The 57,671-nt window shown below is 70.6% G+C and carries 46 protein-coding genes, 2 tRNA genes and 2 pseudogenes (1 of these 50 running past the window's edge); 14 read left to right on the forward strand and 36 right to left on the reverse strand.

Features of this window, described 5'->3' with window-relative positions; all coding sequences use genetic code 11:
* From HTV45_RS21535 to HTV45_RS21550, 4 genes are all read right to left on the reverse strand, one after another.
* Positions 1–276: hypothetical protein (locus HTV45_RS21535; RefSeq protein WP_215207563.1), on the reverse strand; the 276-nt coding region annotated here is incomplete at its 3' end.
* A gap of 261 nt (positions 277–537) precedes the next feature.
* The gene (locus tag HTV45_RS21540; RefSeq protein ID WP_215207475.1) at positions 538–1,359 is read right to left on the reverse strand and encodes a TIGR03936 family radical SAM-associated protein; all 822 of its coding nucleotides are present in this window, start codon (positions 1,357–1,359) and stop codon (positions 538–540) included.
* 236 nt (positions 1,360–1,595) lie between these two features.
* Entirely contained in the window at positions 1,596–2,567 is a 972-nt protein-coding gene (locus HTV45_RS21545; RefSeq protein WP_215207476.1) for an MHYT domain-containing protein, read from the reverse strand.
* A gap of 93 nt (positions 2,568–2,660) precedes the next feature.
* The gene (locus tag HTV45_RS21550) at positions 2,661–3,716 is read right to left on the reverse strand and encodes a hypothetical protein (RefSeq protein ID WP_251692525.1); all 1,056 of its coding nucleotides are present in this window, start codon (positions 3,714–3,716) and stop codon (positions 2,661–2,663) included.
* Between the two features lie 264 nt (positions 3,717–3,980).
* Here HTV45_RS21550 and HTV45_RS21555 point away from each other — a divergent pair, with 264 nt between their 5' ends.
* Together HTV45_RS21555 and HTV45_RS21560 are read left to right on the forward strand one after the other, a co-directional pair.
* A complete protein-coding gene (locus HTV45_RS21555) occupies positions 3,981–4,796 on the forward strand; it encodes a hypothetical protein (protein ID WP_215207477.1) in 816 nt (271 codons plus the stop codon).
* A gap of 344 nt (positions 4,797–5,140) precedes the next feature.
* Positions 5,141–6,703 carry a recombinase family protein gene (locus HTV45_RS21560; RefSeq protein ID WP_215207560.1) on the forward strand — a complete coding sequence of 521 codons (1,563 nt, stop codon included), beginning with the start codon at positions 5,141–5,143 and terminating at the stop codon, positions 6,701–6,703.
* A 383-nt stretch (positions 6,704–7,086) separates the two neighbouring features.
* On the opposite strand, the pseudogene HTV45_RS21565 reads toward HTV45_RS21560, so the two are convergent.
* Positions 7,087–7,401, reverse strand: a pseudogene (locus HTV45_RS21565) (transposase); the annotation flags it as partial.
* Between the two features lie 269 nt (positions 7,402–7,670).
* Here HTV45_RS21565 and HTV45_RS21570 point away from each other — a divergent pair.
* Positions 7,671–8,318, forward strand: coding sequence for a hypothetical protein (locus tag HTV45_RS21570; protein ID WP_215207478.1), 648 nt, complete (start codon positions 7,671–7,673; stop codon positions 8,316–8,318).
* Positions 8,319–8,505: 187 nt separating this feature from the next.
* Here HTV45_RS21570 and HTV45_RS21575 read toward each other — a convergent pair.
* From HTV45_RS21575 to HTV45_RS21640, 14 genes and pseudogenes are all read right to left on the reverse strand, one after another.
* Positions 8,506–9,102: pseudogene (locus tag HTV45_RS21575) on the reverse strand (transposase family protein); the annotation flags it as partial.
* Positions 9,103–9,193: 91 nt separating this feature from the next.
* Complete coding sequence (locus tag HTV45_RS21580) at positions 9,194–9,382, reverse strand: hypothetical protein (protein ID WP_215207479.1); 189 nt, start codon at positions 9,380–9,382, stop codon at positions 9,194–9,196.
* 13 nt (positions 9,383–9,395) lie between these two features.
* On the reverse strand, positions 9,396–11,345 hold the full coding sequence (locus tag HTV45_RS21585) for a TIGR03960 family B12-binding radical SAM protein (RefSeq protein ID WP_215207480.1): 1,950 nt from the start codon (positions 11,343–11,345) through the stop codon (positions 9,396–9,398).
* 64 nt (positions 11,346–11,409) lie between these two features.
* Positions 11,410–12,984, reverse strand: a complete 1,575-nt coding sequence (locus HTV45_RS21590) for a CYTH and CHAD domain-containing protein (RefSeq protein ID WP_215207481.1) — start codon at positions 12,982–12,984, stop codon at positions 11,410–11,412.
* 147 nt (positions 12,985–13,131) lie between these two features.
* Positions 13,132–14,334 (reverse strand): rod shape-determining protein RodA, encoded by a 1,203-nt coding sequence (gene rodA / locus HTV45_RS21595; protein WP_215207482.1) that lies wholly within the window; start codon positions 14,332–14,334, stop codon positions 13,132–13,134.
* Complete coding sequence (gene mrdA / locus HTV45_RS21600; protein ID WP_215207483.1) at positions 14,331–16,661, reverse strand: penicillin-binding protein 2; 2,331 nt, start codon at positions 16,659–16,661, stop codon at positions 14,331–14,333. The genes rodA and mrdA overlap by 4 nt, the downstream gene beginning before the upstream one ends.
* Before the next feature lie 114 nt (positions 16,662–16,775).
* Positions 16,776–17,444, reverse strand: a complete 669-nt coding sequence (mreD, locus tag HTV45_RS21605; protein WP_215207484.1) for a rod shape-determining protein MreD — start codon at positions 17,442–17,444, stop codon at positions 16,776–16,778.
* Positions 17,445–17,457: 13 nt separating this feature from the next.
* Positions 17,458–18,399 (reverse strand): rod shape-determining protein MreC, encoded by a 942-nt coding sequence (mreC, locus tag HTV45_RS21610; RefSeq protein ID WP_215207485.1) that lies wholly within the window; start codon positions 18,397–18,399, stop codon positions 17,458–17,460.
* A gap of 261 nt (positions 18,400–18,660) precedes the next feature.
* Positions 18,661–19,680 carry a rod shape-determining protein gene (locus HTV45_RS21615; protein ID WP_215207486.1) on the reverse strand — a complete coding sequence of 340 codons (1,020 nt, stop codon included), beginning with the start codon at positions 19,678–19,680 and terminating at the stop codon, positions 18,661–18,663.
* 489 nt (positions 19,681–20,169) lie between these two features.
* On the reverse strand, positions 20,170–20,583 hold the full coding sequence (gene ndk, locus HTV45_RS21620) for a nucleoside-diphosphate kinase (RefSeq protein ID WP_215207487.1): 414 nt from the start codon (positions 20,581–20,583) through the stop codon (positions 20,170–20,172).
* Positions 20,584–20,802: 219 nt separating this feature from the next.
* The gene (locus tag HTV45_RS21625; RefSeq protein ID WP_215207488.1) at positions 20,803–21,141 is read right to left on the reverse strand and encodes a DUF4233 domain-containing protein; all 339 of its coding nucleotides are present in this window, start codon (positions 21,139–21,141) and stop codon (positions 20,803–20,805) included.
* Positions 21,142–21,146: 5 nt separating this feature from the next.
* On the reverse strand, positions 21,147–22,667 hold the full coding sequence (locus HTV45_RS21630) for a folylpolyglutamate synthase/dihydrofolate synthase family protein (RefSeq protein WP_215207489.1): 1,521 nt from the start codon (positions 22,665–22,667) through the stop codon (positions 21,147–21,149).
* A gap of 52 nt (positions 22,668–22,719) precedes the next feature.
* Positions 22,720–23,775, reverse strand: coding sequence for an acyltransferase (locus tag HTV45_RS21635; RefSeq protein ID WP_215207490.1), 1,056 nt, complete (start codon positions 23,773–23,775; stop codon positions 22,720–22,722).
* A 480-nt stretch (positions 23,776–24,255) separates the two neighbouring features.
* Positions 24,256–26,880 (reverse strand): valine--tRNA ligase, encoded by a 2,625-nt coding sequence (locus HTV45_RS21640; RefSeq protein ID WP_215207491.1) that lies wholly within the window; start codon positions 26,878–26,880, stop codon positions 24,256–24,258.
* Positions 26,881–27,017: 137 nt separating this feature from the next.
* Between HTV45_RS21640 and HTV45_RS21645 the strand changes: the two genes are divergently transcribed.
* On the forward strand, positions 27,018–27,974 hold the full coding sequence (locus HTV45_RS21645; RefSeq protein WP_215207492.1) for a hypothetical protein: 957 nt from the start codon (positions 27,018–27,020) through the stop codon (positions 27,972–27,974).
* 84 nt (positions 27,975–28,058) lie between these two features.
* On the opposite strand, the gene clpX is transcribed toward HTV45_RS21645, so the two are convergent.
* The 5 genes from clpX to HTV45_RS21670 form a co-directional block, all read right to left on the reverse strand.
* Complete coding sequence (gene clpX / locus HTV45_RS21650; RefSeq protein WP_215207493.1) at positions 28,059–29,345, reverse strand: ATP-dependent Clp protease ATP-binding subunit ClpX; 1,287 nt, start codon at positions 29,343–29,345, stop codon at positions 28,059–28,061.
* Positions 29,346–29,528: 183 nt separating this feature from the next.
* Positions 29,529–30,221, reverse strand: coding sequence for an ATP-dependent Clp protease proteolytic subunit (locus HTV45_RS21655; RefSeq protein ID WP_103546106.1), 693 nt, complete (start codon positions 30,219–30,221; stop codon positions 29,529–29,531).
* 111 nt (positions 30,222–30,332) lie between these two features.
* Positions 30,333–30,938, reverse strand: coding sequence for an ATP-dependent Clp protease proteolytic subunit (locus HTV45_RS21660; RefSeq protein ID WP_030217676.1), 606 nt, complete (start codon positions 30,936–30,938; stop codon positions 30,333–30,335).
* A gap of 671 nt (positions 30,939–31,609) precedes the next feature.
* The gene (gene tig, locus HTV45_RS21665; RefSeq protein ID WP_215207494.1) at positions 31,610–33,001 is read right to left on the reverse strand and encodes a trigger factor; all 1,392 of its coding nucleotides are present in this window, start codon (positions 32,999–33,001) and stop codon (positions 31,610–31,612) included.
* Between the two features lie 165 nt (positions 33,002–33,166).
* Positions 33,167–33,243: transfer RNA gene (locus HTV45_RS21670), tRNA-Pro, on the reverse strand.
* A gap of 167 nt (positions 33,244–33,410) precedes the next feature.
* Here HTV45_RS21670 and HTV45_RS21675 point away from each other — a divergent pair.
* Positions 33,411–33,481: transfer RNA gene (locus tag HTV45_RS21675), tRNA-Gly, on the forward strand.
* 93 nt (positions 33,482–33,574) lie between these two features.
* Here HTV45_RS21675 and HTV45_RS21680 read toward each other — a convergent pair.
* Complete coding sequence (locus tag HTV45_RS21680; protein ID WP_215207495.1) at positions 33,575–33,769, reverse strand: hypothetical protein; 195 nt, start codon at positions 33,767–33,769, stop codon at positions 33,575–33,577.
* 636 nt (positions 33,770–34,405) lie between these two features.
* On the opposite strand from HTV45_RS21680, the gene HTV45_RS21685 reads away from it, so the two are divergent.
* On the forward strand, positions 34,406–35,593 hold the full coding sequence (locus HTV45_RS21685; RefSeq protein WP_215207496.1) for an acyltransferase family protein: 1,188 nt from the start codon (positions 34,406–34,408) through the stop codon (positions 35,591–35,593).
* A 36-nt stretch (positions 35,594–35,629) separates the two neighbouring features.
* Here the strand turns inward: HTV45_RS21685 and HTV45_RS21690 are convergent, their stop codons facing one another.
* The gene (locus HTV45_RS21690; RefSeq protein ID WP_308309723.1) at positions 35,630–36,100 is read right to left on the reverse strand and encodes an HD domain-containing protein; all 471 of its coding nucleotides are present in this window, start codon (positions 36,098–36,100) and stop codon (positions 35,630–35,632) included.
* 96 nt (positions 36,101–36,196) lie between these two features.
* The gene (locus tag HTV45_RS21695) at positions 36,197–37,375 is read right to left on the reverse strand and encodes a PP2C family protein-serine/threonine phosphatase (protein ID WP_215207497.1); all 1,179 of its coding nucleotides are present in this window, start codon (positions 37,373–37,375) and stop codon (positions 36,197–36,199) included.
* 164 nt (positions 37,376–37,539) lie between these two features.
* Here HTV45_RS21695 and HTV45_RS21700 point away from each other — a divergent pair, with 164 nt between their 5' ends.
* Positions 37,540–38,790 carry a GNAT family N-acetyltransferase gene (locus HTV45_RS21700; RefSeq protein WP_215207498.1) on the forward strand — a complete coding sequence of 417 codons (1,251 nt, stop codon included), beginning with the start codon at positions 37,540–37,542 and terminating at the stop codon, positions 38,788–38,790.
* Positions 38,791–38,794: 4 nt separating this feature from the next.
* On the opposite strand, the gene HTV45_RS21705 is transcribed toward HTV45_RS21700, so the two are convergent.
* From HTV45_RS21705 to HTV45_RS21715, 3 genes are all read right to left on the reverse strand, one after another.
* A complete protein-coding gene (locus tag HTV45_RS21705) occupies positions 38,795–39,622 on the reverse strand; it encodes a DNA-formamidopyrimidine glycosylase family protein (RefSeq protein WP_215207499.1) in 828 nt (275 codons plus the stop codon).
* Positions 39,623–39,668: 46 nt separating this feature from the next.
* A complete protein-coding gene (locus tag HTV45_RS21710) occupies positions 39,669–40,154 on the reverse strand; it encodes a ribose-5-phosphate isomerase (protein WP_215207500.1) in 486 nt (161 codons plus the stop codon).
* Between the two features lie 336 nt (positions 40,155–40,490).
* Positions 40,491–41,075, reverse strand: coding sequence for a biotin transporter BioY (locus HTV45_RS21715; RefSeq protein WP_215207501.1), 585 nt, complete (start codon positions 41,073–41,075; stop codon positions 40,491–40,493).
* A gap of 484 nt (positions 41,076–41,559) precedes the next feature.
* Here HTV45_RS21715 and HTV45_RS21720 point away from each other — a divergent pair, with 484 nt between their 5' ends.
* Positions 41,560–42,939 carry an amino acid permease gene (locus HTV45_RS21720; protein WP_215207502.1) on the forward strand — a complete coding sequence of 460 codons (1,380 nt, stop codon included), beginning with the start codon at positions 41,560–41,562 and terminating at the stop codon, positions 42,937–42,939.
* A gap of 241 nt (positions 42,940–43,180) precedes the next feature.
* Positions 43,181–43,423 (forward strand): hypothetical protein, encoded by a 243-nt coding sequence (locus HTV45_RS21725; RefSeq protein WP_215207503.1) that lies wholly within the window; start codon positions 43,181–43,183, stop codon positions 43,421–43,423.
* 3 nt (positions 43,424–43,426) lie between these two features.
* On the opposite strand, the gene HTV45_RS21730 is transcribed toward HTV45_RS21725, so the two are convergent.
* Entirely contained in the window at positions 43,427–44,074 is a 648-nt protein-coding gene (locus HTV45_RS21730; protein WP_215207504.1) for a DsbA family protein, read from the reverse strand.
* A 137-nt stretch (positions 44,075–44,211) separates the two neighbouring features.
* Between HTV45_RS21730 and pepN (HTV45_RS21735) the strand changes: the two genes are divergently transcribed.
* Positions 44,212–46,794, forward strand: coding sequence for an aminopeptidase N (pepN, locus tag HTV45_RS21735; protein WP_215207505.1), 2,583 nt, complete (start codon positions 44,212–44,214; stop codon positions 46,792–46,794).
* Positions 46,795–47,078: 284 nt separating this feature from the next.
* The gene (locus HTV45_RS21740) at positions 47,079–48,131 is read left to right on the forward strand and encodes a hypothetical protein (RefSeq protein ID WP_215207506.1); all 1,053 of its coding nucleotides are present in this window, start codon (positions 47,079–47,081) and stop codon (positions 48,129–48,131) included.
* 144 nt (positions 48,132–48,275) lie between these two features.
* Here HTV45_RS21740 and HTV45_RS21745 read toward each other — a convergent pair whose 3' ends face one another.
* Positions 48,276–48,734, reverse strand: coding sequence for an NUDIX hydrolase (locus HTV45_RS21745; RefSeq protein ID WP_215207507.1), 459 nt, complete (start codon positions 48,732–48,734; stop codon positions 48,276–48,278).
* A 321-nt stretch (positions 48,735–49,055) separates the two neighbouring features.
* Here HTV45_RS21745 and HTV45_RS21750 point away from each other — a divergent pair, with 321 nt between their 5' ends.
* Entirely contained in the window at positions 49,056–52,376 is a 3,321-nt protein-coding gene (locus HTV45_RS21750; protein WP_215207508.1) for a S8 family serine peptidase, read from the forward strand.
* A 352-nt stretch (positions 52,377–52,728) separates the two neighbouring features.
* Positions 52,729–53,745: an aspartate-semialdehyde dehydrogenase gene (locus HTV45_RS21755; RefSeq protein WP_215207509.1), complete on the forward strand. Its 1,017-nt coding sequence runs from the start codon at positions 52,729–52,731 to the stop codon at positions 53,743–53,745.
* A gap of 60 nt (positions 53,746–53,805) precedes the next feature.
* On the opposite strand, the gene HTV45_RS21760 is transcribed toward HTV45_RS21755, so the two are convergent.
* Both HTV45_RS21760 and HTV45_RS21765 read right to left on the reverse strand, forming a co-directional pair.
* Positions 53,806–54,153, reverse strand: coding sequence for a type II toxin-antitoxin system PemK/MazF family toxin (locus tag HTV45_RS21760; protein ID WP_215207510.1), 348 nt, complete (start codon positions 54,151–54,153; stop codon positions 53,806–53,808).
* Complete coding sequence (locus HTV45_RS21765; protein WP_215207511.1) at positions 54,140–54,370, reverse strand: ribbon-helix-helix domain-containing protein; 231 nt, start codon at positions 54,368–54,370, stop codon at positions 54,140–54,142. Before HTV45_RS21765 ends, HTV45_RS21760 begins: the two co-directional genes overlap by 14 nt.
* Before the next feature lie 178 nt (positions 54,371–54,548).
* On the opposite strand from HTV45_RS21765, the gene pepN (HTV45_RS21770) reads away from it, so the two are divergent.
* Positions 54,549–57,161 (forward strand): aminopeptidase N, encoded by a 2,613-nt coding sequence (pepN, locus tag HTV45_RS21770; RefSeq protein ID WP_215207512.1) that lies wholly within the window; start codon positions 54,549–54,551, stop codon positions 57,159–57,161.
* 77 nt (positions 57,162–57,238) lie between these two features.
* On the opposite strand, the gene HTV45_RS21775 is transcribed toward pepN (HTV45_RS21770), so the two are convergent.
* Together HTV45_RS21775 and HTV45_RS21780 are read right to left on the reverse strand one after the other, a co-directional pair.
* Positions 57,239–57,424 (reverse strand): DUF397 domain-containing protein, encoded by a 186-nt coding sequence (locus HTV45_RS21775; RefSeq protein WP_215207513.1) that lies wholly within the window; start codon positions 57,422–57,424, stop codon positions 57,239–57,241.
* Positions 57,425–57,432: 8 nt separating this feature from the next.
* Positions 57,433–57,671: the final stretch of a helix-turn-helix transcriptional regulator gene (locus HTV45_RS21780; RefSeq protein WP_215207514.1), read on the reverse strand. Its footprint extends 613 nt past the window's final position; the window shows 239 of its 852 coding nt (coding positions 614–852); its start codon lies off the right edge, out of view — the gene reads right to left on this strand; its stop codon occupies positions 57,433–57,435.

The raw sequence follows: 57,671 nt of genomic DNA on the forward strand, positions 1-57,671 counted from the left end.
GGGCGCGGCCGCACGGCGGACCGCGCGACGCCGCCGGGGCGCGACGGCCTCGGTGCTCGCCTCGGTGCCGGCCGGCTCGTCCACGGGCCCTGCGGGCTCGGAAGCGGCGGCGGATCCCGCGGCCGGTATGGCCGGCGCGACGGTCTCGGCCACCGCGTCGGCCTCGGCGGCGGGCGGACCCGCCGGGCGGGACGCGGCACGGCGCCGCCTCGGCGGCAGGGTGTCGCTGGGGGTGTTCGGTTCGGAGCCCTCTGTGGGCTCGATCGGTTCGAGCATGCGGGCGTTTCTCCCGTCAGGCTCCCGGGCGCCGCACCTGGTCCGGCGATGCCGGTGACGTCCGCGGCTCGCGCGGTGCGCGGTTGCCGCCGTCCGGGGCGCGGGCGCCGCTCGGAAGCTCTCTGTGTCCTGTCTCACCGGTTCCGTACGCCGAATGCGCACGGCCTGGCGAAAGTCTTCTGGTCGGTGCGCTGCCCGACCCAGGTGGCTCCCGAGTTCGAGGGCGGCGCTTACGACATCCGTCCCTACGCGGGACCTTCCTTACGCCGGCGCCGTCGCGGCGGCAGTGGCACCGGCCGCATGGGGCTCGGTCGCTGCTGCCTCGCGGTCGGGCGCGAGCGGGTCGGTCACCGTGCCGGTCTCTTCATCGAACAGCCCCTGCGCCAGCCTGGTCACCGCTGCGGGGACCGGCGGCGCCAGGTCGGCCACGGCGCTGAGACCGGACAGGACGTCGTCGGGTCGTACGGCAGGCGTCACGTGCCGAACAACCAGGCGCAGTATCGCACAGGGCCGGCCGGTCGGCCCAGCACGGAGCTCGTCGTGAGCCGCTCCGGCCGCTCCGGCGCCCGCGTCGGGCCGCGGCGCGGGTGTGTCCGGGGTCTCCAGACTCACGACCGCGGAGCGGGCGTCGAAGGTACGGATGCCGTTCTTGGTGCGGCGCTGGACCTCCACGGCCTGGGCCGCGTTGAAGACGTCCGCCGCGCGGCGGGCGTCCTCGGGGGTGACCCCGTCCAGCCGCAACTCCCACACGGAGGCCGTGAGCCGGTCGGCCAGGCCCGATGTGCGGGCCTCGACCGCCTCCACGATGTCGAGCCCTGTGGGCATCGACGTGTCGAGGAGGGCTCTCAGCCGCTCGGGGTCGCGCGGCTGGGTGAGCGCGATCTCCAGGTACTCCGCCTCACTGCCCGTGCCGGTGGGTGCGGCATTGGCGTACGACACCTTCGGATGCGGCGTGAACCCCGCCGAGTACGCCATCGGCACCTCGGCGCGGCGCAGCGCGCGCTCGAAGGCGCGCTGGAAATCACGGTGGCTGGTGAACCGGAGGCGGCCGCGCTTGGTGTAGCGCAGTCGGATGCGCTGCACCGCGGGTGCGGGCGGCGGGCCTTCGGGCTGTCGCTTGCCCAGTGGATTCTCTCCTCGTTGCAGGGAGGCGCGGGGCGCGCCTCCCTTCCAGCGTACGGCCGTACGACGACGATCCGGCCGGCCCGGGCCGGCCACGGGACCGTGGTCCCCTTCAGAGTACGTGCGGACCGGGCCGCCGGTTCCCGCCCGGACGGGCGTTCCTGCCGCCCCGGTGCCCATGGCGTCCGGGGCGGAGGTCACCAGCCGGAGGGACGGTCCCCGTCCCGGCCCGCGTCCCGGGGGGCGGCCCGTGGAACGTCGCCCGCTCCCTGGGCCCACGGGCCCGCCTGCGCGGCAGGGAAGTCCCCGGCGTACGCGGTCGGCGGCACCGGACCGTTCGGCGCGGGTGCCGGGGCGGCGGGGGGCCCGGCGACGGCCTCGGCCGCACCGGCCCGCCCGGTCGCCCGCACCCCGGAGGGCCGCAGCGGCCGGCCGTCGTCGCCCGATATGAGCAGCGGGTCGAACATGACCACCGCCGTGGCGAACAGCAGGAAGACGAGCGGGCCGAGCAGCATCGGCAGCACGACCGACATCATGTGCGCGCCGCTGCCGCCGCCCTCCCCGTGGAGGTGGACGGTCATGGCCGACATGCCGGTGTAGTGCATACCCGTGACCGCGATGCCCATGATCATGCTGGCCCCGAGGCTCGGCAGGAACCCGCGGACGGACACCGCCGCCCACAGCGCCGAGGTGGCGGCCACCACGGCGATGACCACCGACAGGGCGACCAGCGCCGGCTGGTACTCGAACGCGCCGCTCATCCGCATGCTCGCCATGCCGAGGTAGTGCATGCCCGCGACACCGAGGCCGGTGACGGTGCCCGCGGTGAGCAGCGCCACCCTGCCGACGCCGAGGTAGCCGACGATGAAGACGCCGATGCCCACGACGACGATCGCGACGGCAAGGCTGAGCAGCGTGAGCGGGATGTCGTACCGGATGGAGACCTCGTCGACGGAGAAGCCCAGCATCGCGATGAAGTGCATCGTCCAGATGCCGCAGCCGATGGACGCCGCCCCGAGGGCGAGCCAGCCCGGCTTCCACGAGTTGCCGTCCGTACGCAGCGACCTGGTGGTGCAGCGCAGGCCGAGGGCGCCGCCCAGGCAGGCGACCAGATAGGCCGCGAGAGGTGTGACCAGCCCGTAGCTGAACCCGTCCACTGTGCCTTGCATGTTCAGCGTGCCTCTTCCGTGCAGGTTGCGTGAAGCAGACATTTACCTGTGAAGGTCATGTGAGAACAAGCCACAGTGCCCCAAAGGCGACGTTCAGCCCTTGGTCAGGAAATCCTGACCCTCACTCAGGTTCCGCACCCCGCGCTCCGGCGCCACGCCTCGACTCCCGGAGGACACAGACCCCTTGGGCACACCGAAGAGAACCCGCCGGACATCCGCACGGGCCTGACGAACGGTCACACGGACCGGGCCGAGGGCCTGCCGTGTGACGCGTCCCACACGGCGGCCCGCCTCCGCGGCCGGCCGCAGCACGGCGTCGCGCACCAGATGTCCCACCGGAGTCAGCACACTCCGGTACACCCACCGCACGGGCTCCACGAAGGTCCACCGCCAGAACGCCGCGAGGAACCGCCCCACCGCGAGCGAGACGCGACCCGCGACCCGCCAGGCATGCCCGAGGGCGGCACCGACCTCCCGGGCGACCACCGCCAGCACCCGCCCGGCCCGGCGCCAGACCGCGAGCGCGGGCAGTACCAGCAGGATCCGGGCCGTCCAGTACAACGCCGCACCGATCCCGGTGACGATCACCGTCAGCGTCCACAGGAGCCCCCTCCCGCACCACGCGAGCCCCGCTCCGCACCACCCCGCCGCGTGCCCGAGCGGCGTCAGGATCCACCGGTACACCCACGCCGAGGGCACCACCACGCCATGCCGCCCGAGCCACACCAGCCCCGCCCACACCCCGGCCCCCACGGCGGCGAACGCCCGCCCGACCGGTGTCAGCACATGCGCGTACACCCGAACCGCCGCACGTCCGAGCGGAGTCAGCACATAACGGTGCACCGCCATGGACGGGAGGACCACCAGCACGTTCCCGAGCCACGCCGCCCCCCGCCCCGAGGGCACGAGCACATACCGCCACAGCCCCACGAACGGCCACACGAACACCGCCCGCCCCACCCACAGCAAGCCCCGCCCCAGAGGCCGCAACACCGTGTCCCCGACGAACCGCCCGCAGACGACCAGCGCGTCCCAGACCATCCGCACCGGCACGACCAGCACAAGCACCACGATCCGCACCGGGATGCGGATCGCCACGACGAGGCACCCCTCACCCCGCACGGGCACCGACGACTTCCCGAGATCCATACCGACACAGACGCCGGCGCGGCCCGCACGGCTCCCGGACACCGCCGACAGCACCCCTCATATGCTGAACACCAATAGAAAAAACGGAATTCCGACGCTTATATAAAGCAATTTCCCCCCTGGCCGTTCACTCATTCGCCGCGCATCCAAGTGATTCGGCCGACGTTATTCGCTGTATGAAGGCAAGCAGGTCAGGGCCGCTCCCAACACCCGACGCAGCACCGCTGCCGACTGCCCCCACCGGCCCGATGAATAAAACCTGACATGAATGATGAACGCTATGACCCCCTCTGGTACAGCGCCGACATCCCGGACCAATACAGCGAGGCGGGCACGGGGCGCCACCGCGCCGGAGCGGTCTACGCGGAGCCCGTAGAACCCGCCGCCGCCCCACTCTGGAACCCCGTCAGGGAACCGGTCACCCCCGCCTGGGACCCGACCATGGAACCGGCCGTCCCGCCCTGGGACCCGGCCGAGGAACTGGCCTACCTGCTCCAGGAGGCCCGCGGCGAGGAGTACGGCGCCACCGTGCCGCCACCGCGCGAGGAGGCCTCGGTCACCGCGCCCCCCGCCGGCACCCCCATGGGCAACCTGCAGGAGATCACGGCCGAGCTGCCGCCGCTGCGCGCCGCCCCGCGCGGCCACCGCAAGCCCCCGCGCAAACGCCCCGACGCACTGCGCGTCGCCAGCTATGTCATCGCCGCCATGGCCGCGGTCACGGTGTCCATGGTGAGCGTCTTCAGCGGCGTGGTCACCTACGAACCCCTGCTCCTGGTCACCACGGCCCACAGCAGCGGCAGCTCGTCGGCCTGGTGGCCCATCCTGGTCTACGGCCCCTGGCTGGCGGGTTCCTTCTCCATCCTCCGCGCGGCACTGCACCAGCGACGCGCCCTGCACTCCTGGTTCGTCGTCCTGCTCTTCTCCTCCGTCGCGGTCCTCCTCTGCGTGGCCCAGGCCCCCCGCACCATCACCGACACGGCGGCGGCGGCCCTTCCGGGCGTCGCGGCCCTGGCGTGCTTCCAGCAACTGGTCCGCCAGATCACCCTCACCCGCCCGCCCCGCCGTTCCTCGCGTGGGTGAACAGCGAGGAGCACGTCGAGACCGTCCGGCCGATGCACAGTTGCGTCCGCGNGGGACACGTCTGACCCGGGACCGTCCGGCCCCCCCCCCGCGGGGGGGGGGGCCCGCTTCTTCTCCTGCCTGCGCGCCACGCGAGCGCCGCACTCACCTCAGTGCGCGTGACCGCTCGGCGCCGGAGCCGTGTTCCTGACCGTCAGCGGCAGCAGCTTCTTGCCCGTGGGCCCGATCTGAATACTCGTGTCCAGCTGAGGACACATGGAAATACGACCAAAACCATGTCTACGCTGCTCAGCATGAGGAAACGAGGACAGCGGCGGCTCGCGGCAGACCGAGCGGCCTACAACGTGGAAGCCGAGGGGACCAAAGCCGATCTCGCGCTCCTGGAGGAGCTGAAGCAGGCTGAGGCGCTGCTTCCCAAAGACGCGCCCAGGGCGCTTCTGTCGATCCGCTTATCCGTACTGACGGACGACACGACGTCGCCGGTACGCCAGGAGCTCGATCTCCGCATCCTGGCCAGGGAGCGAGGCTGCCGAGTCATCGGTGTCGCTTCGGATCTGAACGTGTCGGCGACGAAGGTTCCGCCGTGGAAGCGGAAGGAACTCGGAGACTGGTTGAACAACCGCTCCCCCGAGTTCGACGAGATCCTGTTCTGGAAGCTCGATCGCTTCGTACGTCGTCTCTCCGACCTCTCGACGATGATCGAGTGGAGCCTGAAGCGCGGGAAGAACCTGGTCTCGAAGAACGACAGTCTTGATCTCACCACGACCGCCGGAAAGATCATGGTGACGATCATCGGTGGTATCGCCGAGATCGAGGCGGCCAACACCTCCACCCGTGTCACGAGCCTGTGGGACTACGCGAAGTCCCAGGAGGAATGGCTCATCGGGAAGCCGGCGTACGGCTACGTCACGGACGAGGACAGCACGGGGAGGGTCGTTCTCGTCATCGATCCCGAGGCATACAAGGCACTGCACTGGGCCCGCCGCATGGCAGTTCGCGGGCGATCCGCCCGTTTCATGGTGCGCTGCGTGAAGCGGGCCGGTCTCATGAGCCAAGGACTCACCGTGGTGACGCTCCTTCGCCGTCTCCGTAATCCGGCCGTCCTCGGTTACCGGGTGGAGGAGGACAAGAACGGCGGACAGCGGCGTTCGAAGCTGCTCCTCGGCAAGGACGGCAAGCCGATCAGGGTCGCTCCCCCCATCTTCACCGAGGAGGAGTTCGAGACCCTCGGCGCAGCTCTCGACCAGCGGATGAAGAAGCAGCCGCCACGGCGTCCCGGTGGAGCTACGCAGTTCCTCGGCGTGCTCCTGTGCGCTGGCTGCAAGACGAACATGACCGTGCAGGTCACGAGAAACGGTTTCGGGACCTACCCCTACCTGCGGTGCCGCAACTGCAAGAGCGGCGGGCACGGAGCGCCCAACCCCGAGCGGGTCTACGAGCGTCTGGTGGAGGACGTGCTGAAAGTCCTCGGAGACTTCCCCGTACAGGTTCGTCAGTACGCGGAGGGCGCCGAAGCGCGGCGGGAGATCAAGCGCCTTCAGGAGTCCATCGCGCTCTACATGAAGGAACTCGAACCCGGAGGCCGGTACACGAAGACGCGGTTCACGAAGGATCAGGCAGAGACGACACTGGACAAGCTCATCGGGGAGCTCGAAGCGATCGATCCCGAGACGGCGAAGGACCGATGGGTCAACGTCCACGGCGGCAAGACGTTCCGTGAGCACTGGCAGGAAGGCGGCATGGAAGCCATGTCCGCAGACCTGTACCGCGTCGGGATCCGCTGCGAGGTCACCCGCACGAAGGTGCCGGGGGTCCGGGCCCCGAAGGTGCACCTTCGCTTGCTGATCCCGAAGGACGTGCGCGAACGGCTTGTGATCCGCGAAGACGACTTCGCGCAAGCCTTCTGATTGCACACCGCACAGAACGGATCCGCCTTCCCGTGACGCAGGGAAGGCGGCTTCACGCCTCACTCGAACCATGCGGCGGCGTCGAACGGTTCCTCTGTGCCGTCCTCATCCACGATCACAATCTCGCTCTCGATCAGGCTCGCAGCTCTGTCATTCGAGGGTTCGGGCGCGGGTAGCGGAGTCACCGGGGCCCGCCTCCCTCTTGCCTGGCATCAGCACTGAGTCGCCGGCACTCCGCGAGGTCTTCGGCGACTCCGGCCGCGATCAGAGCGGCGCCAGGCGTGTGACCGGAGCCGACGTAGCGCCACTGCGCATCCGTGATCGCTTCCGGACTGTCGGCATGGGGGTCTGTGTAGCAAACGGTGGAACTCGGTCGGATTTCTTCAGCGGCGTCCGGCGGTGAGCCGGCCGTCGAAGGTGATGTCGAAGGCTTGGAGCGCGGCCTTCCAGCGCATGGTCCAGCGTTTGCGCCCGGTGCCGGTCGGGTCCAGGCTCATGACCGCCAAGTAGACGCACTTGAGCGCGGCCTGGTCGGTGGGGAAGTGTCCCCGGGCCCTCACGGCCTTGCGGATCCGTGCGTTGATGCTCTCGATCGCGTTGGTGGTGCAGACGATCTTGCGGATCTCCACGTCGAACTGGAGGAAGGGCACGAACTCCGCCCAGGCAGCCTCCCAGAGCCGGACGATCGCCGGATACTTCCCGCCCCAGGCGTCGGTGAACTCCACGAACCGCTCCAGAGAGGCCCGCCCGGGCGACCCTGCTCGCGGGCGGAATCGGCGCGCTCGGGACTCTCCTTGCGGCGGCACTCGCCCTCCCCCAGTTCTGGTACGCCTCCTACTACCAACCGTCCAACGCCCCGCCCGTCGTCGCGGTCGAGAACGCCATCGAGGACGTCGAGAGGACCGGCGACCACATCGAGTTCAGCCTCTCAGTATCGGTCGAGAACAAGGGGAAGACGTCCGTCAGAATGCTCACCTCCCTCTACGAGGTCAGTGGAACCCGTGTCACGGTCGGCCGGTCGCCCGTCGCTCCTGAGGAGCTGGACTACGGGAGGATCACCGGCGGGAACTACGGCGCTGCCGCCCGGGTCAACCCGTTCGCCGACTACGGCGCCCCGGAGACGATCCAGGTCGGCCCGGTCGGCGAGGACTACGCCTGGATCGGCCCCGACGAGAGGATTCACACGAGTCTCCGCGCCCAGGCACCTCTCGACCGCTTCGATCTGCTGCGCTTCACGGCGGACATCGCCGTCGCGCGGGCCGACCGCGTCGAGGTGGACGACTGGCCGCAGCCGAGCGGGCGGGCGCTGAGAACCTGCGACGGCACCCGGATCGCCGAGAGCCGCCGCCCTCTCGCCCGCCTCGGCGCCTTCGAGTGGCTGACCGAGAGCAGGCGGGAACTCGTCACGTTCTGGTCCGTGTCGGGCGAGATGGGTGACGAATCGCCCTGGTGGCCGGCATTTCCATGGACCGGTGTGTCGATCCAGCACGACGGGCACGACTGTGCCCACGCCCTGAAGCCCGATCACGACGGCCTTGAGGACCGCGCCATGGTGGGCTGGGCCAGCTCGGTGGCGGAGGCCGCCGTACCTCCGGAGCCCGACGCCCGGCCGTAGAGCCGCGGGCACGGCAGGGCCGGAGGCCGCCGGACCCCGACTCCCCGCGGGGCCCTCCAGGGGCATGACGTCGAGGGGCCCGCACAGTCTGTCCGTCCGGCAGTGTGAGCTCTATGGTGGCCCGAGTCGATCCAGCCACCCGCCGGCCGGTGTGCGGACCGTTCACCTACCGGATCCTCGACCTCTTTCAGAGTTGCCTCTCCCGCGTGAGGACGGCCTTGGCGATTGACGTCATGCGGTTGGGGCTGCACCGGGACCTGCGGAAGATCCGCCAGGACTTCAGGCTCGCGACACCGCGTTCCACGGGTGCTCGTGCTGCGGCCAGTGCCCGGTTGAGGGTCTTCTCGGTGGGGGTGAGTTCCTGGAGTGGCTTGCGTTTGATGCCGGTCGTCAGCCACGGCCCGGCGCCTTGGTAAGCGAGATCGGCCAGGATGGGAACACCCTCGCGCTCGCAGATCCGGATGATCCGGTGGGTACGGGCGGCGGTCAGGTCGTGTGTACGGCCTGGCAGGGCGGGCGAGATCCACAGCAGCCGGCCGCCTGAGTCGGTGACGACCTGCACGTTCACGCCGTGGCGCCGGTGCTTGTGGGAGTAGTCGGCCCGGCCGTCGCCGACCCGGTCACACTCGGCGAGGGTGCCGTCGAGCAGGACGAAGTCGGGATCGTGCTCGCGCAGCGACTTGAGCAGACCTGGTGCTCGTTCGGCGAGCAGGTCGACGACCGCGCGGGTGTAGGCGTGGGCGGTGGACTCGCTGATCCCGAACCCGGCGGCGATCTTCGCCAGTCTGACGTCTAGCTACCACCACGCAAGGCCTCTGGATGAAGCTCAGAGACCAGCGAGGGCTCAGAAGGCGCCTCAGCGCCCTCACGGGGGCTCACACCCACTCCACCTCGGAGTGAACGCTGGGGGAGCTCGCAGGCTCCGGCAGTGGCGTCGTCGAGAGCACTTGCGCCGGCCGCTCCCGCTCGCGCTGCATACCGAGCGCACTCAGCAGCGCCGCCGCCTCTTCTTCTGTGACCTCCGCCACAGCGCCGGCAAGACGCCGCAGCGGGTCGTCACTCACGTCAGCGTCCGTTTCAGCTGGTCGAAGGCGACTTCTTGACCGTCAGCGGCAGCAACTTCTTGCCGCTCTCGCTCAGTTGCGGCCATGTGTCGAACTGAGGACACACACCGCAGTCGAAGCACGGGGTCCAGCGGCAGTCCTCGACCTCCGTCTCGTCGAGGGCGTCCTGCCAGTCCTCCCAGAGCCACTCCTTGTCGAGACCGGAGTCGAGGTGGTCCCAGGGAAGGACCTCCTCGTAGGTGCGCTCGCGGGTGGTGTACCAGTCGACGTCGACGCCGAAGGGGGCCAGTGCCTTGTCGGCGCAGTTCATCCAGCGGTCGTACGAGAAGTGCTCGCGCCAGCCGTCGAACCGGCCGCCGTCCTCGTAGACCGCGCGGATGATCGCGCCGGTACGGCGGTCACCCCGGGAGAGCAGCCCTTCGACGATGCCGGGCTTGCCGTCGTGGTACCGGAAGCCGATGGAGCGGCCGTACTTCTTGTCGGCGCGGATCTTGTCGCGGAGCTTGCCGAGGCGCTCGTCGGTCTCCTCGGCGGAGAGCTGCGGGGACCACTGGAAGGGGGTGTGCGGCTTGGGGACGAAGCCGCCGATGGAGACCGTGCACCGGATGTCGTTGGAGCCGGAGACCTCGCGGCCCTTGGCGATGACGCGGGTGGCCATGTCGGCGATCTGGAGGACGTCGTCGTCGGTCTCGGTGGGCAGACCGCACATGAAGTACAGCTTCACCTGACGCCAGCCGTTGCCGTAGGCCGTCGCGACGGTCCTGATCAGGTCGTCCTCGGAGACCATCTTGTTGATGACCTTGCGGATGCGCTCCGAGCCGCCCTCGGGGGCGAAGGTGAGGCCGGAGCGGCGGCCGTTGCGGGTCAGCTCGTTGGCCAGGTCGATGTTGAAGGCGTCGACGCGGGTGGAGGGGAGGGAGAGACCGATCTTGTCTTCCTCGTAGCGGTCGGCCAGACCCTTGGCGACGTCGCCGATCTCCGAGTGGTCGGCGGAGGAGAGGGAGAGCAGGCCGACCTCCTCGAACCCGGTGGCCTTCAGGCCCTTGTCGACCATCTCGCCGATGCCGGTGATCGAGCGCTCGCGCACCGGGCGGGTGATCATGCCGGCCTGGCAGAAGCGGCAGCCCCGGGTGCAGCCGCGGAAGATCTCCACGGACATGCGCTCGTGGACCGTCTCGGCGAGCGGGACGAGGGGCTGCTTGGGGTAGGGCCACTCGTCGAGGTCCATGACGGTGTGCTTGGACACGCGCCAGGGCACCCCGGACCTGTTCGGCACGACACGGGCGATGCGGCCGTCGGGGAGGTACTCGACGTCGTAGAAGCCGGGGACGTAGACCCCGCCGGTCCGCGCCAGGCGGAAAAGGAGTTCCTCGCGGCCGCCGGGGCGGCCCTCCTCCTTCCAGGCGCGGATGATCCGCGTGACCTCCAGGACGGCCTGCTCGCCGTCGCCGATGACGGCGCAGTCGATGAAGTCGGCGATCGGCTCGGGGTTGAAGGCGGCGTGGCCGCCGGCCATCACGATCGGGTCGTCGAGCGTGCGGTCCCTGGCCTCCAGGGGGATGCCGGCGAGGTCCAGGGCGGTGAGCATGTTGGTGTAGCCGAGCTCGGTGGAGAAGCTCAGGCCGAACACGTCGAAGTTCTTCACCGGGCGGTGGCTGTCGACGGTGAACTGCGGGACCTGGTGCTCCCGCATGAGCGCCTCCAGGTCCGGCCAGACGCTGTAGGTGCGCTCGGCGAGGACGCCGTTCTGTTCGTTGAGGACCTCGTAGAGGATCATGACGCCCTGGTTGGGCAGTCCGACCTCGTAGGCGTCGGGGTACATGAGCGCCCAGCGGACGTCGCAGCTGTCCCACGGTTTGACCGTGGAGTTGAGCTCTCCGCCGACGTACTGGATCGGCTTCTGCACATGCGGGAGCAGAGCTTCGAGCTGCGGGAACACAGACTCGGCGACTTCGGCAGGCATCTCGCGAACCTTTGTGTGCTGAGTGGGGTGACTGTTCAGCGTAACGCGGCCGGAGGGGTACTCCCTACGCCGTCCAGGGCCGGAGGTCCCTGACGACCGACGCCCAGGCTTCGGGGAGGGCGTTCTCGGCGATCTCCGCGCGGCGTTCCTCGCGGGCGTGGAGGACGCCGTAGGTGAAGGTGTTCTCCCCGGCCGCGTGGGCGACGGCGGCGAGTTCGCGCAGGGTCTGGCGGGCCATGACGCTGTCCTGGTGGTCGCCGAGCAGGCCCTGGAGTGACTTCATGGCCTTGACCAGGTCCTTGGCCGGTGTGCCGAGTGCGGGGGCGGCGGCCTCGGCGGCGTAGCGGGTGCGCTTGGTCTTCTTGCGGGCCTCGTGCAGGGCGATGTCGCGGTCGGTGCCGGGTGGCAGTTCGAGGGCGTGGGTGACGAGGGCGGTCAGTTTGTCCAGGTCCTTGCGTACGGCTTTGGTGAGGGCCTTCTCCGGGGCGGTGCCGGCCTTCTTGCGCAGGGGCGGGTCGGCGAGCAGGGCGTCGAGGGTGTCGAGGAGGGTGAGGTGGCGGCGGGAGTCGAGGATGCCGGTGAGGTGGCCGTGGGCGCCGGCGTGGCGGGCCTTCGACCATGCGGTGAGGCGGTCCCGGACGGGGCCGTGGACGAGGGTGTCGGGCAGGCCGGCGAGGGCCGATCCGAGGCGTTCGGCGAGGACCTCCTGGTCGCGGTCCAGGCCGAGCTCGCCGGCCAGCCACTTGAGGTCGGTGGCGAGGGGGTCGGTGATCTCGCGGTCGAGGACCTTGCCGAAGGTGCGGAAGGTGCTGCGCAGGCGGCGGGTGGCGACGCGCATGCTGTGGACGGAGTCGGGGAGGTCCTGGCGCACGGCGGGGTCGAGTTCGACGAGGGCGTCGTGCTGGGCGCGGACGTAGGCGAGGACGTGGTCCCCGGAGGTGACGGGGTCGCCGAGCGGGCGTGAGCGGCGTTTGCGCTGTGGGGCCGCTTCGGGTGCCGTGGCGGGGAGGGGGGCCGTCGCCGGTGTCGTGCCGGGGTCGCCGGGTGCCGTCTCGGCGAGTGCCCTGGCCAGTTTGGAGGTCGACTCCGAGGGGCGTACGCCGGCCTTGCGGAGGCGTTTTTCGACCTTGTCGAGGAAGGCGGGGTCGCCGTCGTCGGCGAGTTCGACCTCGATCTCGGTCCACCGGGCGGTGCCGCCGTCGCCGGTGAGGCGTTCGGCGTGGACGGTGTCGACGCTGATCTCGGCGAGCAGCCGGCCGTCGGTGTCGACGAGGTGGTGTACGTCGCGGTCGGAGCGCAGCCGGACGACGGGCAGCAGGGGGCGGTCGCGGACGCGGGAGCGGACGAGGGCGGCGAGTTCGGCCGGGAGGGTGTCGGAGAGCGGGGCGCGGATCTCGTCGCGCACTCCGGGGGCCACGGGGAATTTCAGGTGCCAGCCGGCGTCGGAGCCGCCGGTGCGGCGGCGCAGGGTGATGGCGGAGGCGGCGAGGCGTTCGTCGGTGGTGTCGTGGTAGGTGGCGTCGAGGTGGCTGATGCCCTGGTGGGCGACGGACGCGACTCCGGGGACGCGGGTCAGGTCGGGCAGTCCGCCGGTGTCGGACTCGTACTTCCGCTCGATCTCGCGCTTGGTGTCCGCCATGCGTCGAATCTAGTCGCCGTGCGTGCGGAGCGGCAGTGGGCCGCTCCGCACCGGTGAGGTGCGGGCCGGTGTGCGGGGGCCGGGTCGCGGGGGCCGGGTCGCGGGGGCCGGTGACCGCGTGAGGTCACCGGCCGTGGGGGCCGTCCGCTAGGCGGACATGGGCCGTTGCAATCTGATCGACTGCAGGAGCCCTATGGCCAGCCATACGGCGAACATGGAGGATCCGCCGTAGGAGACGAACGGCAGGGGCAGGCCGGTGACCGGCATGATGCCGAGGGTCATGCCGATGTTCTCGAAGGTCTGGAAGGCGAACCAGGCGACGATGCCGGCGGCGACGACGGTGCCGTACAGGTCGGTGGTGTCGCGGGCGATGCGGCAGGCGCGCCAGAGGATGACGCCGAGCAGGCCGATGATCAGGGCGCCGCCGACGAAGCCGAGTTCCTCACCGGCGACGGTGAAGACGAAGTCGGTCTGCTGTTCGGGGACGAACTGGCCGGTGGTCTGGGAGCCGTGGAAGAGGCCGGAACCGGTCAGTCCGCCCGAGCCGATGGCGATGCGGGCCTGGTTGGTGTTGTAGCCAACGCCGGCGGGGTCGAGTTCGGGGTTGGCGAAGGCGGCGAAGCGGTTGATCTGGTAGTCGTCGAGGATGCCGAGCTGCCAGACGGTGACGGCACCGGCGGCACCGGCGCCGAGCAGGCCGAAGACCCACCGGTTGGAGGCGCCGGAGGCGAGCAGTACGCCGAGCACGATGATGACCATGACCATGACCGACCCGAGGTCGGGCATGAGCATCACGATCACCATGGGGACGACGGCCAGACCGAGGGCCTGCAGGACGGTGCGGTGGTCGGGGTAGGGCTTGTCGCCGGCGTCGACTCTGGCGGCGAGCAGCATCGCCATGCCCAGGATGATCGTGATCTTCACGAACTCGGAGGGCTGGAGGGAGAAGCCGCCGGGGAGCTTGATCCAGGAGTGGGCGCCGTTGATCGTGGAGCCCAGGGGGGTGAGCACCAGCAGGATCAGGAAGACGGAGGCTCCGTAGAGCAGGGGGACGGCGGTGCGCAGGGCTCGGTGGCCCAGCAGGACGGCGCCGATCATCAGGGCGATGCCGATGCCGGTGTTGAGCCAGTGCCGGACCAGGAAGTAGTAGGGGTCGCCCTGGTTGAGCTCGGTGCGGTTGCGGGTGGCCGAGTAGACCAGCAGGGAGCCCAGCAGGGACAGGGCGATCGCCGAGAGCAGTATCGGCCAGTCGAGGCGGCGGGCGAGGGAGTCGCGGGCGAACACCCGGGTCCAGCCGGCCCGCTCGGGTCCGTATCCGGAGACCTGGAAGCTGTTGACGCCCCCGGTCATGACGCCGTCCTCCGTGTTCCCGTGCGGCCGGCGTGCCGGTGGCGGGTGCTCCGGGGGGCACCGCCGCCGGGTCCGCCGGCCCGTCGTCGCTCGCGGCGGCGGGTTTCGCGGTTGGTGTTCTCCGGTGAGGCGACCGTGCCGGGCTGCTGCGGGTCGGCGGGGTCGCCGCCGTCCTGCGGTGTGGTGGCCCCGGCGTCGGGCGAGGGGGTGGCGCGGTCCTTGGCGGGGTCCTTGGAGACCTTCGGGGACTTGATGGTGCCGTCCGTGCGAACCTTGGGGAGCGTCTTCTGCGGGGTGGGCAGCAGCGCCTTCTTCTTGTCGATCTCGCCGTCCTCGGAGACGCCGTACAGCGCGTTGTAGATGTTGCGCACGGCTGGGCCGGAAGCGCCGGATCCCGTGCCGCCCTGGGAGATCGTCATGACGATCGAGTAGTCCTCGGTGTAGGTGGTGAACCAGGACGTGGTCTGCTTGCCGTGGACCTCGGCGGTGCCGGTCTTGGCGTGCATCGGGATCTCGTCCTGTGGCCAGCCCCCGAACCGCCATGCGGCCGTACCGCGGGTGGCGACTCCCTCGAGGGCTTCGTCGATCTGGGCGAGGGTCTTCTTCGAGGTCGGCAGTTTGCCGTACGCCTTGGGTTCGATCTCGGTGACCGTCTTGCCGTCGGGGCTGATGACGGCCTTGCCGACGGTGGGGTGGAGGAGGGTGCCGCCGTTGGAGAGGGCCGCGTAGATGGTGGCCATCTGGAGGGGCGTCACGAGGGTGTCGCCCTGGCCGATGGAGTAGTTGACGGAGTCACCCGCGCGCAGCCGGTTGCCTTCGAGGCAGTTCTCGTAGGCGATCATCTCGGCGTAGCTGCCGTCCTTCTTCCCGTACTTGCACCAGTCGTCCTTGTTGGCCGTCCAGTAGTCCTTCTTCCACTGGCGGTCGGGGACGCGGCCGGACACCTCGTTGGGCAGGTCGATGCCGGTCTCTTCGCCGAGGCCGAACTGGTGGGCGGTCTTGTAGAACCAGTCGTGGGCGTTCTTCTTCGGCTTGTTGCCGCCGTCGCGCTTCCACTCCTCGTGGGAGAGCCGGTAGAAGACGGTGTCGCAGGAGACCTCGAGGGCGCGGCCGAGGCTGATGCCTCCGAAGCTCTGCGACTCGAAGTTCTTGAAGACCTGTCCGCCGATGGAGTACGAGCTGGAGCACTCGTAGGGGCCCTCGAAGGAGTATCCGGCCTGTATGGCGGCGGCGGTGGGGATCACCTTGAAGACGGAGCCGGGGGCGGACAGGCCCTGGATGGCACGGTTGAGCAGCGGGTAGTTGGACTTCTTGCCGGTGAGGGTGGCGTAGTCCTTGGCGGAGATGCCGCCGACCCAGGCGTTGGGGTCGTAGCTCGGGTTGGAGGCCATGGCGACGATGCGGCCGGTCTTGGCCTCCATGACGACGACGGCGCCGGAGTCGGCCTCGTAGTTGCGGTTGGTGTTGCGGTCGTGCTGCTTGCGGGCTTCCTTCATCGCCTCGTTCAGCTCGTACTCGGCGACGCGCTGGACGCGGGAGTCGATGCTGGTGACGAGGTTGGCGCCGGGCTGGGCCGGGTCGGCCTGGGCCTCGCCGAGGACGCGGCCGAGCTTGTCGACCTCGTAGCGGGTGACGCCGGCCTTGCCGCGCAACTGCTTGTCGTACTGGCGCTCCAGGCCGGAGCGGCCGACCATGTCGGAGCGCAGGTAGGGCGAGCTGGTGTCCTGCGCCTGCTGGATCTCCTCGTCGGTGACGGGCGAGAGGTAGCCGAGGACCTGGGCGGTGTTGGCCTTGCCGGGGCTCGTGTAGCGGCGCAGGGCCTGCGGTTCGGCGGTGATGCCGGGGAAGTCCTCGGCGCGTTCGCGGATCTGCAGGGCCTGTTTGGGGGTGGCCTCGTCGGTGATGGGGATGGGCTGGTACGGCGAGCCGTTCCAGCAGGGCTGGGGGGTCTCGGCGTTGCAGAGGCGGACCTTCTGCTCGACATCCTGGGGCTTCATGCCGAGGACACCGGCGAGTTTGGTGAGGACCGCTTTGCCGTCGTCCTTCATCTTCATGAGGTCGGTGCGCGAGGCGGAGACGACCAGCCGGGTCTCGTTGTCCGCGAGGGCCACACCGCGGGCGTCCAGGATGGAGCCGCGGACGGCGGGCTGGACGACCTGCTGGACGTGGTTGCCGGATGCCTCCTTGGCGTACTGGTCGCCCTCGCGGATCTGGAGGTACCACAGGCGCCCGCCGAGGGTGCCCAGGAGGGAGACGACGAGGACCTGGATGACGACGAGCCGGATCTGGACCCGCGGGCTGCGGCCGGTCTCGGGGATGTTGGTCACGCGGTTTCCTCCCTTCTCAGAGCGTGTGCGGGGGTGTGTGTACGAGTGATGAACGGCTGGTGTGCCGGTCGGCGTTCCGCCGTTGTTCACTCGTTCCGGTGAAGTTGTGGGAGGTCACAGGCGCTTGACCCCCTTGATGCGGCCGGCGCGGGCGGTCCGGGCGCGGGCCGCCCTGACCTTCAGTCCGCCGCGCTGGCCGCCGATGCGCAGTCCGGTGCCGCCGGAGAGCCAGCCGGAGGAGATGTCGCCGGACCCGGCGGAGCCGGTTTCGGCGAGTGGGTCGTTCTCGGCGCGCCGGGCCAGGACCATGACGCCGGGGACGACGAACGGTGCGAGCAGCAGGTCGTACAGGGCGGCGGTGAACAGCAGGCCGCTGAGGCCGACATGGCGGGCGGCGGTGTCCCCGACGAGGGCGCCGACGCCGGCGTAGAGCAGGGTGGACCCGACGGCGGCGGCGACCACCACGACCATCGGGCCGGTGGCGGACTTCACCTGGCCGCTCTCGGGTTTGACGAGTCCGGCGAGGTAGCCGATGACGCACAGCACGAGGGCGTAGCGGCCGGCGGCGTGGTCGGCGGGCGGGACGAGGTCGGCGAGGAGTCCGGCGCCGAAGCCGACGAGGGCGCCGCCGACGTGACCGTAGACCAGGGCGAGGCCGAGGACCACCAGCAGCAGCAGGTCGGGGACGGCGCCCGGGAGGTGGAGGCGGGCGAGGACACTCACCTGGACCACCATGGCCACGACGATCAGCGAGCTGGAGAGCAGGATCCGGTTGACGCGCATGGGGTGACAGCTCCTACTGCTCTTGCTGGTTCAGGCCGTCGGCAGCGGCGGAGGGGGTGACGGTCACCGTCACGGTCGGCGTGGGCGTCGGCTTGGGCTTCTCGGGCAGCACCGTGTCGCGCGGGTCCTTCTCGGGGGCCTGGACGACGACGCCGACGACGTCGAGTTTGCTGAAGCTGACGAACGGCGTGACGTAGAGGGTGCGGGTGAGGTCGCCGCCGGAGGGGTCGACGCGGGAGACGACGCCGACCGGGACGCCGGGCACGAACGGCTTGTCGGCCTGTGAGCCGAAGGTGACGAGGCGGTCGCCCTTCTTGATCTCGGCCTTGCCGTTGAGCAGTTCCACCCGCAGCGGACGGTCGCCCTGGCCGGCGGCGAAGCCCAGTTCGTCGGAGCTCTCCATGCGGGTGCCGACGGTGAAGTCGGGGTCGCTGGCGAGCAGCACGGTGGCGGTGTTCGGGCCGACGGTGGTGACGCGGCCGACGAGTCCGTCGCCGTTGAGGACGGTCATGTCGCGCTCGATGCCGTCGTTCGCGCCCGCGTCGATGGTGATGGTCCAGGAGAAGCCCTGGGCCGCTCCTATGGCGATGACCTGGGCGCCCTTGATGCCGTACTGGCCCTTGCCGGAGATCTTCAGCAGTCTGTCGAGCTGGGCGAGGCGGCTGCGGGTGCGGTCGTCGCTGCCGAGTTCGGCCTTGAGCGCGGCGTTCTGCTGCTCCAGTTCGGCGAGCCGGTCGTGCCGGTCGCCGGATTCGCGGACGGCGGTGACGGCGTTGCCGATCGGGTCGACCGCGCTGGACACGCCGTTCTCGATCGGACCGAAGACGGTCGCCGCGGCGCGCCGGGCACCGTCGACCGGTGAATCCTCCCCGCCGCGGATGTCCACCGTGATCAGTGCGAACGCGGTGGCGATCAGCAGCACCAGGAGCAGCCGGCTCTCTCGTGTGTCCCTCACGTGCGGCGGCCGTGCCTTCCTCGTCGAGAACGGGTGTGCGATGTCGTGTTGTTCAGTCGGTCCGGATGTCCGGCGGCCTGGTTCCCGAGGGCCGGCGGTACGGTGCCCGGCGTTCGGGTCTCCGGCGGTCGGGTGTCCGGCGGTCGGGTGCCTGACGGTCCGTGGGGTGTTTCGAGGCTTATGGGGGAGCCTATGCGTCTATACCAGCGATCCGCCGTACGAGAGGAGAACATCCCGTACGGCGGAATCGAAGCGTTGTTGTCATCTGCGGGGCTGGGCGTCCAGCACCTGCTGGAGCGCCTCGAACTCCTCGACGCACTTGCCGGAGCCGAGCGCCACGCTGTCCAGCGGGTCCTCGGCGATGTGGATCGGCATGCCCGTCTCCCGGCGCAGCCGCTCGTCGAGGCCGCGCAGCAGCGCTCCGCCGCCGGTCAGCACGATTCCCCGGTCCATGATGTCGCCGGAGAGCTCCGGCGGGCACTTGTCGAGGGTCGTCTTGACCGCGTCCACGATGGCGTTGACGGGCTCCTCGATCGCCTTGCGTACTTCGCCCGCGGAGATGACGACGGTCTTGGGCAGTCCGGACACCAGGTCCCGGCCGCGGATTTCGGTGTGCTCGTCGGTGTCGAGGTCGTACGCCGAACCGATCGTGATCTTGATCTGTTCGGCCGAGCGCTCACCCAGCAGGAGGGAGTACTCCTTCTTGATGTGCTGGATGATGGCGTTGTCCAGTTCGTCGCCCGCGACGCGGATGGACTGGGCGGTGACGATGCCGCCGAGGGAGATGACCGCGACCTCCGTGGTGCCGCCACCGATGTCCACCACCATGTTGCCGGTGGCCTCGTGGACCGGCAGCCCGGAGCCGATGGCGGCGGCCATGGGCTCCTCGATGATGTGCACCTGGCGGGCGCCCGCCTGGGACGACGCCTCGATGACGGCGCGGCGCTCGACGCCGGTGATGCCCGAGGGCACACAGACGACGACCCGCGGACGGGCCAGGTACCTCCGCTTGTGGATCTTCAGGATGAAGTAGCGGAGCATCCGCTCGGTGATCTCGAAGTCGGCGATGACGCCGTCCTTCAGCGGACGTACGGCAACGATGTTGCCGGGTGTGCGCCCGATCATCTTCTTCGCTTCGGCACCGACCGCGAGGATGCCACCGGTGTTGGTGTTGATCGCGACGACGGACGGCTCGTTGAGTACGATCCCGCGACCCCTGACGTACACCAGCGTGTTGGCGGTCCCGAGGTCGACAGCCATGTCACGGCCGATGAACGACATTGAGTTCCCCATCAGGATTCGGCTGGCCTTCCCACGAGCTTGAGGGCTTCTCAGGTTGGCGAGGTGGGTGCGGTGACGTGAAGGCTCCATGGTAGACGCGCCTTCGCGCACACGGTGCGAGGGTCTTCGCCATTGTCATCAGATGGCGCGTCGCCTTGCTTGTGGAGACGGGCGAACGGGGGCATCCGTTCCCCCGAACGCCACGCATATGCCAGAAATGGCCCGGGGGCAAAGCCCCCAGACCATCCGACAGGCGGCAAATGAGCCGCACGGGGCCGCGACGTGATCGTTATGCGCGGGTTTCCCGCACGTCCGGCCGTACGGCGTCACCCGCGACCCGCTGTACGGCGTCACGCACGGCGCGTCGCGGCGACGGCCCGCACCAGCGCCGAACAGCGTGGCTCACGACCACCGCACGGCGTCGCTCACGACCACCGCGCGGCGCCCCGCACGGCCGCCGTGCGGCCGCCGCACGGCCGCCGCACTGCGTCAGGCGCGCCCGGGGAAGAAGATCTTCACCTCGCGCTCGGCGGACTCCTCGGAGTCGGAGGCGTGGATCAGGTTCTCCCGGACGATCACACCGAAGTCGCCCCGGATGGACCCCGCCTCGGCGGCGATCGGGTCCGTGGGACCCGCCAGCCGGCGGACGCCCTCGATGACCCGCTCACCCTCGACGATCATCGCCACGACCGGGCCGGACTCCATGAACTCCATCAGCGGCTCATAGAACGGGCGGCCGACGTGCTCCGCGTAGTGCTGCTCCAGCGTGGCACGGTCCAAGGTGCGCAGCTCCAGCGCCACGATCCGCCAGTCGGCCTTGCGCTCGATACGGCCGATGATCTCGCCGACCAGTGAGCGGCGGACGGCGTCCGGCTTCAGGAGGACGAGGGTGCGCTGGGTCATGGTGTGCGGCTCCTTGCAGGCCAGGAAGTCGAATGACCCGAGGCTACCCGGTGGGACTGCGGGGCCGGCACCCGGACCGGCCCCGAAAGCCCCGCAGCGGCGGCGGGGAGCGCGATCAGCAACACGCCGATGCGGAAGGGAGAGCCGGGACCCCCTCCGTATCGGCGGAGAGGCCCGGGTGCCGGGCCCAGTGGAACCCCGGGCACCGACAGTGCCGCGTCACGCCTGCTGCTGCGCCGCGAACCGCGCCTTCGCTTCATCCACTTTTCGCCCGAAGTGCACTGACGTCCACCACAGCAGCGCGAAGACCGCGCCCATGAAGAACATCATCGGGACGAACACACCGGAGGCGACGAGGGCGATCTGCAGCGCCCAGCCGAGGGCCACCCCGCCGGGCCGGGTGATCATCCCGCACAGAGCCACGCAGAGGAACATCGCGATCCCGCACACCGTCCACACGGTGCCGGTGGAGAGATCCTGGTCCTTCATGGCGACCAGGCCGGCGAAACCGATGATGAAGAACTCGCCGATCAGCGTCGAAGCGCAGAGCGTACGCACGGGTCTCAGCCCCTCCTCAGGAGCAGTCGGGCCTCGCCGACGGTGATGACGGAGCCGGTGACGAGCACACCGCCGCCCGCGAACTCGCCCTCCTCCTCGGCCAGCGTGATCGCGGCCTCCAGCGCGTCCGGCAGCCGCGGTTCGACCTGGACGCGGTCCTCGCCGAACACCTCGACGGCGATCGCGGCCAGTTCGTCGGCGTCCATCGCGCGGTGGCTGGCGTTCTGGGTGACGACGACCTCGGCGAAGACCGGCTCGAACGCCTCCAGCAGCCCGCGGACGTTCTTGTCGCCGCTCGCGCCGACCACACCGATGAGCCGGGTGAACTCGAACGCCTCTCCGATCGCCGCGGCCGCCGCCCGAGCACCCGCCGGATTGTGCGCGGCGTCCAGGACGACGGTCGGCGAGCGCCGTACCACCTCCAGCCGGCCCGGAGAGGCGACGGCGGCGAACGCCTTGCGCACGGTGTCGATGTCGAGCGGACGGGCGTGCTGGGAACCGACGCCGAAGAACGCCTCCACCGCGGCGAGCGCCACGGCGGCGTTGTGCGCCTGGTGCGCGCCGTGCAGCGGGAGGTACACCTCGGGGTACTCGCCGCCCAGCCCGCGCATCGTCACCATCTGGCCGCCGACGGCGATCTGCCGGGCGACGACCCCGAACTCCAGGCCTTCCCTGGCCACCGTGGCGTCCACCTCGACGGCCTTCTTCAGCAGCACCTGCGCGGCGTCGACCGGCTGCTGGGCCATGATCACCGTCGCGTCCCGCTTGATGACACCGGCCTTCTCGACGGCGATCTCGGCGGGCGTGTCGCCCAGCCGGTCGGTGTGGTCGAGGTCGATGGGCGTCACCACGGCGACACTCCCGTCGATCACGTTCGTCGCGTCCCAGCTGCCGCCCATGCCGACCTCGACGACCGCCACGTCCACGGGCGCGTCGGCGAAGGCGGCGTACGCCATGCCGGTGAGCACCTCGAAGAAGGACAGCCGGTACTCCTGCTGGGAGTCGACCATCTCGACGTACGGCTTGATGTCCTGGTACGTCTCGATGAACCGCTCGGCGGTGACCGGCGCCCCGTCGAGGCTGATCCGCTCGGTGACCGACTGGACGTGCGGCGAGGTGTAGCGGCCGGTGCGCAGCTCGAAGGCACCGAGCAGGGCCTCGATCATGCGGGCGGTGGACGTCTTGCCGTTGGTGCCGGTGATGTGGATCGACGGGTACGAGCGCTGGGGCTCGCCCAGGACGTCCATCAGCGCGGAGATACGGCTGACCGAGGGCTCGAGCTTGGTCTCGCCCCAGCGGGTGGCGAGCTCCGCCTCCACCTCGCGCAGCGCCTTGTCGACCCCGGGGTCCTCGGGGCGCGCGGGTGCCTCCGCCCGGGGCACGCCGCCCTGGGTGCGCAGGGTACGGCTGCCGGCCTCGATCACCGCGAGGTCGGGGTCGCGGCGGGTCTCCTCCTCGACGAGCTCCGCGAACTCGTCGAAGGTGTCGTCCGGGTCGGGACCTGCTGGTTCTGGGCGCTCGCTCACGGTGCCAGTCTACGGACCGCCCGGCCCGTGCCCGGCAGGCCCCGCTCCCGCGTCAGCCGAGCCATCTGCGCAGCCCCATCCGGCCCCACAGAACGCTCACCGCGAAGGCCAGCGCGGCGGCGGCCGACGCCGACACGGCGAGCGCCGCGGGCGCCCAGTAGCCGCGCGGCAGCCACTCGGCGACCGGCCTGACCAGCAGCATCACGCACAGCAGATGTACCAGGTACGTCCCGAACGACGCGTCCGACAGCCGCCCGAGCACCGCCCGCGCCCGCTCCGGCACCCGCGACCCGCGACCCGCGCCGAGCACCGCGAAGGTCAGCGCGGCCACCGTCACGCTCCCGTACGCGGCGGGATGCCGCACGGTGAGCTGGTACACGACGAGGGCAGCGAACGCGACCGCGGCGCCCGCGAGCCACAGCGGGCGCGGGCCGCACCGCCGGGCGGCGAGCAGGGCGGCACCCGCCACCGCGTACCCCAGCGAGGACAGCGACACGCTCCACTCCCAGTCGGGCAGCGGCAGCCCGGTGAGCGTCCGCGCGTCCCCGGCGAAGGCCGGTGCGACGGCGAACGCGACCAGCAGCGGCAGGGCCCGGCGGGGCGTGGCGCGCCGCCTGACGACCAGCACCGTGACGCCGAGGAGCAGCACGAGCGGCACGTAGGCGTAGAGGTACCAGAGGTGGAAGGCGGCCCGCACGGAGCCGAAGAGCGCGCGCGCCGCCTCCTCGGCGCCGCCGTCCGGAGGCGGCCCGGCCAGGTACTGCCAGAGGAGGTAGACCGCCGTCCACACCGCCATCGGACGCAGGATCCGGCCGAGCCGGGTGAGGAGCTGGGCCTCGTCGCGCACCGGTGAGCCGGACAGGGCGGCCCAGCCGGCCATCGCGAAGAACGCGGGCACGGCGAACCGGCCGGCCGAGTCGCCGACCACGCCGGTGGTGCGGTGTCCGGCGTGGAGGAACTCGGCGGAGGCGTGCACCAGCACGACGGCGGCGGTGCAGACGACCCGCAGGAGGTCGATGTCGTGGCGCCGCTCCCGCTCGGACGCACGCCGCGCGGGCGGTCCGGCGGGCGGTGCGGCGGCGGTGGTGGTGGGCACGGTGCGGGACATCGGAGGGCGTGCTCCTGACGGCGTCGGCCTGCGGAGGATCACGCCACAGGATCCCGCCGGCGGGTTACGCGACGGCCGCCATCACGTGAACGGCCCCCGGCCGGAGAGGTCGGGGGCCGTGCACGAGCGGGGGGCCGGGTGGCCGGCCGGTCGGCGGTCGGTGGCCGGTCGGTGGCCGGTCGGTAGCCGATGGCCGGTGGCCAGGCGGTCGGGTGGCCCCGGCCGGGAACGGTCGGAAACCGTGGCCGGCTTCAGGACCGTGGACTGCCCGGGATCGCGGACGATCGGGGTCCCGGAGGTGGTTCAGGGCCTGGAACATCTCGCCGCCGCGAACCGCACGGCGCCGGGGACTAACCGGTGCCGGGAGCGTCCGGCGCCGCACCGTCCGGGCCGGGAACCACCCCGACACCGGGGCCGTCCGGCGCCGGGACCTGCCCAGCGCCGGAACCGGCCGGTGCCGGAACGGGCCCCGGCACCGGGTCAGGCGGCCGGCAGGCGGTCCAGCTGGATGCGGAGGCGGGCGATGTCCTCGTCCGCCTTGGCCAGGCGGGTGCGGATCTTGTCGACCACGTGATCCGGGGCCTTCGCCAGGAAGGCCTCGTTGCCGAGCTTCGCCGTCGCCTGGGACTTCTCCTTCTCGGCGGCGGCGAGATCCTTGGCCAGGCGCTTGCGCTCGGCGGCCACGTCGATCACGCCGGACAGGTCCAGCGCGACCTCGGCGCCGGCGACCGGCAGGGTCGCCGTGGCCGTGAAGGAGTCCCCCTCCGGCTGGAGGCGCAGCAGCTGCCGGATCGCCGGCTCGTGCGCGGCGAGCGCCGTGCCGTCGAGGGCCAGCCGGGCCGGGACCCGCTGGCCGGGCTGGAGCCCCTGGTCGGCACGGAAGCGGCGGACCTCGGTGATCACCGACTGGAGCGTCCCGATCTCCCGCTCGGCGTCGCCGTCCCGGAAGCCGCTGTCCTTCGGCCACTCGGCGATGACGACCGACTCACCGCCGGTCAGCGTGGTCCAGAGGGTCTCCGTGACGAACGGGACCACCGGGTGCAGCAGCCGCAGCGTGACGTCGAGGACCTCACCGAGGACCCGCTTGCTGACCTCGGCCGGCTTGCCGCCCGCCTGGAACGTCGTCTTGGACAGCTCGACGTACCAGTCGAAGACCTCGTCCCAGGCGAAGTGGAACAGCGCGTCGGACAGCTTCGCGAACTGGAAGTCGTCGTAGAACGCGTCGACTTCCGCGACGGTCGAGTTCAGCCGGGACAGGATCCAGCGGTCGGTCGGCGACATCTGCGACGCGTCCGGCAGCGGGCCGTCCACCGTCGCGCCGTTCATCAGGGCGAAGCGGGTGGCGTTCCAGATCTTGTTGGCGAAGTTGCGCGAGCCCTGGACCCAGTCCTCGCCGATCGGCACGTCGACGCCCGGGTTGGCGCCGCGCGCGAGCGTGAAGCGCAGGGCGTCGGAGCCGTACTTGTCCATCCAGTCCAGCGGGTTGACCGCGTTGCCGAAGGACTTCGACATCTTCTTGCCGAACTGGTCGCGGACCATGCCGTGCAGGGCGATGGTGTGGAACGGCGGGGTGCCGTCCATCGCGTACAGGCCGAACATCATCATCCGGGCGACCCAGAAGAAGAGGATGTCGTAGCCGGTGACCAGGACGGAGTTCGGGTAGAACTTCGCGAGCGAGTCGGTCTGTTCGGGCCAGCCGAGCGTGGAGAACGGCCACAGGCCGGAGGAGAACCAGGTGTCGAGGACGTCGGTGTCCTGGTGCCAGCCCTCGCCCGTCGGCGCCTCGTCGTCCGGTCCGACGCAGACGACCTCGCCGTCCGGCCCGTACCAGACGGGGATGCGGTGGCCCCACCACAACTGCCGCGAGATGCACCAGTCGTGGAGGTTGTCGACCCAGTCGAAGTACCGCTTCTCCATCTCCTGCGGATGGATCGTGACGCGGCCGTCGCGGACGGCGTCACCGGCTGCCTTCGCCAGCGGGCCGACCTTGACCCACCACTGCATGGACAGCCGCGGCTCGATGGTGGTCCTGCAGCGCGAGCAGTGGCCGACGGAGTGGACGTAGGGCCGCTTCTCGGCGACGATCCGGCCCTCGGCGCGCAGCGCGGCGACGATGGCGGAGCGGGCCTCGAGCCGGTCCAGGCCCTGGAAGGGGCCGTGGGCGGTGATGACGGCGTGCTCGTCCATGACGGTGATGGCCGGGAGGTCGTGCCGCCGGCCGATCTCGAAGTCGTTCGGGTCGTGCGCCGGGGTCACCTTGACGGCGCCCGTGCCGAACTCGGGGTCGACGTGCTCGTCCGCGACGACCGGGATGGAACGGTCGGTCAGCGGCAGCTTGATGAGCTTGCCGACCAGGTGCCGGTAGCGCTCGTCGTCCGGGTGGACGGCGACGGCGGTGTCACCGAGCATCGTCTCCGCGCGGGTGGTGGCGACGACGACGGTCTCGTCCCCGTCGCCGTACTTCATCGAGACGAGCTCGCCGTCGTCGTCCTGGTACGCGACCTCGATGTCGGAGATCGCGGTGAGACAGCGCGGGCACCAGTTGATGATGCGCTCGGCGCGGTAGATCAGCTCGTCGTCGTAGAGCCGCTTGAAGATGGTCTGGACGGCCTGGGAGAGGCCCTCGTCCATGGTGAAGCGCTCACGCGACCAGGCGACGCCGTCGCCGAGGCGGCGCATCTGGCCCGAGATCTGGCCGCCGGACTCGCCCTTCCACTGCCAGACCCGCTCGACGAACGCCTCACGGCCGAGGTCGTGGCGGGACTTGCCCTCCTTGGCGAGCTCGCGCTCGACGACGTTCTGCGTGGCGATGCCGGCGTGGTCCATGCCGGGCTGCCACAGCGTCTCGAAGCCCTGCATGCGCTTGCGGCGGGTGAGGGCGTCGATGAGCGTGTGCTCGAAGGCGTGCCCGAGGTGCAGGCTTCCCGTGACGTTCGGCGGGGGGATGACAACGGTGAAGGGCGGCTTGTCGCTCGCCGCGTCCGCCTCGAAGTAACCGCGCTCTACCCAGCGCTCGTACAGCGGCCCCTCTACATCGGCCGGCGCGTACTGGGTCGGCAGTTCGGTCGTGGGCGCGGGTGGCTGCTGCTGAGCGTTGTCGGTCACGGGGCTCAGTTTAGAGGCGTCACGGGCCTGTCCCGAAACGCCTTTCCTTTGTAACGGTGCGACCCCCGCCTGTCAGAAGCCGCCAGTCCTGAGTCAGGATGTCAGCGACGCATAAGCATCTGGAGGGGAACCCAGAAATGAGCTACAACCAGCCGGGCCCGTACGGCGGGCAGCAGCCCCAGCAGCCCGGGCCGTACGGCCAGCAGGGACCTTACGGCCAGCAGCCGCAGGCTCCGCAGCCCGGCTACGGCTACCCCCAGCAGGCGCCCCCGCCCGGACAGCCGGGCTACGGCTACCCCCAGCAGCCCGGTCAGCCCGGTGTCCCGCCGCAGCAGCCCCCGTACGGCCAGCAGCCGCCCTACGGGCAGGCCCCGTACGGCGCGCAGCCCCAGCCCCCCGCCCCGGGCGGTGGCGGCAAGAAGGCCGCGATCATCGTCGGCGCGGTCGCGGTCGTCGCGGCGATCGGTGTGGGCGCCTACTTCGTGATCGGCGGGGGCGGCGGCGCCGGCGGCCTGGAGGACGACGGCCCGCACAAGCTGTCGGCGCCGGAGACGGTGATGAGCGAGTACACGCGGGTCGGCGACGGCGGCGAGAACTCCAGCACCGGCATGGCGGACGACCTGGCCAAGGGCGGCATCAAGAACGGCAAGTCCGTCGCCGCCTCCTACTCGACGGCCGACTTCAGCAACTACGACCCGCAGGACCCGACCACCATCCCCGACCGGGCCGAACTGCTGACCGCGAAGGGCGTGTCGTTCTTCGGCGCGTACGGCGAGGTCACCGACCCGGAGGCCGCGGTCGACAGGGTCTTCGCCTCCCTCAAGAAGGAGTCGGCGAAGGGCGGCAACGAACTCATGACCGAACTGGTCGGTGAGCCGGAGTCGGTCGACCTCGACGGTGCGGTGATGAAGTGCCAGGCGGCCAAGGGCACCAACAACCTCACGCAGAAGGCAACGACCAACTGGTTCTGCGCCTGGGGCGACTACAGCACCATCGCGGTCGTCTCCCCCGGCGACAACACCAAGGACATCACCAAGAGCGCCGCGGCGGACATGACCACCAAGGTGCGCAACGAGGTACGCGTCACGTCCTGACCCCGGACCGTACGCACCAGGAAGGGCCCCGGTCGTCGACCGGGGCCCTTCCTCGTCGCTTCGCTGCCGCCGCCGCGGCGGCGGTCACGCCGTCTTCTGCTCGCCGGAGCCCCGGCCGCGGGCGTCCCGCGGGATCAGGGTCGGGTTGACGTTGGAGAGGACCACGTCGGCGGTGATGACGACGCGGGCGACGTCCTTGCGGGACGGGACCTCGTACATCACGCCCTGGAGGACCTCCTCCATGATGGCGCGCAGGCCGCGGGCGCCGGTCTGACGGAGGATGGCCTGGTCGGCGATGGCCTCCAGCGCCTCGCGCTCGAAGTCCAGCTCCACACCGTCGAGTTCGAAGAGACGCTCGTACTGCTTCACCAGCGCGTTGCGGGGTTCGACGAGGATCTGGAGCAGGGCCTCGCGGTCCAGGTTGTGGACGCTGGTGAGGACCGGGAGCCGGCCGATGAACTCGGGGATCATGCCGAACTTGACCAGGTCCTCCGGCATGACCTCCTCGAACTGGTCCTTGTTCTCCATCTCCCGCTTGGAACGGATCGTCGCGCCGAAGCCGATGCCCTTGGCACCCGCCCTGCCTTCGATGATCTTCTCCAGTCCGGAGAAGGCACCGCCCACGATGAACAGTACGTTCGTCGTGTCGATCTGGATGAACTCCTGGTGGGGGTGCTTGCGGCCGCCCTGCGGCGGGACGGAGGCCGTGGTGCCCTCGAGGATCTTCAGCAGGGCCTGCTGTACGCCCTCGCCGCTGACGTCGCGGGTGATCGACGGGTTTTCACTCTTGCGGGCGACCTTGTCGATCTCGTCGATGTAGATGATCCCGGTCTCGGCCTTCTTGACGTCGTAGTCGGCCGCCTGGATCAGCTTCAGCAGGATGTTCTCGACGTCCTCGCCCACATATCCCGCCTCGGTGAGCGCGGTGGCGTCGGCGATCGCGAACGGGACGTTCAGCATCCGGGCCAGGGTCTGGGCCAGCAGGGTCTTGCCGGAGCCCGTGGGGCCCAGCAGGAGGATGTTGGACTTGGCCAGCTCGATGGCGTCCTCGCGGCCCTGGGCGCCGCCGTTCTCCCCTGCCTGGACGCGTTTGTAGTGGTTGTACACGGCGACGGAGAGGGCCTTCTTCGCCGACTCCTGCCCGACCACATAGCTTTCGAGGAACTCGTAGATCTCGCGCGGCTTGGGAAGCTCCTCCCAGCGGACCTCACTGGTCTCCGCGAGTTCTTCCTCGATGATCTCGTTGCAGAGATCGATGCACTCGTCGCAGATGTACACACCGGGCCCTGCGATGAGCTTCTTGACCTGCTTCTGGCTCTTGCCGCAGAACGAGCACTTGAGCAGATCGCCGCCGTCACCGATGCGTGCCACGGTGTGCTTCCCCTTCGCCTGGGAGTCGACCGGACGTCCGTGTCCGGCGGCTCCTGGTGCTGCCTTATGTCCGACGGTACCTTGCCTGGCCCCCCGTTCGGGCCCCCCTTGGCACGGTTCACTTTGACGTGGACCGTGCCAAACCGTGCCAAGGGGCGGCAGACGTTACACCCCCGCGGCGCGTCAGCGCAGGCTGGAGTTGTCCATCTTCCGGGTGGTGATGACCTGGTCGATCAGTCCGTACTCCAGCGCGTCCTCGGCCGTGAGGATCTTGTCGCGCTCGATGTCCTCGCGGATCTTCTCGAGCGGCCGGGTGGAGTGCTTGGCCAGCATGTCCTCCAGCTGGCTCCGCATCCGGAGGATCTCGTTGGCGGCGATCTCCAGGTCGGAGACCTGACCGCGGCCGGTCTCGCTGTACGGCTGGTGGATCAGCACACGCGCGTTCGGCAGGGCCATGCGCTTGCCGGGCGTGCCGGCGGCCAGCAGGACGGCGGCGGCGGAGGCCGCCTGGCCCATGCAGACCGTCTGGATGTCCGGCTTCACGTACTGCATCGTGTCGTAGATCGCCGTCAGGGCGGTGAAGGAACCACCGGGGCTGTTGATGTAGACCGAGATGTCCCGGTCAGGGTCCATCGACTCCAGGCACAGCAGCTGCGCCATGACGTCGTTGGCGGAGGCGTCGTCGATCTGGACGCCGAGGAAGATCACCCGCTCCTCGAAGAGCTTCGCGTACGGGTCGTACTCGCGGATGCCCTGGGATGTGCGCTCGACGAAGCGCGGGATGACATAACGGGACTCGGCAGCGGGGCCGGTGTACCGGCCCTCGGAGGCGGCGGGGGTGCGGTCGTACAGGCCGCTGCCGGGGAAGTCGTTCACGGTGTCTCCTGGAAGGGGGCTGAGGCGGTCGGCTGGGGCTGCTGGGGCTGGTTCACCGGGCCGGGGGCCCGGAGGGGCGGGTGCGGGGCCACAGGGCTCCGCGCGGCCCGCTCAGGCCCCGGTGCCGCCGCCGCCCGGCATGCCGGCGGCCGTGGGGATCACGTCGTCGATGAGGCCGTACTCCTTGGCCTCGAAGGCGTCGAACCAGCGGTCGCGGTCGGAGTCTCGGGTGATCTGCTCGACCGACTGGCCGGTGTGCTGGGACGTCAGCTCGGCCATGCGCTTCTTGGTGTGCAGCAGCCGCTCGGCGTGGATCTTGATGTCCGAGGCCGAGCCGGCGAGGCCGGCGGACGGCTGGTGGATCAGGATCTCGGCGTTCGGCAGCGCGAAGCGCTTGCCGGGGGTGCCGGCGCTCAGCAGGAACTGGCCCATGGAGGCCGCCAGGCCCATCGCGATCGTCACCACGTCGTTCTTGATGAACTGCATGGTGTCGTAGATCGCCATGCCGGCCGTGATGGAGCCGCCGGGGCTGTTGATGTACAGGTAGATGTCCTTGTCCGGGTCGGCGGCAAGGAGCAGCAGCTGTGCGGTGATCTTGTTGGCGATGTCGTCGTCGACCGGCTGGCCGAGGAAGATGATCCGCTCACCCAGCAGCCGGTTGTAGACCTGGTCGCCGAGGCCACCACCGATAGAGGGCTCGCCGGCGGCTGAGGGCATCAGATTCGTCACGTATCCACCTGCTCGTCTTACGACGGCGCCGGGCCGTCTCACGTATCCCTGTGGGGTTGAGCCGTATTCGGTGACTCTCGTCCCCTGGTATTCATGGACCCTAACGCGGGGGCTCCGCCGGAGAATCCCGGTAACGGGAGTGTTCGCCGGGGGCGTAGAGGGGTGTAGTGCGCGCTGTGCGGGGCGCCGGGTGCGTTGTCGCCGTGCGGCGGGCCTGTCGGGGCGGCTGGGGTGAGCGCGCAGTTCCCCGCGCCCCTGGGGGTTGGCCGGGGGCCGCCCACCGGATGCGCCCCTGGGGTGGGTGGGGCAGTCCCGCCGTGCGGCGCCTCGTTCCGGGGCGGGTGTGGCCGGGCGCGCAGTTCCCCGCGCCCCTGACGGGGCGGATACGCCGACGCCCGATGATCAGGGCCCGGGGGTTCGTCCGACCGACGCCACCTGGGACGGGTGGGGCAGTCCCGCCGTGCGGCGCCTCGTTCCGGGGCGGGTGCGGGGCGGGTGTGGCCGGGCGCGCAGTTCCCCGCGCCCCTGACGGGGCGGATACGCCGACGCAACCCAGGGTGGGTGAGGTCGTCTCGCCGGGTGGCGCCGGAGGTGTGGTGCTTGCGCGAGGGCCCCGGGGCGGTGTTGCGCCCCGGGGCCCTGTGATCACGCTGGAGGGGTCAGCCCTCGGTCTTCTCCCCGGCGGGGGACTCGGCCTCGGGCTCGGCGGCGGACGCGGACTCGGTGGTCTCGTCCTCCTCCTCGTCCTCGAGGTCGACGGTCTCGCCGTTGGTGTCCTTGACCGTGGCCTTCTCGACCACGACGGCCAGGGCCTTGCCGCGGGCGACCTCGCCGACGAGGAGCGGGACCTGCCCCTGCTCGACGACGGCCTGGGCGAACTGGTCGGGGGACATGCCGGAGGAGGAAGCACGCCGCATGAGGTGCTCGGTGAGCTCCTCCTGGTTGACGTTCAGCTTCTCCTGCTTGACGAGCTCGTCGAGGACGAACTGCGTCTTGATGCCCTTGACCGCGGCCTCACGGGTCTCGGTGTCGAACTCTTCCTCGGTCTTGCCCTGGATCTCCAGGTACTTCGCGAGGTCGAGGCCCATCTGGCCGAGCTGGTGGTGCTCGAGGTTGTGCTTGCGCGTGTTGATCTCGTCCTCGAGCAGCTTCTCGGGGACCGGGACCTCGACCAGCTCGAGCAGCTTCTCCAGGACGCGCTCCTGGGCCTGCGTGGCCTGGTCGTACTGCTTCATGTTCTCCAGCCGCTTGCGGCTGTCCGCCCTCAGCTCCTCGAGGGTGTCGAACTCGGAGGCGAGCTGGGCGAACTCGTCGTCCAGCTCGGGCAGCTCGCGCGCGGCGACCTGGGTGACCTTGACGGTGACCTCGGCCTCCTTGCCGGCGGCCGAGCCGCCCTTGAGCTCGGAGGTGAAGGTCGTCTCGCCGCCGGCCTCCACGCCCTTCACGGCGTCGTCGATGCCTTCCAGCAGTTCACCGGAGCCGATGGTGTAGGAGACGTCGCTCGCGACGCCGTCCTCGAGGACCTCGCCGTCGACCTTGGCCTCCAGGTCGATGGTGACGACGTCGCCGTCATCGGCGGCGCGCTCCACCGGGGAGGTGGAGGCGAAGCGCTCGCGGAGCTCCTCGACGGCCTTGTCGACATCCTCCTCGGAGACCTCGACCGCGTCGACCTCGACCTCGATGCCGGAGTAGTCCGGGATCTCGATGGCCGGGCGGATGTCGACCTCGGCGGTGAAGTTCAGCGTCTCGCCGTCCTTCAGCTCCGTGATGTCGACCTCGGGCTGGCCCAGCGGGTTCAGCTCCGCCTCGTTGACCGCGTCGGTGTAGAACTTCGGGAGGGCGTCGTTGACGGCCTCCTCCAGCACCGCACCGCGGCCGAAACGCTGGTCGATGACCCGGGCCGGGACCTTGCCCTTACGGAAGCCCTTCACCGTGACCTGCTGGTTGATCTTCTTGTACGCCGCGTCGAGGCTGTCCTTGAGCTCCTCGAAGGGCACCTCGACAGTGAGCCGAACCCGGGTCGGGTTCAGGGTCTCCACGGCGCTCTTCACGGTTCGGTCTCCTTGTGGCTGACTTCTCGGGTTCTGCCGGGACCAGAACGGTCCGGCCGATTCGCCGCCCGGAGGACTCAGAGACACACAGGGCGTGCAGCTTGCATAGTAACGGCAGCGGCTACGGCACCCAAAAGGCGATCACCGGTGCGTGAAGCAGGTGGATGGTCGGGGTGGCGGGATTTGAACCCACGGCCTTCCGCTCCCAAAGCGGACGCGCTACCAAGCTGCGCCACACCCCGTCTGGTGCGACACGTAGGGTACAGGCACCCGGGCGGGAAGGCCGACGCATTTGCCGGGCGTGGTGCGGCGCCGGGCGGCGGTCCGGAAACGGGGTGTGCGACGAGGGCGCCCAACCCGCTACGATGCCTGTCAGTGCCGCGGCCTTCCGACGCGCGGCGCGCTCTGTGCGGGCGTAGCTCAATGGTAGAGCCCCAGTCTTCCAAACTGGCTACGCGGGTTCGATTCCCGTCGCCCGCTCTGTACGGCTCAGGGCCGGAACGAGGTCTTCCTCGTTCCGGCCCTGATCGTTTGTGTGGCGGGTCCCGCGGCGCGCGGGCGGGCCGGGCGGGGTCAGAAGCTGATCGAGTTGACCATCTCCGCCAGCGAGTCCAGGAACCGCTGGATGTCGTCGGCCATGCCGGTCGAGGCGAGGAAGAAGCCGAAGAGGACGGCGACGATCGCCGGTCCTGCCTTGATGGAGCCGCCTCTCAGCAACACCACCAGGATGATCGCCAACAGCAGCACCACTGACAGTGAAATGGCCACAACTGATCACACCCTCGGTCGGATCGGCTTCCCCGGCCCGGGCGACGCGACCCCGCGCACCCCGCCAGGACCATCGTGCCACCAACATGGCTCCCCTATGCGGCAGGTGACGGATCGTCCGCGCCGCGGTGTCCGATCACGTGGGTCCACACGCGCCCGCGCGGGGCAACGGTGATGTATCGCACGGCAATTCGAAGAAGTACACGCACAGGGAAATTCGACGGGACCGTTGCCGCTCCCACACAATGCGTTCGCAAGTAATTCGAATTTACGTCGCGTTGACGCAGCGGACGACCCGACTCACCCGTGGAGAGGTGGTGACAGGGAGGCGAAGGCGGACATTCCGTCGGAGTCACCTGCCGCACTCATGCCCCGTTCAGTCCGGAAAAATCGTGACAAGTAGGGTTGCTTTCGATGGTCAAACCCCTTACCGGCGTCATGTGTTGACCATCACTTCACCAGTGTGCGCATATTCCCCGATCCCGGGTACCCGGATTGAATACCGGTAATGACGACGGGCGTTTCCCCAAATCCCGCGGACAACGCTAGGGTGCCTCAGATGTTCCACGCTGCCTCGTCCCCCGCAAGCGCAGCGAGCTCACCGATCGTCCCCCCGCGTTCCCGCCGGGAGGGTCAGTGACGAACTCGCAGCGAACGTACGGAAACCGCAGAGCGCCGCTCCCCCCGGCCGGGTCACTGGCGGACGGAGTGCCGAGCCCGCGCACCACGCACACGGAGAGCGAACCGCCGGCCGGCAGACGGCGCGACGCGTTCTTCGACAACGCCAAGTACCTGGCGATCGTGCTGGTGGCCGTGGGCCACGCCTGGGGGCAGCTCCTGGACGACCGGGCCGTGGAGACCGCGTACCGCGTCGTGTACACGTTCCACATGCCGGCGTTCATCCTGATCTCCGGCTACTTCTCCCGCGGTTTCGACCTGCGGCCCAAGCACGTGAAGCGGCTGATCACCGGTGTGATCATCCCCTATGCCGTCTTCGAGACCGCCTACTCCCTGTTCGAACGCTACGGGAACGACAACCCGGACCACGGCATCACACTGCTGGACCCCACGTACCACCTGTGGTTCCTGTGTGCGCTGGTCGTCTGGCGGGTGACCACCCCGGTGTGGCGGACGGTCCGGCATCCGCTGGCGGTCTCCCTGGTGCCGGCCGCCCTGGGCTCCGTGTCGCCCCAGATCGGTGACGATCTCGAACTCCAGCGGGTGCTGCAGTTCCTGCCGTTCTTCGTGCTGGGTCTGATGCTGCGGCCCGAGCACTTCCAGCGGGTGCGGCACCGCTCGGTGCGCCTGATGTCCCTGCCGGTGCTGGCCCTGGCGACGGCCACCGCCTGGTGGTCGGTTCCGCGGATGGACCTCGGCTGGCTCTACCACAAGGCCGCCGCGGAGGAACTGAACGCTCCCTGGTGGTCGGGGCCGCTGATGGTGTCCGGGACGCTCGCCTGCTCGCTGCTGATGACCGTGTGCTTCTTCGCGTGGGTGCCGCGTCGCCACATGTGGTTCACGGCGCTCGGCGCGGGCACGATATACGGCTATCTGGTGCACGGCTTCTTCGTGAAGGCGGGCATCTACGCGGGCTGGTTCGACCACCCGGCACTGCGGGAGCCGCTCGGCGTGATCGGGCTGACCGTCCTCGCGGCCGCCGTCATCACGCTGCTGTGCACCGGGCCGGTGCGGCGGACCCTGCGGTGTGTGGTGGAGCCGAGGATGGCGTGGGCCTTCAGGCAGGACCCCGCGGCCGAGACGGCCCGCGACCGCGCGGGGGAGAGCGCCGAGGTGCGAGCGCCGGGTGAGAAGGTCGCGGTCTAGCGTTCCGCCCGGTTCACTCCCCCGGCCCTGACCGCTTCACTCCCCCAGACCGAGAAGTGCGCGCATCCGCGCGTACTTCTCGGTCAGCCGTTCGCGGGTGGCCCCGTCGAGGACCGCGAGCCGGGCCGGGTCGGCGTTGTGCGCCAGGTCGGCCTCCTTCACCAGCAGCGCGCCCGGGGTGGCGAGGATCCGGGCCGCGTACGCCTCGGGCGGCTCCCCGGGCCGTTTGGTGACCGCGAGGACGATGTCCTTGGTCCGCCGTGTGAGCGGGGCCTCGTCGAGCCACCGGCGTGTCAGCCGGTCGTCCTCCACCGCGTCGTGCAGCCAGGCCGCCGCGATCTCCTCCTCGTCACCGCCGCGCGCGCGGACGCCCTCGGCGACGGCCCGCAGGTGCTCGGCGTAGGGCCGGCCCGCCTTGTCGGTCTGGTCGGCGTGCGCGGCGCGGGCGAGGGCTGCCACCCGGTCCGGGGGCAGCGGGGCGACGGGGGCGCGCGGTGTCTCGGTCACCTGTCCAGTGTGCCCGGGGGCGCTGGGTCCCGATATCCCCGTACCGCGCCGACGAGGGCTCCGGAGCGTGCGGGCACGCGGTGGCGGGGCGGCCGGTCAGCGGGCCGCGGCGGCGGTCGGGCCCTCCCGGCATATGAGCAGCAGGGCCCGGTCGTCGTTGACGTCCTTGGCGACCGACTCGATGAGATGCCAGGCCGCGCCGTGGAAGCCGCCGGCGACATAGCGGTCGGCCTCGCCGGTGAGGCGGTCGATGCCCTCGACGATGTCCCGGTCGGAGGTCTCCACCAGGCCGTCGGTGAAGAGCATCAGCACGTCTCCGGGCCGCAGAGAGCCCTTCACCGAGTCGAACTGGGCACCGTCGTACACGCCGAGCAGGGGGCCTTCGGCCGCCTTCTCCTCCCAGCGGCCGCTGCCGGCGCTGAGCTGAAGGCCCGGCGGGTGGCCGGCGGAGTAGAGCTCGTAGTCTCCCGAGTCCAGGTCGAGCACCAGGTGGATGGAGGTGGCGAAGCCCTCGTCCCAGTCCTGGCGGAGCAGATAGCCGTTGGCGGCCGGGAGGAAGGCGTGCGGCGGGAGGCTGCCGAGGAGACCGCCGAAGGCGCCCGACAGCAGCAGGGCGCGCGAGCCGGCGTCCATGCCCTTGCCGGAGACGTCCGTCAGGACGACCTCCATCGTGCGCCCGCCGTTGGTGCGGGCCGCGACCACGAAGTCCCCGGAGAAGGACTGTCCGCCGGCCGGGCGCAGCGCCATCTCGCGGTGCCAGCCGTCGGGCAGGTTCGGCAGCTTGCTCTGTACCCGGATGCGTTCACGCAGGTCGAACAGCATGGTGCCGCCGCGCCGCCAGGGCACGCCCACCCGGCTGCGGAACTGGGCGACGAGCAGCCCGAAGAAGCCGCAGGCCGCGACGACGAGGACCACACCGGGGGTGACGCGGGCCGCGCCCTCGGTGTACGGGCCCAGCTTGACCGCCTCCACGATCAGGGCGGTCGCCGCCACCGCGTACAGGCCGAGCAGGCTCGCCGGACGCAGCAGCAGTCCCCCCGCGACGATCGGGACGACCAGGGCGGACGGCGCGCACCACACGGAGTTGGCGAGTGTCCCGGCCGCGATCAGCGGGACGGTGAGCAGCAGACCGACGAGCGCGATCCAGTCGGAGCCGTCCCCGCGGAAGTAGTCGACGGCGGCCCGGCGCACGCCGACGCGGGCCCGGTGCCACTGCTTGTTCAACCGGGCCGTGAACGTGTCGGCTTCCGCGCGCCGCTCTCGTCCTGCTGCCATTAGTTCGGGACCCTATCCATCGGACCGGCCGCTTGGCACGGGAGGTCCTGGTTGTCCCCCCGGACGGGGACCGGAATCACAGTGAACTTCACGGGACGCCGCCGTGGGGCCGCCCGGGAGAAATTCCCTCGCTCGTCCCGCAATGCCCTGGTAGGCATGACCATATGGCGAACGAGCAGAGGGGCCCCGCGCCCGGACTCCGGGCACTGAAACCGGATGAATGGGACAAGATGTACGCGAACCTCATCCGCGCCTTCGGAGGGCCCCCGGAGGCGGAGGAGGAGCGGGAGCTGTGGAACTCGCTCACCGAGTTCGACCGCTTCCTGGGTGCCTGGGACGGCGACGCGTGCGTGGGGTCGGCGGGCGCCTTCTCCTTCCGGCTGACAGTGCCCGGCGGCGCGTCCGTGCCGGCCGCGGGTGTCACGATGGTCGGTGTGGCCGCCACGCACCGGCGCCGTGGGGTGCTGACGTCCATGATGCGGCGGCAGTTGGACGACGTCCGCTCCTGGGGCGAACCGCTGGCCGTGCTGACCGCGTCCGAGCCGGCGATCTACGGCCGGTTCGGCTACGGAGCGGCCACCTTCCAGACGGACGCGGAGATCGACACGGGGCGCGCCGCTCTGTCGGTGCCACCCGGTACGGATGACGTACGGCTGCGGTACGCGGCGCCCGCCGAGGTGCTGGACGCCTGCGAGGCGGTCTACGCCCGGCTGGTGGCGCTCCGGCCGGGGATGCTGGCACGCGGGGCGGGCTGGGAGCGGCTGGGGTTGCTCGACCCGGAGAGCGAGCGGGGCGGGGCGTCCCCACTGCAGTGCGTGGTCGCCGAGCGGCACGGTGCGACGGTCGGGTACGCGCGGTTCCGTGTGAAGCCGTCCTGGGGCCCCGGCGGTCCCGACGGCGAGGTGCTTCTCAGCGCGCTGGAGGCGCTGGATCCGGCGGCGGACGCGGCGCTGTGGCGCTTCCTGTTCGACATCGACCTGACGTCGGCGGTGGTGGCGCGCGGGCGGCCGGTCGACGAGGGCTGGCAGTTCCTGGTGTCGGACATACGGCGGTGCCGGCCGAGGCTGCGGGACGCGCTGTACGTACGGCTGGTGGATGTCGGCGCGGCGCTCAGCCAGCGGACGTACCAGGCCCCCGTGGACGTCGTGTTCGAGGTGGAGGACGCTTTCTGTCCCTGGAACGCGGGGCGTTGGCGGCTGACGGGTGACCCGAAGGGCGCGTCCTGCGAGCGGACCGAGGACACCGCTGATCTCGCCTTGTCGGTACGGGAGTTGGGCGCCGCCTATCTGGGCGGGGTGAGCCTCACGGCGCTCGCGGCGGCCGGCCGGGTGCGCGAGGTACGGCGCGGTGCGCTCGCGGAGGCGTCCCTGGCGTTCGGGAGCGACCGGGCACCGTGGCTGCCGCACGGCTTCTGAGAGCTCAGGGCCGCTGACAGGCGGGGCACCAGAAGAGGTTGCGGGCGGCGAGGTCGGCGGTGCGGATCTCGCCGCCACAGATGTGGCAGGGCAGGTGGGCCCTGCGGTAGACGTACACCTCGCCGCCGTGGTCGTCGACGCGCGGCGGGCGGCCCATCGCCTCGGGGGTGTGCTCCGGGCGGACGGTGTCGATGCGGTTGTGGCGGACGCCCTCGCGCATGAGCGCGACCAGGTCGGCCCAGATCGCGTCCCACTGGGCCGGGCGGATGTCCCGGCCCGCGCGGTACGGGTCGATGCCGTGCCGGAAGAGGACCTCGGCGCGGTAGACGTTGCCCACGCCGGCGATGACCTTCTGGTCCATGAGGAGCGCGGCGATCGTCGTACGGCTGCGGCTGATCCTGCGGTACGCCCGGGCCGGATCGGCGTCCGGGCGGAGCGGGTCGGGGCCGAGCCGGTCGTGTACCGCCCGCTTCTCGCCGTCCGTGATCAGGGCGCAGGTGGCGGGGCCGCGCAGATCGACGTACGAGGTGTCGTCGGCGAGGCGGAGGCGGACGGTGTCCGTGGGCGGCGGCGCCGGGGCCGGGCCGAAGGTGACCTTGCCGAACAGCCCCAGGTGGATGTGGACCCAGTCGGCGTGTTCGGGCTCGGGCTCCGCGAAACCGAGGAAGAGGTGCTTGCCGTGGGCGTCGGTGGCGTGCAGCGGGGTGCGGTCGAGCAGGGCGGCGGCGTCGCTGAACTTGCCCTGGGGGCTGGTCACGCGGAGGGGGCCGCCGGTCACGAAGGCCTCGGCGTAGTCCTTGGCCAGCCGGTGGATCGTGTGACCCTCGGGCACGGGCCCCCCTCGCTCGCTCTTCTTCCTCGCCCTGGCGGGCCGCCGTCTACCGCTGGGGGTGGTGGGCCGGGACCGGGGGGAGGTCGCCGTCGGTCTCGTAACCGGAGAGCATGCCGATCCGGCGGATGTGACGCTCGTCACCGGAGAACGGCGTACTCAGGAAGATCTCGACGAACTTCGTCGCCTCGTCCCGGCTGTGCATGCGCGCGCCCACCGCGACCACGTTGGCGTCGTTGTGCTGACGGCCGAGTGCCGCCGTCTCCTCGCTCCACGCCAGGGCCGCCCGTACGCCCTTGACCTTGTTGGCGGCCATCTGCTCGCCGTTGCCGGAGCCGCCGATCACGATGCCGAGAGCGTCCGGGTCCGCGGCGGTCCGCTCCGCAGCGCGCAGGCAGAAGGGCGGGTAGTCGTCCTGGGCGTCGTAGATGTGCGGGCCGCAGTCGACGGGCTCATGGCCCGCTTCCCGGAGCCAGTCGACGAGGTGGTTCTTGAATTCGTAGCCCGCATGGTCGGAGCCGAGGTACACGCGCATGCGACGAGTGTGACACGGCTGCCGCCGGGCGGCGGCGCGGGGTGGGCGAAGGGGGTGCGGGGGGACGCCCCGGCGGCCCCGCCGCTCCTCGGCACCGGCAACCAGCCGGTCGGCCGGTCGGTTCGGGAGCGGATGAACCGCCGAGGACCGGGCCGGCCGGACAGCCCGCACTGCTGGGGGCAGCCGCCCCCTCGACGGTCACGGCCGGGGCGGCCGCGCTGTTGGTCCTCGCGCCGACGGGCCCGGTCCGGGACCCCGTGGATCCGGTGCCACCACGAGCGGAGGCTCGCCGCCGACCACGAGCGGCGAGCCTCCTCCGCGGAAGCCGTCAGGCGGTCACCGCTTGTCGGCGAACTTCCAGGCCGTCGGCAGCACACCCATCGCCAGCGCCGCCTTCAGGGCGTCACCGATGAGGAACGGGGTCAGACCGGCCGCGATGGCGGCGGAGGCGGACATACCGGTGGCGAGGGCCAGGTAGGGCACGCCGACGGCGTAGATGACCGCGGAGCCGAGCAGCATGGTGCCCGCCGTCCGCCAGACGGAGCGGTCGGCGCCGCGGCGGGCGAGCGCGCCCACGACGACGGCGGCCAGCAGCATGCCGAGGATGTAGCCGAAGGACGGCATCCCCATTCCCGACCTGCCCTCCGCGAACCACGGCACACCGGCCATGCCCACCAGCGCGTACACCGCGAGGGAGGCGAAGCCGCGGCGGGCGCCGAGGGTGGTGCCGACGAGCAGCGCCGCGAAGGTCTGGCCGGTCACCGGTATCGGGGAGCCGGGGACGGGCACCGCGATCTGGGCGGCGAGGCCGGTGAACGCGGCACCGCCGAACACCAACGCGGCGTCCCGGACGCGGGAGGCCGGGACGAGGTCGGCGAGGACCTGACCGGGTCGGGCGGACGTGACGGAAGCGGTGCTCATGGGGTCTCCGCGGAGGTGAGGGCGGTTGGGGACACCGCGACGCTATACCGGTGCCCCCGCGTCGATCACCGTCAGCGTTCGACAAAGGCGCGAACGGGGGCTTGGTGGGCTCCGGACAAAGAACAGAGGTAAGCGGGAACAGGGGGTGACGCCGGTCACTGAGGTGAGGTGGCGTCGCCGACACACGGCGCGGGAACGGCGGCTGTAGGGAATCACCAAACCGGCGGCCCGGCACCGCGGGCGCCCCGCCGCCCCCGGCCGCCGTCCGGAGCACGAGCCGATGGTGGGCGGGGACGCGGTCGCGCACGCGGTCGAGGGGACGCCTCGCACCGGGGGTCGTGACGTGACACCGTCCCGCAGGTAAGCGGACCATCACCCTCCGCATAGCCGTCGTCCGCATCGTGGACGGCCTCCCCCGGGCCGCGAGGGGGCCGCCCACACTGGGCGGCGTTTTGTCTCCTCCCGCATTGGACCAGCCGCGCCCATGCCCAGCACCACCACCGAGACGCCCCCGAAGCCGGACGGCACCTCCCTCTCACACGGCCTGAAGCAGCGCCATCTGTCGATGATCGCCCTCGGCGGGGTGATCGGTGCCGGCCTGTTCGTCGGCTCCGGCGCCGGTATCGCCGCCGCCGGACCGTCCATCGTCCTCGCCTACACCCTCTCCGGCCTCCTGGTGATGCTGGTGATGCGGATGCTGGGCGAGATGTCCGCCGCCCGTCCCTCCTCGGGTTCCTTCTCCGCGCACGCCGAGCGGGCCATCGGCCCCTGGGCGGGGTTCACCGCGGGCTGGGCGTTCTGGGTCCTGCTGTGCACGGCGGTGGGCCTGGAGGGCATCGGCGCCGCGAAGATCATGACCGGCTGGCTGCCGGGCACGCCGGAGTGGGCGTGGGTGGCCCTGTTCATGGTGGCCTTCTGCGGGACGAACCTCGCCGCGGTGAAGAACTTCGGCGAGTTCGAGTTCTGGTTCGCCGCCCTGAAGGTCGGCGCGATCACCCTGTTCCTCGGCCTCGGCGTCCTGGCCGTCGCGGGCGTGCTGCCGGGCACGGACTCCCCGGGCGCCTCCCATCTCACCGACTTGTTCCCGGGCGGCGGCGAGGGCCTGGTGATCGGGCTGCTCGCCTCCGTCTTCGCCTACGGCGGTCTGGAGACCGTGACCATCGCGGCGGCCGAGTCGGAGAACCCGGTCAAGGGCGTGGCGAGCGCGGTCCGTACGGCGATGTGGCGGATCGCGCTGTTCTACATCGGCTCGATGGCGGTCATCGTCACCCTGGTCCCGTGGGACTCCCCGGCGGTCGTCGAGGACGGCCCGTACGTCGCCGCCCTGGACAGCCTCGGCATCCCCGGCGCCGGCCAGCTGATGAACGTGGTGGTGCTGGTGGCACTGCTGTCCGCGATGAACGCCAACATCTACGGTGCCTCACGCATCGGCTACTCGCTGGTGGAGCGCGGGCAGGGGCCGAAGGCGCTGGGCCGGGTGTCGGGCGGGGTGCCGCGGATCGCCGTGCTCGCCTCCTCCGCGTTCGGCTTCCTGTGCGTGCTGCTGAGCTACTGGCGGCCGGACGACGTCTTCCCCTGGCTGCTGAACATGATCGGCGCGGTGATCCTGATCGTCTGGATCTTCATCGCCGTCTCCCAGCTGCGGCTGCGCCGCCGGCTCGAGCGCGAGGCGCCCGAGAGGCTCGCGGTGCGGATGTGGGCGTTCCCGTGGCTGACCTGGGTGGCGCTGGCCGGGATGGCGGCGGTCTTCGTACTCATGGCACGGGAGCCGGACACCCGGGTCCAGCTGTACGCGACGGGCGGGATGACGCTGACCCTGGCGGCGGTGGGCTACGCCCGGCAGCGGGCGCGCGCCCGGCGCTGACCGCCTCCCCGCACCCCGTGACGGCTCCCGCGTGGACACGGGGGAGCCGTTCCGTGCGCCCGGCGCTCACCGGACGGCCCTTTCTGTTGCTAGCGTGTAATTGCAAGTCGATCGCAATAAGCCGTCCTGCCTCGTGGCCGTCTTCTCACCGTTCACCCGGCAGGCGGAAATGGGGGAGCCCCCGTGGGGACGTGACCCACGGGGGCTTCCGGTACGCGGCATTCCGGGACATCGTGGCGCAATGGCGACACCCAGAACACTGACACTGAGCTGCTCGACATGCGGAGGCCGGCACCAGCACCGCCAGCTGACCGCGAAGGAAGAGGGCAGGGCCAAGGAGCAGCTCGGCCTCAGGGCCGTACACGACTTCTGGCTCTGCGAGAACGTGGTGGACCCCGCTACCGGCGAACGGTGCCGGACCCTGCGCAGGCACCTGAACGAGAAGCCGTTCCCCGGCCACGTCAAACTGCTGCCGCCGGACTGACCGTCACAGGTTGCTGAAGTCCGGCCCCTTCGTGCGGGTGCGCTTGATCTCGTAGAAGCCCGGTACGGAGGCCACCGCGAGGGTGCCGTCCCACAGCCGGGCGGCCTCCTCGCCCTTCGGGGCGGGGGTGACGACCGGGCCGAAGAAGGCGATCTCCTCGCCGTCGGGGCCGGGGACGGCGATGACGGGGGTCCCGACCTCCTGGCCCACCTTCTCGATGCCCTCCTTGTGGGAGGCGCGCAGCTGGGGCTCGTACGGGGTGGAGTCCCAGTGCTCCATGAGCGACTCGGGCAGACCGACGTCCTTCAGGGCGGCGGCGACCGTCTCCCTGCCCGGGCCCTCGTCCTGGTTGTGTATGCGGGTGCCGAGCGCGGTGTAGAGGTCGCCGAGCACCCCGGGGCCGTGCTCCTCCTGGGCCGCGATGACCACTCTCACCGGGCCCCAGGCCTTGACCTCGAGCATCTCGCGGTACTCCGCGGGGAGCTCGTCGAGCTTGTCCTCGTTGAGGACTGCGAGGCTCATCAGATGCCAGCGGACCTCGATGTCCCGCACCTTCTCCACCTCCCGCACCCAACGCGAGGTCATCCAGGCCCAGGGGCACAGCGGGTCGAACCAGAAGTCGACGGGCGTGGCGGAAGACGTGTCCGGCATGTCACTCCTCGTGAAGACGCTATCTCAGGGGGAGAACGCCGCTGCCCGCCCCGGCCATTCCCTGCTGCCCCGCGTCAGGGGCACATGGCAGGATCGGTGCTGTTCATCCATGACGACGACGCATGAGGAGTCCACCCGTGCCCGGTGAGAACCTGACCCGTGACGAGGCCCGGGAGCGGGCGGCCCTGCTGTCCGTCGACGGGTACAAGGTGTCCCTGGACCTGCGGTCGGCGGTCGGCGAGCACACCGGCGAGGGTCCTCGCACCTTCCGCTCCCTGACCACCGTGCGGTTCCGTTGCGCCGATCCGGGCGCGAGCAGCTTCGCGGACCTGATCGCCCCGGGTGTCACGGCCGTCTCCCTGAACGGGCGGGACCTCGACCCCGGCCAGGTCTTCGACGGCTCGCGGATCCTGCTGGAGGACCTCGCCGCCGAGAACGAACTGGTCGTCGACGCGGAGTGCGCCTACTCCCGCACCGGCGAGGGCATGCACCGCTTCGTCGACCCCGAGGACGGCGAGGTGTATCTGTACACGCAGTACGAGCCCGCCGACTCCCGTCGCGTCTTCGCCAATTTCGAGCAGCCCGACCTCAAGGCCCCCTACCGCTTCGAGGTGCGCGCGCCCGAGGGCTGGACGGTGTGGAGCAACGGCTCCGGTGAACTCGCCGACGGGGTGTGGCGGTTCGCGGAGACGAAGCCGATCTCCACGTACATCACCTGTGTCGTCGCGGGTCCGTACCACTACGTGACGGATTCCTACGAGCGGGAGTTCGAGGACGGCACCCGGCTGGAGATCCCGCTCGGCGCGATGTGCCGCAAGGGCCTCGCCCCGCACTTCGACGCCGACGACGTGTTCCTGGTGACCAGGCAGGGCCTGGACTTCTTCCACGACCACTTCGACTACCCGTACCCGTTCGGCAAGTACGACCAGGCCTTCGTGCCCGAGTACAACCTGGGCGCGATGGAGAACCCGGGGATGGTCACCTTCCGCGAGGAGTTCATCTTCCGCGGCAAGGTCACCCAGGCGTCGTACGAGGGCCGGGCGAACGTCATCCTGCACGAGATGGCGCACATGTGGTTCGGCGACCTGGTCACCATGGAGTGGTGGGACGACCTGTGGCTGAAGGAGTCCTTCGCGGACTTCATGGGCGCGTTCTCGCTGGTCGGCGCGACCCGTTTCACCGACGGCTGGATCACCTTCGCCAACCGCCGCAAGGCATGGGCGTACCGCGCGGACCAGCTGCCCTCCACGCACCCGATCACCGCGGACATCCGCGACCTCCAGGACGCCAAGCTCAACTTCGACGGCATCACGTACGCCAAGGGCGCCTCGGTGCTCAAGCAGCTGGTGGCGTACGTCGGCCAGGACGCGTTCCTGGAGGGTGCCCGGCGCTACTTCAAGCGGCACGCGTACGGCAACACCACCCTCGGTGATCTGCTGGCGGTCCTTGAGGAGACCAGCGGCCGGGACATGGGCGCCTGGGCCCGTTCCTGGCTGCAGACAGCGGGCGTCAACTCCCTCACCCCGCAGGTGCTGTTGAACGCAGACGGCCGGATCGACGAGCTGACGGTGCTGCAGGACGCCGCGGAGTCGCACCCCGAACTGCGCCCGCACCGCGTGGCGGTGGGCCTCTACCGGCGCACGGACTCCGGCACGCTGGAGCGGTACGCGCAGGCCGGGACGGACGTCGAGGGACCGCGCACGGTCGTGGCGGAGCTGGCGGGCGCCCCGGCGCCGGAGCTGGTCCTGGTCAACGACGACGACCTGACGTACTGCAAGACGCGCTTCGACGACACGTCGCTGGCGGCGCTGCGCGAGAACCTGGGCTCGCTGACCGATCCGCTCGCCCGTGCGCTGTGCTGGTCGGCGCTGTGGAACATGACGCGGGACGCGCTGCTGCCGGCCCGGGAGTTCATCGAGCTGGTGCTGAGGTTCGCGGGCCGCGAGTCCGACATCGGCGTGCTGCAGATGCTGCACGCGTGGGCGCAGTCGGCCGCGGTGCACTACACCGCGCCCGAGCACCGTGAGCAGGCCGGGCGCCGGCTCGCCGAAGGCGCCTCGGCCGAGCTGCGGGCCGCCGGGGCGGGCAGTGAGCAGCAGCTGGCGTGGGCGAGGTTCTTCGCCCGCACGGCGGAGGCGCCGGCCGACTTCGAGCTGCTGACCTCGCTCCTCGACGGCACGGTGACCCTGCCGGGGCTCACGGTGGACCAGGAGCTGCGCTGGGCCTTCCTGGAGCCGCTGACCGCCCACGGCGCGGCGGACGAGAAGCGGCTGGACGAGGAGCTGGCCCGGGACGACACCGCCTCGGGCAAGCGGCACCACGTGCGCTGTCTGGCCACGCGGCCGTCGGCGGCGGTCAAGGCGCAGTGCTGGGCCCAGGTCGTGGAGTCGGACGCGCTGTCCAACGCGCTGGTGGAGGCGACGATCGCGGGCTTCGCCCAGCCGTCCCAGCGGGAGCTGCTCGCGCCGTACGCGGAGCGGTACTTCGCGGCGATCGAGCGGGTGTGGACCGAGCGGTCGATCCAGATCGGCATGGACGTGGTCCAGGACCTGTTCCCCTCCTTCCTGGACTCGCGGGCGACGCTGGACGCGACGGACGCCTGGCTCGCCTCCCACGAGGACGCGGCGCCCGCCCTGCGCCGCCTGGTCCTGGAGTCCCGCGACGACCTGGCGCGGGCGCTGCGCGGCCAGGAGTGCGACGAGGCGGCCGCCGGCCGCTGAGGGGAGTGGGGCGCTGCCTTCGGCCCCGGCGTGCGGGTGGGCCGGTGGTCGCTCGCGCAGTTCCCCGCGCCCCCGGAAGGGGCCGCAGAGCCTTGGCCTGCGATTCAGCGTTCCGTCATCGTTACGGAATGCGGCACACGGCAGCCGTAACCCCTGGCCGCAGCCGAGCGGACCAGGGGTTATCGGTATCCGAACAGGCGTCCTTCAGAGCGCGCTTGTCCCCATTTGTCGACGAGCGTGTAACACGGGTTCAAGGGCTGCCGGCAGGCGGGAAATTGCCGGTCATGAACCACAACACCCCGCTCTCCCCCCGCCCCCTGCACCACCTCTCCACCAGCGCCGGACGCCGCGTCCTGACCCACACACAGCTGCGCGCCCACGGCGTCTCGGCGGCGGAGACCACCGAGCAGTGCCGCTCCGGAGGGCCCTGGCAGCAGCTGCTGCCCGGCGTGGTCCTGCTCCACCCGGGCCCGCCGACCAGCGAGGAGCGGCTGCACGCGGTACTGGTGTACGCGGCACGGGAGCAGGCCGTGGGCGTCCCCGTCCAGCCCGGCACGGACCAGCCGCCCGCCTCCCCCTACGGCGAGGCGATGATCACCGGGCTCGCGGCACTGACCCTGCACGGCTTCGCCTCCGCTCCCCCGCTGCCGTCCCTCGAGGTCCTCGACGTCCTGGTCCCGCGGCTGCGCCGGCTGCGCTCGACGGGCCCGGCCCGGATCGTGCGCACCCCGTCCCTGCCGGTCCCGGAGCAGGTCACGGGCCTGCCGGTGGCTCCGGTACCGCGCGCGCTGGCCGACGCGGTGGCGGTGCTGGAGGACGCGGCCGCCGTCCGCCGGCTGCTGACGGAGGCGGTACGCGGCCGCCACTGCGACCCGGCGGCGGTGGTGCGGGAGCTGACCGGCGCGAAGCTGCTCAACCGGCCGCACGTGGTGGACGCGGTGGACGCGCTGCTGGCCGAGGGCCGGGCGCTGGCCGAGGCCCGGCTGTACCGGATGGTGCGCGACCACGGCCTGCCACAACCGTGCTGGAACGTCGACCTGCGGCTTCCGGGCGGCCCCCACCTCGGCGGCCTCGACGCGTACTGGCCGGAGCAGGCGGTGGCGGTGGAACTCGACACCCGCGCGCCCCGCCCCGGCCGGCGCCCCGAGGACGACGCCGCGTGGACGGAGCACACCCGCAAGCGCGAGCATCTGGAACGCCTCGGCATCACGGTCGTCCACCTCACCCCGCGGGGGCTGCGCGACGCCGCGGAGCAGCAGGCGGCGGTGGTCCACACGGCCCTGACGGCCGCGGCGGACCGCGACCCGGCGGCGTACGTCGTCGTCCTGCCCCGGTAGGTCATCCGGTAAGGCTCTGGAGCGGTCGTGGTGATGTCCGCCCACGACGGTATGCCGATCGCCGCCGACTGCGACATCGGCGACGGCTGGTGAACCCGGCCGGCCGGGACGCCGCCCGTCACGGTGTACCGGCGGTCCCCCTGGCTACCCCTGCGCCGGCTCCGCCCGTCCCGTCGGCGGGCGTTCGCGCCACAGCCGCAGGGCGATGTCGATCAGGGGCACACGGACCAGGCCGGGCACGGCGTCGACCGGCTGCCAGGCGGCCAGTTCGGTGGAGCCGCCGATCTCGTTGCGCAGCTCCCCGCCGGTGACCCGGCCCTCGTAGACCAGCCGGAGGCCCTGCTGGTCGACCGGGCGGCCGAAGCGGCCGGGCAGCGTGTGCCGGTGGGAGTCCACGCCCAGCAGACCGGTGACCTCGATCAGGTGGCCGGTCTCCTCCTCGACCTCCCGGCGCACGGTGTCGTAGGGGTCCTCGCCGTGCTCCATGCCGCCGCCCGGCAGCACCCACTCGGAGACACCGCCGGGGCCGGGGGACCGGGCGAGCAGGAGCTGTCCGTCGCGTATCACCACGGCGTAGGCCGCCACCCTCAACTTCTGTCGCATCAAGGGACGTTAACCCCCGGCGGGTCCGTCACGCCCGCCCCGCCCGCCGGCGACGGTCCGGAAACGGGCCGGCACCCCGTGCGCACATCGGAAACCCCGGCTCCGCACCCGCAAGGGTGACTTGTCGGCTTCGGGCCCCAATTCCCCATAAGCGCATCGGGGGTTTTCCCCACACCTCCATTTCCTTCCCGCCAACCCTCGCCAAACATCACCCCTTGCGTAAGGCTCAACGATCGTCCGGCACTGCCTTCCGGACCGTCGCGACCAGGGTCGATCGGCTCCGGTCGCTCGCGATCGTTCCTTTACTTACAAGGGATGCCGATGACCCACTCTCCCCACCGTGACTCCATATCGGGCACCAGACGTGTGGCCCGTACAGCCGTGGCCGCCGGTCTCGTCGCCGCACTCTCCGCGGCCGGACCGGTCACGCTGGCGTCCGCCGCCGACACCCCGGCCGCCGCGCCGGCCGACGCCAACGTCAAGTCCGCGCACGACAAGCTCGGTTCACACGACGCGGATCTGCTCGCCGAGGCCAAGGCCGACGGCGCCAAGCACGTCACGATGATGATCGCCACCGCTCCCGGACAGACCGCGCAGGTCGCCGGACAGCTGGACGCGGTCAAGGGCGGCTCGGTCGGCCGGACCGACGACAAGCTCGGCTATGTCCGTGCCACCGTCCCGACCGGCAAGGCCGACGCGGCGATCGCCGCCGCCACCAAGCTCTCCTCCGTGCACGGCGTCGACCTGCGCGACGAGATCCCGCTGGACGATCCCACGCCCAGCGCGGACACCACGCGGCACGCCAAGGGCAAGGGGAAGGGGAAGGGCAGGACCTACCCCGGTCCCGACCGGCGGACGCCCGCGAAGAACCCGTACAACCCGTCCTTCGAGACCGGCGCCGTCGAGTTCGTCGACGACAACCCGAGGGCGGACGGCCGCGGCGTCACCATCGGCATCCTCGACTCCGGCGTGGACCTCGGCCACCCCGCGCTGCAGAAGACCACCACCGGCGAGCGCAAGATCGTCGACTGGGTGACGGCGACCGACCCGATCGTGGACAACGACCGGACCTGGCGACCCATGGTCTCCTCCGTCTCCGGACCCACCTTCACCTACGGCGGCACGACCTGGACCGCCCCGGCGGGCAGCTACCAGATCAGCACCTTCCTGGAGTCGTACACCACCGGCGGCGACGCGAACGGCGACGCCAACCGCGACGGCGACACCACCGATTCCTGGGGCATGCTCTACGACGCCGCCGCGGGCACGGTCCGCGTCGACCTGAACAACAACCAGGACTTCTCCGACGACACCCCGATGAAGCCGTACAAGGACGGTTTCCAGATCGGGTACTTCGGCACCGACGACCCGAAGACCGACGTCGTCGAACGCCAGCCGTTCGTCGTGGAGATCCGCGAGGACGTCCCGATGGACCCCTACGGCGGCGACTGGATCGGCCAGAAGGCCGACTTCGTCAACATCGGTGTCATCGAGGGCTCGCACGGTTCCCACGTCGCCGGCATCACCGCCGCCAACGGCCTGTTCGGCGGGCGGATGGACGGCGCCGCCCCCGGCGCGAAGCTCGTCTCCTCGCGCGCCTGCACCTGGTCCGGCGGCTGCACCAACGTGGCGCTCACCGAGGGCATGATCGACCTCGTCACCCAGCGCGGCGTCGACATCGTCAACATGTCCATCGGCGGTCTGCCGGCGCTCAACGACGGCAACAACGCCCGCGTGGAGCTGTACAACCGCCTCATCGACACCTACGGCGTCCAGCTGGTCATCTCCGCGGGCAACTCCGGCCCCGGCGCCAACACCATCGGCGACCCCGCCCTGGCGGACAAGGTCATCTCCGTCGGCGCGACCGTCTCCAAGGAGACGTGGGCCGCCAACTACGGCTCCGAGGTGCGCACCAAGTACGACATGATGCCGTTCTCCTCGCGCGGTCCGCGTGAGGACGGCGGCTTCACGCCGACGCTGGTCGCCCCCGGCGCCGCGATCAACACCATCCAGACGTGGGCACCGGGCGCCCCGGTCGCCGAGGCCGGCTACGACCTCCCGGCCGGCTACGGCATGCTGCAGGGCACCTCGATGGCCTCCCCGCAGGCCACCGGCGCCGCCGCGCTGCTGCTGTCCGCCGCGAAGCAGAAGCGCATCGACCTCACCCCGGCGAAGCTGCGCACCGCTCTCACCTCCACCGCCGAGCACATCAAGGGTGTGCAGGCCTACGAGGAGGGCGCCGGCCTCATCGACATCGAGGACGCCTGGGACGCCATCCGTGACGGTGCCACCGCGCACCGGTACGAGGTGAAGGCGCCGGTCGACACCGCGATCGACCAGTTCCTGAAGACCCCCGGCTTCGGCACCGGCCTGTACGACCGTGAGGGCGGCCTCAAGGCCGGCCAGAAGAAGACGTACGACATCACGATCACCCGTACGTCCGGCCCCGATCGCGCCCTGCGGCACGAACTGGACCTCGAGAACAACGAGGGCCGCACCTTCCGCATCCTGGGCGACGACGACATCCGGCTGCCGCTGAACAAGCCGGTGACCGTCAGGGTCCAGGCCGCGCCCGGCTCGGCCGGCATCAAGAGCGCGATCCTGGAGGTCGACGACCCGCGCACCGAGGGTGTCGACCGGCAGATCCTGAACACCGTGGTCGTCTCGGCGCCGCTGAAGTACACCTTCTCCGCGTCCGGCAAGGCCCAGCGCAACAGCAGCACCTCCTACTTCGTCACCGTGCCGGAGGGCGCGAGGACGCTGGAGATCGCGATGAGCGGGCTGAAGGCCACCAGCCAGACCCGGTTCGTCGCCATCCACCCGTACGGCGTCCCGGCCGACCCGACGTCGACGGTCAACTGCTACCCGAACTACGACAACCCGGCCAACACCTGCCGCCCCGACGTGCGTTCGTACGCGAACCCGCAGCCGGGCGTCTGGGAGATCGAGGTCGAGTCGCGCCGTACGTCGCCGCTGCTCGACAACCCGTACAAGCTGGACGTCGCCGTGCTCGGCGCGGCCTTCGACCCGGAGACCGTGACGGTGCCCGAGGCGAAGATCGGCACTCCGGCCACCGCCTCCTGGACGGTGACCAACGAGCTCGCCGCCCTGAAGGGCAAGCTGGTGGGCGGCCCGCTCGGCTCGTCCAAGACCGACCGGCCGGCCATCGGCACGGGTGACACCCACACGACGACGGTCGAGGTGCCCGAGGGCGCCGCCTCCCTCGACGTGGCCATCGGCAACGTCTCCGACACCGCCGCCGACCTGGACCTGGCCGTCTACGACCAGGCCGGCAACCCCGTCGCCCAGTCGGCCGACGGCGACTCGGAGGAGTCGGTGTCCATCGCCTCCCCGGCGGCCGGCACGTACACCATCGAGGTGGTCGGCTACTCGGTCCCGGCCGGTTCGACGGACTACGACTACCTGGACGTGTTCTTCTCCACCACCCTCGGTACCGTCACGGTCGACGGTTCCGCGCCGGTGCAGCTGGGCACCGGCGACTCGGCCACCGTCTCCGGCGACGTCACCGTCGCTGCGGCGGCCCCCGAGGGACGCGCGTTCTTCGGCCGCGTGCAGCTGGTGAACGAGCGCGGCACCGTCGCGGGCCTCGGCAACGTGGCGATCGAGAAGGTCGTCCCGTAAGCGGCTGACCTGTGAGTGACGGAGGGCGGGCGTCCGTACGGGCGCCCGCCCTCTCGTCGTGCTCACCCGCAGGTCAGGGTGCGCGGCTGCGGGACCGAGGCGTACGTCACACCTCCGTGTGGGCGACGGCGAACCGGGCAGGGAACCTTGCGGTCCGCGACCCCCGGTGGCCGACTTTCTCCTGGTCAGCGGGGTGACGGCCGTAGCTCCGCCATCCGCGCGCGCCGCCCTGCCGTCCCAGTGGGCGGGCAGAGCGGCAAAGGATTGGACAGGCGGGCCGTGGTCGGCCGCATCATGGAAGAGCCTCGGCCAGGCACATCAGGTACGTATCAGGACGCAGTAGGGAGTCAGCGTGAGGGTCGGAATCGTCGGAGCCACCGGTCAGGTGGGCACGGTCATGCTCAGGATTCTCAAGGAGCGCGACTTCCCGGTCACGGAGCTGCGTCTGTTCGCGTCGGCCCGCTCGGCCGGCACGGAGCTGGACGGCGTGACGGTGGAGGACGCCTCCGCCGCCGACTACAGCGGCCTGGACATCGTGCTGTTCTCCGCGGGCGGCGCGACCTCGAAGGCGCTGGCCGAGAAGGTCGCCGCGCAGGGCCCCGTCGTGATCGACAACTCCTCCGCCTGGCGCAAGGACCCCGAGGTCCCCCTCGTCGTCTCCGAGGTCAACCCGCACGCCATCGCGAACCGTCCCAAGGGCATCATCGCCAACCCGAACTGCACGACGATGGCCGCGATGCCGGTGCTGCGTCCGCTGCACGCGGAGGCGGGCCTGGAGGCGCTGGTCGTCGCCACGTACCAGGCGGTGTCCGGTTCCGGTCTCGCGGGCGTGGCGGAGCTGCACGGCCAGGCGCAGAAGGTGATCGACGAGGCCGACAGGCTGACCCACGACGGCTCGGCGGTCGACTTCCCCGAGCCGGACGTCTACCAGCGCCCCATCGCCTTCAACGTGCTGCCACTGGCCGGGAACCTCGTCGACGACGGCCTGAACGAGACCGACGAGGAGCAGAAGCTCCGCAACGAGTCGCGCAAGATCCTGGACATCCCCGGGCTCAAGGTCTCCGGCACCTGTGTGCGCGTCCCGGTCTTCTCCGGGCACTCGCTGCAGATCAACGCCCGTTTCGCCCGCCCGATCAGCGCCGAGCGCGCGACCGAGCTGCTGGCCCAGGCCCCCGGCGTGGTCCTCACGGACATCCCCACCCCGCTCCAGGCCGCCGGCCAGGACGCGTCGTACGTGGGCCGCATCCGGCCCGACGAGACGGTCGACAACGGCCTCGCGCTGTTCGTCTCCAGCGACAACCTCCGCAAGGGCGCCGCGCTGAACGCGGTGCAGATCGCGGAGCTGGTCGCGGCCGAGCTCAAGGGCTGAGCGGGCCGACACACGTCGCGAGGGGCGGTCACCGGGTTCGGTGACCGCCCCTCGGCGCGTTCACCGCGCCAGATGCCGCCTCAGCGCCATATCGATCTCGGCCATCCGCTGCCGCGGGACCACACCGATCGGCCGCAGCAGCCGCTCCGGGGCCAGCACACGGATCTGCTCGCACTGCGCCTTGGAATCCTTCAGAAGCCCGCACTCTCCCGCGGGCAACAGCACCTGGAACGGGTAGACGCGTGACGTGTTCGTCGTCAGCGGCACCAGCGTGATCACACCCCGTCCGGCCCGCTCGACGGCCGTATTGGCGCCGTCGTTCGAGACGATGACGCCCGGACGCGCCGTGTTGGCCTCGCTGCCCCGGGCCGGCTCGTAGTCGACCAGATAGATGTCACCGCGCCTCATCGGACACTCCGTCCCCCGAGAAGCGGTCCCAGAACTGCGCGTCCTCGCTCTCGTCCCACTCGGCGAAGGCCTCCGTGTACTGCTGTTCGAGCTGTGCTTGCCGTAGCAGTTCGATCGCGGCGTGTATCACCGAGGACCGGGAAGCGGCATCCGTGCGGGCGGCGTACTCGTCGACGAAGGCGACATCCTCCTGCGACAGGCTCACACTGATCTTCATACACTTTGCGCCACCCAAGGTATGACCATCTCGGCCACCCGCACCCTGCCCCAGCGCGACCGGAGCCCCTCCTGCAGGCCCGACAGAGGGGTATCCCCATGGTCCGGCTCCGTCATCGCCCGATCCCGATCCCGCGTGGAAGGATGACGCAACCCACACATATCGAGGAGATGACCGCGTGCCTGGCACAAACCTGACCCGCGAAGAGGCGCAGCAGCGCGCGAAGCTGCTGACCGTTGACTCGTACGAGATCGACCTGGATCTCTCCGGCGCGCAGGGTGGGGGTACCTCCCACTCGAGCGAAGCCGAGAGTGGGGGAGGAACCTACCGGTCCGTGACCACGGTGCGCTTCGACGTGGCCGAGGACGGCGACGGCGCGGAGTCGTTCATCGACCTGGTCGCTCCGACCGTGCACGAGGTGACCCTCAACGGTGACTCCCTCGACCCCGCCGAGGTCTTCGCGGACTCCCGCATCGCCCTGCCCGGTCTGCTGAAGGGCCGCAACATCCTCCGGGTGGAGGCCGACTGCGCGTACACCAACACGGGTGAGGGCCTGCACCGCTTCGTCGACCCGGTCGACGACCAGGCGTACCTCTACACCCAGTTCGAGGTGCCGGACGCCCGCCGCGTCTTCGCGAGCTTCGAACAGCCGGACCTCAAGGCGACCTTCCGGTTCACCGTGAAGGCGCCGGAGGGCTGGACGGTCGTCTCCAACTCGCCGACCCCCGAACCGCGCGACAACGTCTGGGAGTTCGAGCCGACCCCGCGCATCTCGTCGTACATCACGGCGCTGATCGTCGGCCCGTACCACTCCGTGCACAGCGTGTACGAGAAGGACGGCCAGTCCGTCCCGCTCGGCATCTACTGCCGCCCCTCTCTCGCCGAGTACCTGGACGCGGACGCCATCTTCGCGGTCACCCGGCAGGGCTTCGACTGGTTCCAGGAGAAGTTCGACTACGCGTACCCGTTCGCGAAGTACGACCAGCTGTTCGTACCGGAGTTCAACGCGGGCGCGATGGAGAACGCGGGCGCGGTGACGATCCGCGACCAGTACGTGTTCCGGTCGAAGGTGACCGACGCCGCGTACGAGGTGCGGGCCGCCACGATCCTGCACGAGCTGGCCCACATGTGGTTCGGCGACCTGGTCACCATGGAGTGGTGGAACGACCTGTGGCTGAACGAGTCGTTCGCCACCTACGCCGAGGCGGCCTGCCAGGCCGACGCGCCCGGCTCGAAGTGGCCGCACTCGTGGACGACGTTCGCGAACCAGATGAAGACCTGGGCCTACCGCCAGGACCAGCTGCCGTCCACGCACCCGATCATGGCCGACATCGGCGACCTGGACGACGTGCTCGTCAACTTCGACGGCATCACGTACGCCAAGGGCGCCTCGGTGCTGAAGCAGCTCGTCGCGTACGTCGGCGAGGACGAGTTCTTCCGGGGCGTGCAGGCGTACTTCAAGCGCCACGCGTACGGCAACACGCGCCTGTCGGACCTGCTGGGCGCTCTGGAGGAGACCTCCGGCCGCGATCTGAAGACGTGGTCGAGGCAGTGGCTGGAGACGGCCGGCATCAACATCCTGCGCCCGGAGTTCGAGACGGACGGCAACGGTGTCATCACCTCCTTCGCCATCCGCCAGGAGGCCCCCGCGCTGCCGGCCGGCGCGAAGGGCGAGCCGACCCTGCGCCCGCACCGCATCGCGGTCGGCCTGTACGACCTCGACGAGGCGAGCGGCAAGCTGGTGCGCGGCGACCGCGTCGAGCTGGACGTCGACGGCGAGCTGACCGCCGTACCGCAGCTGGCCGGCAAGCGCCGTCCGGCGGTCGTCCTCCTCAACGACGACGACCTGTCCTACGCCAAGGTCCGCCTGGACGAGCAGTCCCTGGCCTTCGTCACCGAGCACCTGGGCGACTTCGAGTCCTCGCTCCCCCGCGCGCTGTGCTGGGCCTCCGCCTGGGACATGACGCGGGACGCGGAACTCGCCGCCCGTGACTACCTCTCGCTCGTGCTGTCGGGCATCGGCAAGGAGTCCGACATCGGTGTCGTGCAGTCGCTGCACCGCCAGGTGAAGCTGGCGATCGACCTGTACACCGATCCCGCCGCCCGCGAGACGCTGCTGTCCCGCTGGACCGACGCCACGCTGGCCCACCTGCGGTCCGCGGAGGCGGCGAGCGACCACCAGCTGGCGTGGGCCCGCGCCTTCGCGGCGACCGCCCGCACCCCGGAGCAGCTTGACCTGCTGGAGGGGCTGCTGGCCGGCACGCAGACCGTCGAGGGCCTGGCCGTCGACACCGAGCTGCGCTGGGCGTTCGTCCAGCGGCTGGCGGCGGTGGGCCGCTTCGACGAGGCGGAGATCGCCGGCGAGTACGAGCGGGACAGGACGGCGGCCGGTGAGCGCCACGCCGCGACCGCCCGCGCGGCCCGCCCGACGGAGGAGGCCAAGGCGGAGGCCTGGGCCTCGGTCGTGGAGTCCGACAAACTCCCGAACGCCGTCCAGGAGGCCGTCATCGCCGGCTTCGTCCAGATCGACCAGCGCGAGCTGCTGGCCCCGTACACGGACCGGTACTTCGAGGTCCTGGCGGACGTCTGGTCGTCCCGCTCGCACGAGATGGCCCAGCAGATCGCGGTCGGCCTCTACCCCGGCATCCAGGTCTCGGGCGAAACCCTCGACAGGACCGACGCCTGGCTGACGGCCACGGCCCCCAACGCGGCCCTGCGCCGCCTGGTCTCGGAATCCCGCGCGGGAGTGGAACGGGCGCTGCGCGCCCAGGCGGCGGACGCGGGAGCGTAACCCGTACGCCTGCCGCGGCAGGGGCGCCCGGCTTCGCGCCGGGCGCCCCTCAGACCACCGGCTGGTCCCGTGCGAGATCAGGTGCGTTTGAGGGCGTCGATGAAGGAAGCGAAGGCGGGGGCGGGGAGGGAGAGGGGGGTGCGGGACGGGGACTTGGAGTCGCGGATGGCTATGCGGGGGCCCAGGTCAGCGATCTCGACGCAGGCGTTGCCGTCGCCGCTGCCTGAGTAAGAGGACTTCCGCCAGTTGTCGGGAGTAGTCACCGGGCGCCTCACAGCTCCTTGGTCAGTCCATGGATGAAGTCACGCGAACGCTCAGGATCGAGCGACACCGCCTCCACTCTACGAAAGAGCGTTCGGAACACTCCGAGTTGCGCTTCCGAATCCACGAAGACCGCACGGTCCGGGCCGTCACGCAGGACGGTGTCCAGTCTCGGCACCGCTCCCCCGGCGTACACCATGGCGGCAGTGATGTCCGCGAAGTCCTCCAGCGCAAAGGGAATGACCCGGA

This window comes from Streptomyces sp. CHD11 (genome assembly GCF_018638295.1).
GTDB lineage: Bacteria > Actinomycetota > Actinomycetes > Streptomycetales > Streptomycetaceae > Streptomyces.

Excerpts from the sequence above, each read along its gene's own strand:
- HTV45_RS21545 (WP_215207476.1), bottom strand. The coding sequence starts at position 2,567 with ATGCAAGGCACAGTGGACGGGTTCAGCTACGGGCTGGTCACACCTCTC.
- HTV45_RS21550 (WP_251692525.1), bottom strand. The coding sequence starts at position 3,716 with ATGGATCTCGGGAAGTCGTCGGTGCCCGTGCGGGGTGAGGGGTGCCTC.
- HTV45_RS21555 (WP_215207477.1), top strand. The coding sequence starts at position 3,981 with ATGAATGATGAACGCTATGACCCCCTCTGGTACAGCGCCGACATCCCG.
- HTV45_RS21570 (WP_215207478.1), top strand. The coding sequence starts at position 7,671 with ATGCTCACCTCCCTCTACGAGGTCAGTGGAACCCGTGTCACGGTCGGC.
- HTV45_RS21585 (WP_215207480.1), bottom strand. The coding sequence starts at position 11,345 with ATGCCTGCCGAAGTCGCCGAGTCTGTGTTCCCGCAGCTCGAAGCTCTG.
- HTV45_RS21590 (WP_215207481.1), bottom strand. The coding sequence starts at position 12,984 with ATGGCGGACACCAAGCGCGAGATCGAGCGGAAGTACGAGTCCGACACC.
- rodA (WP_215207482.1), bottom strand. The coding sequence starts at position 14,334 with ATGACCGGGGGCGTCAACAGCTTCCAGGTCTCCGGATACGGACCCGAG.
- mreD (WP_215207484.1), bottom strand. The coding sequence starts at position 17,444 with ATGCGCGTCAACCGGATCCTGCTCTCCAGCTCGCTGATCGTCGTGGCC.
- HTV45_RS21615 (WP_215207486.1), bottom strand. The coding sequence starts at position 19,680 with ATGTCGTTCATCGGCCGTGACATGGCTGTCGACCTCGGGACCGCCAAC.
- ndk (WP_215207487.1), bottom strand. The coding sequence starts at position 20,583 with ATGACCCAGCGCACCCTCGTCCTCCTGAAGCCGGACGCCGTCCGCCGC.
- HTV45_RS21635 (WP_215207490.1), bottom strand. The coding sequence starts at position 23,775 with ATGTCCCGCACCGTGCCCACCACCACCGCCGCCGCACCGCCCGCCGGA.
- HTV45_RS21645 (WP_215207492.1), top strand. The coding sequence starts at position 27,018 with ATGAGCTACAACCAGCCGGGCCCGTACGGCGGGCAGCAGCCCCAGCAG.
- HTV45_RS21660 (WP_030217676.1), bottom strand. The coding sequence starts at position 30,938 with ATGCCCTCAGCCGCCGGCGAGCCCTCTATCGGTGGTGGCCTCGGCGAC.
- HTV45_RS21695 (WP_215207497.1), bottom strand. The coding sequence starts at position 37,375 with ATGGCAGCAGGACGAGAGCGGCGCGCGGAAGCCGACACGTTCACGGCC.
- HTV45_RS21700 (WP_215207498.1), top strand. The coding sequence starts at position 37,540 with ATGGCGAACGAGCAGAGGGGCCCCGCGCCCGGACTCCGGGCACTGAAA.
- HTV45_RS21710 (WP_215207500.1), bottom strand. The coding sequence starts at position 40,154 with ATGCGCGTGTACCTCGGCTCCGACCATGCGGGCTACGAATTCAAGAAC.
- HTV45_RS21715 (WP_215207501.1), bottom strand. The coding sequence starts at position 41,075 with ATGAGCACCGCTTCCGTCACGTCCGCCCGACCCGGTCAGGTCCTCGCC.
- HTV45_RS21720 (WP_215207502.1), top strand. The coding sequence starts at position 41,560 with ATGCCCAGCACCACCACCGAGACGCCCCCGAAGCCGGACGGCACCTCC.
- HTV45_RS21725 (WP_215207503.1), top strand. The coding sequence starts at position 43,181 with ATGGCGACACCCAGAACACTGACACTGAGCTGCTCGACATGCGGAGGC.
- HTV45_RS21730 (WP_215207504.1), bottom strand. The coding sequence starts at position 44,074 with ATGCCGGACACGTCTTCCGCCACGCCCGTCGACTTCTGGTTCGACCCG.
- HTV45_RS21740 (WP_215207506.1), top strand. The coding sequence starts at position 47,079 with ATGAACCACAACACCCCGCTCTCCCCCCGCCCCCTGCACCACCTCTCC.
- HTV45_RS21745 (WP_215207507.1), bottom strand. The coding sequence starts at position 48,734 with ATGCGACAGAAGTTGAGGGTGGCGGCCTACGCCGTGGTGATACGCGAC.
- HTV45_RS21750 (WP_215207508.1), top strand. The coding sequence starts at position 49,056 with ATGACCCACTCTCCCCACCGTGACTCCATATCGGGCACCAGACGTGTG.
- HTV45_RS21760 (WP_215207510.1), bottom strand. The coding sequence starts at position 54,153 with ATGAGGCGCGGTGACATCTATCTGGTCGACTACGAGCCGGCCCGGGGC.
- HTV45_RS21765 (WP_215207511.1), bottom strand. The coding sequence starts at position 54,370 with ATGAAGATCAGTGTGAGCCTGTCGCAGGAGGATGTCGCCTTCGTCGAC.